Origin of the sequence: Nocardiopsis halophila DSM 44494 (genome assembly GCF_000341245.1) — a bacterium.
GTDB classification, from domain to species: Bacteria; Actinomycetota; Actinomycetes; order Streptosporangiales; family Streptosporangiaceae; genus Nocardiopsis_A; species Nocardiopsis_A halophila.
In genome coordinates, this window is the sequence record NZ_ANAD01000030.1 from 1 (window position 1) to 46086 (window position 46086).

Consider the following 46086-nt stretch of genomic DNA (forward strand, 5'->3'; position numbering starts at 1 on the left):
CGCGTCGGTGGGCAGGACCGCGGCCGCCTCCGAGGAGCGGCCCACGTTGACCAGCGTCCCGCCGGCCTCCAGGGCGGCGAAGGCGCTCACCAGGGCGGGCCCGCCGACGTTGTCGACCACCCCCGCGACCGGTTCCCGGACGTCCGCGGCGTCGGAGCGGACCTCGTCGGCGCCGAGCGCTCGCAGGACCTCGGTGGATGCCGGGTCCCTGCTGATCGCCACCACCTGGGCCCCGGCGCGCGCGGCGAGTTGGACGGCGAACCGTCCGACGCCGCCGGTCGCACCGGTGACCATGACCCGGCGGCCCACCAGCTGCCCCAGGCGCCGCAGCACGTGCAGGGCGGTGAGCCCCGCGACCGGGAGGGCGGCGGCGGCCCCCGGGTCGGCGCCGTCGGGCACGGTGCCGAGCATGGACGCCGGCACCGCCCGGAGCCGGGCCCACCCCGCATGGCCGAGGGTGACGACGCGGGCGCCCTCCGGCGGCCCCGACCCGTCGGCGGCGGGGCGGACCACCACCCCTGCCGCGTCCCAGCCGATGACCGTCCCGTCCGGCGCCTCACCCCGGGCGGCGTCGGCGACCTCCCCGTAGTTGAGGGAGACGGCCTCGACCCGCACCAGGGCCTCGTCCCGCTCGGGGACCGGGTCGGGCACCTCGGCCATGGCCAGGCGGGTGGGGGCGGCGTGGTCGATGACGAGTGCGCGCATGTCGCTCCTTCACGAAAAGTGCCACAGAGTGGCATTTGCGCTTCCGGAGCATACGCCACGTTTCGGCGGCCGCGCTACACTGGCTTTGATGACGCCCACCGACCCGCCCTCCTCGCTGCGCGAACGCAAGAAGGTCCGCACCCGCCAGGCGCTGGCGGACACCGCCGTGACGCTGTTCGGCGAGCGCGGATTCGACGCGACCCCGCTCGACGAACTGCTCGAGGCCGTCGAGGTGTCGCGGCGCACCTTCTTCCGCTACTACCGCTCCAAGGAGGACGTGGCCCTCACCGCCGCCAAGGAGCTGTGGAGCGTCTTCCTGGAGGTCCTGGACGAGGACGAGGGGCCGAGGACCGGAGGACCGCTGCGCGACGTCTTCCGCGACACTCTGCTGGCGGCGCTCTCGCGCATGGACGAGGACTGGAACCGCCGGTTCCGCACCACCCTCCGGCTGACCGCCGAGTCCCCGGCGCTCGAGGGCCACTCGCTGCACCACTGCGCCGAGGTGCAGACGGAGTTCCGGAGGCGGCTCGACGCGCCGGACGGCCTGGAGCTGCGGCTGCTGGTCGAGTTCTGCGTGGCGGCGTGGAGGAGCGCCCTGGACGAGTGGCTGCCGGCCTGCGAGCCCGGAGAGCTGCCCGGGCACGTCCGCCGCGCCTTCGCCGGCATGGACGCCGCCCTGCACCTGGAGGTGTAGGGCGGGGTACGGGGTGTCGCCGGTCACGGCGCTGATAGCGTCGCCCCCATGGGCTACATCCTCCACATGACCGAGCACGCGCGGTGGCAGGAGGGCGGCGACATCACCGCCGAATCCCTGGACACCGAGGGGTTCGTGCACGCCTCCCCGGACGAGGCCACGCTCCTGGCGGTGGCCGACGCCTTCTACCGGGGGACCGGCGAGCAGATGGTGGCCCTGGTCGTGGACAGCGGGATGGTGGACGCGGAGGTGCGCTGGGAGGCGCCCGCGCCGGCGCCGCCCCCGGGGGTCGGCCCGGACGTGCGCTTCCCCCACGTGTACGGCCCGATCCCGCGCCGCGCCGTGGTGGGGGTGCGCTACCTGCGCCGCGACCCGTGGGGCGGCTTCACCGGCGTCGACCGGCGCAGCCCCACCGCAGAGGCGCTGGACCTGCTGCCGCACCCGGAGGGCGGCTGGTACCGCCAGACGTGGCGCGCCCCGGTGCGCACCGACCCGGAGGGCTACCCGGGGCCGCGCGACGCGGCCAGCGCCATCCACTTCCTGCTCTGCCCGGGCGAGGAGTCGCGCTGGCACCGGGTCCGCTCGGACGAGCTGTGGGTGTTCAACCGGGGCGGGCCGCTGCGGATGCTGCTGGGCGGGACCGGGGACGAGCCGCAGGAGGAGCGCCCGCAGGTGCTGGGGCCCTACGTCGAGGCCGGGGAGCGGCTCCAGCTGCTGGTCCCGGCCGGCACCTGGCAGGCGGCGCGCCCGCTGGTGGGCGAGGAGGCGCTGGTGACCTGCATCGTCGCCCCGGGGTTCGAGTTCGCGGACTTCGAGGCCCTGCGGGAGTGAGCGCCGCCGGGCGCGGGCCCCTTCAGCCGTCGGTCAGGGCCTCGCGCATGACGCGGAACTTGGAGTCGGCCTCGGCCAGCTCGGAGCGCGGGTCGGAGTCGGCCACGATGCCGCAGCCCGCGAACAGGCGCGCCCGCGACCCCGACACCTGTGCGCAGCGCAGCGCGATCGCCCACTCGCCGCGCCCCTGGCCGTCGACCCACCCCACCGGGCCCGCGTAGCGCCCGCGGTCCATCCCCTCCAGCTCGGCGATGAGCTCCACCGCCGCCCGGGTGGGGGTGCCGCCCACCGCCGCCGTGGGGTGCAGGGCGCCCACCGCGTCCAGCGTCGAGACCCCCGCGCGCAGCCGGGCCGAGGTCGGCGAGGCCAGGTGCTGCACGTTGGCCAGCCGCAGCAGCTCGGGCGACGACGGCGCCGAGACCTCCTCGGCCAGCGGGTCCAGCGCCGCGCGCAGCGAGTCGATCGCATAGCGGTGCTCCTCGGCGTCCTTGGCCGAGGAGAGCAGGTCGCGGGCGAGTTCGGCGTCCTCCGCGGCGGTGGCGCCCCGGGTGCGGGTCCCCGCCAGCACCAGCGACTCCACCCGGTCGCCCGCGCGGCGCAGGAGCAGCTCGGGGGTGGCGCCCACCAGCCCGTCGACCGCGAAGGTGTAGCAGTCGGGGTGGGCGGCCGCGAGCCGCCCCAGCAGGGTGCGCACGTCGATGCCGCGCTCGGCGTCGGCGAGCGCGTCGCGCGCCAGCACCGCCTTGGCCAGGCCGCCGGCCCGGATGCGCTCCACCGCCGCGCCCACCGAGCCGCACCACTCCTCGGCCGTGCGCGAGCCCGGGCCCCAGGTCAGCGGCCCCACCGGGCGCAGCGGCGCCCCCGGTGCGGTGAGCGCGCCGGGGTGGCCGCCCGGCCGGTGCGCGCCGATGGTGGTCAGCCAGGTGCGCCCGTCCCGGCGCCCGGCCACCACGCTGGGCACGACCAGCACCGATCCCGGCGAGCGCGCGTCGAAGGTGAAGGACCCGAAGGCGACCGGTCCGGTCCCCGGCAGGTCGATCGCGTCGTCGACCTCGGCCCCGGAGAACAGCTCCCGCACCGCCTCGGCGGCCCCGCCGAAGCGGTCCGCCCCGTGCGGCCCGGCCTCGGCGGGCGGCTCCACGCGGGCCGCCTCGCCCCAGGCGACCAGCCCCTCGCCGCCTCGGAGCCAGCACAGGGGCGCGGCGGGGGGCAGGTGGGACAGCAGGGAACGCCGGTCGCGCAGCTCGACGGTGCGGACGACCAGCCGTGACGGGGATGCAAAGGCGACACTCACGACATTCGAGTCTAGGGAGTCGGCGGAGAGGGCGTGCCCATCTGCGCGGATCCGGGGACGGGTGTGACGGAGGCGCCGCTAGGCTGTCCCGGGAATCGGTGGAATCGGCGGAACGCGGGGAAAGGCGGGCACGGGGGACATGCGGAGGCTGTTGCGCTGGGCGGCGACGGCCGCGGCGCTGCCGGTGCTGGCGGCGTGCACGGGGACGCCTCCCGAGGACGCGGGGCCCGCGGAGGCCGGCGCCGACGCCCGGCCGATCCCCGCCGAGTGCGAGGCCGCGGCCGACCTGCCCAAGCGGCAGATGCGCGGGGTGTGGCTGACCACGGTCCGCAACATCGACTGGCCCTCCGAGCCGGGGCTGGAGGCCGAGGAGCAGAAGGAGGAGCTGCGCGCGCAGCTCGACGCCGCCGCGGAACTGGGCCTCAACGCGGTCTTCTTCCACGCCCGGCCCACCGCCGACGCCGTCTACGCCTCGGACAAGGAGCCCTGGGCGCGCTACCTGACCGGCGAGCAGGGGGGCGACCCGGGCTACGACCCCCTGGAGTTCGCCGTCCGGGAGGCGCACGCGCGCGGGCTGGAGCTGCACGCCTGGTTCAACCCCTACCGCGTCGGCTGGAAGGACCCCGACCTCGACGGGCTGAGCGGGGACCACCCGGCCGTCGAGCACCCCGACTGGCTGGTGGAGTACGACGACCAGGGCTGGCTCGACCCCGGGCTGCCCGAGGTGCGCGAATGGGTCACCGGCGTCGTCATGGACGTCGTGGACCGCTACGACGTGGACGGGGTGCACTTCGACGACTACTTCTACCCCTACCCGGCCGGCGGCGAGGAGTTCGACGACGACGCGAGCTGGGAGGAGTACGGCGACGGAGGGGACCGCGACGACTGGCGGCGCTCCAACGTCGACGCGCTGATGGCGGACGTGCACGCGGCCATCGAGGAGTCCGAGCCGTGGGTCCGGTTCGGGGTGAGCCCCTTCGGCATCTACCGCAACGCCGGCAGCGGCCCGGGCGGCTCCGACACCGAGGGCCTGGAGTCCTACTCGGCCCAGTACGCCGACACCCGGGCCTGGATCGAGCAGGGCAGCGTGGACTACCTCGTGCCCCAGCTGTACTGGGAGCGCGGGTTCTCCGCCGCCGACTACGAGGTGCTGGCGCCCTGGTGGGCCGAGGAGGTGCGCGGCACGGGCGTGGACCTGTACATCGGCCAGGCCGCCTACCGCGTCGGCGAGGACGGCGAGAAGGCCTGGGAGGGCGACGGTGCGCTCGCCCGCCAGCTCGACTTCAGCGGCGGGCTGCCCGAGGTGGGCGGCGACGTGTTCTTCTCCATGCAGGACCTGCGGGGCCGGGCCCAGGGGGCGATGGAGCGGCTGTCCGAGGACCACTACGCCCTGCCGGCGCTGCCGCCCCGGGCCGGGGGCGGTGAGGGGCGCCCCGACCCGGTCGGGGGGCTGGGGGCCGAGCGCACCGGGGACGGCGGCGTCCGGTTGTCGTGGGACCCGGTCGAGGGGGCGCGCTCCTACGCCGTGTACCGGGTGGCGGGGGACGGGGCCGACGACCCGTGCGCGCTGGCCGGCCGCGACAACCTGGTGGGCGTCGTGGGGGCGGGGGACGGGCCCTCGTTCACCGATACCGCCGCCGATACCGCCGCCGGTGCCGCCGAGGACGGCTCCGGGGGCGGCGATGAGGGGCTGCGCTACTTCGTGACCGCCCTGGACCGGTACCGCACCGAAGGCGCGCCGGGCGAGGGCGAGGCGGTCGCCGCCCCGACGGGGTGAGCAGGACCGCACCCCGCGGTCAGGAGCGAATTCCCCGAACCGGATGACAGCGGACCCGCTCCCGGATAGAAAAGCGGGTACCGGGGGCGGGACCGCCGTATCACCGGGGCGGTCCGGCGCTCCCCCTGCCGTTGCGAAAGGTGGCGCCATGGCTCTGCGCGAATACGAGGAGCGGATCCTGGCCGCGATCGAGCACCGCCTCAGCGAGGACGACCCGGTCCTGGCGGGGCGCCTGCAGTCGTTCGGCGACGGTGACCCCGGATTGTCGGACCGGCCCGCCGACGGCGACCTGAAGTGGCGGGCCTGGCTGGTCTGCGCGATCGTCGCGGCGATGGTCCTGCTCATGGTGCTGGGACTGCTCCTGCTCGCACCCCCGGCCGAGGCCCCGGCGGGCCCCGGGGAGCAGCAGGACGTGGACGTGGTCAGCGCCGTGGGCGGCTCGGCCCGGTGACCCGGCCCCGCCCGCCGGAGCGGCCCCACCCCGGTCCACTGGGGCAGTAAGGACCGCCTCCGGTCACACCGCTTGGGCGGGCTACGCCCGCGCTCCTCACGCGGCCCTTGGCGTCCCCCGGAACGGAGGCCCAGACAGCGCCTGGCGCGAGGAGCCGGGGAGAGGGCTGTGCGCTTGTGTCGGCCCTCTTGGTGGTCATAGGCGCGCCCTTGTGCCGCGCTTGGTCATACACTGCCGGTCGGGCACGCCCTGGCGCCTGAGATGTGTTCCTGGGGGGACTCCGAGACGGGACCAGCCGTCCTCGTGGCCACCATGTACAGCCTGGTGACTCGCCCCTGCCCGAGGCGGTGTCGGATCTGCGCTGTAGGGCGGGGCGTCGGCGGCCCTCGCCCGGTAAAGCGGTAGTGGGGGTGGGAGCCCGCCTGCCGTCCGGGACCCGTGGGAACGGCGAGGCCGCCCGGGGTGCACACCTCGGGCGGCCTCTCGTTTCGACGCGTGGGGCCGGTCCCGGCCCTGACGGGTCAGAAGGTGTTGGCGAACTCGGCGGCCACGGGGCCGGCGACCGAGCCGCCGCCTCCGCCGCCCTCGACCACCGCGGCGAAGGCGATGTCGCCCTTGTAGCCGACCACCCACGCGTGGGTCTCCAGCTCATCGTCCTCACCGGAGGCGGTGCCGAACTCGGCCGAGCCCGTCTTGGCGTACACCTCGCCCTCGAACCCGGAGCTCTTGGCGGTGCCCTCGGTGACGACCGCGCGCATCATCGGCCGGATCTGCTCGGCGTGCGCGATCGGCTCGGGTTCGGGCTTGCCCTCCAGCGCGGGGTCGGTCACCAGCGCCGGGGAGCGCCAGGACCCGTCGGCGATGGCCGCGGGCACGGTGGCCATGTGCAGCGGGGTGCTGATCACCTGGCCCTGGCCGATGCTCTGCGCGGCGAGCAGGCCGTTGCCGTCGGGCTGGGGAAAGGACGGCTTGCGGGCGGGGATGCCCACGTTGAGCTCGGCGTTCATGCCGAACTCCTCGGCCGTGGCTGCCAGCTGCTCGCCGCTGAGCCGCTGCACCACCGCCTGGACCAGGGCGGTGTTGCAGGAGGTGGCGAAGGCCTCGCTCATCGTCTGGGCGCCGTAGGCGGCGTCCCCGGCGTTCTTGAAGCCCAGCGCCTCCTTCGGGCAGTTCATCGGGTCCGAGGTCGTCATGCCGTTCTCCAGCAGCGACTCGTAGGTGATGATCTTCAGCGAGGAGCCGGGCGCGTACTGCCCGTCCAGGGCACGGTTGAACCCGGCGGCGTTGTTGGCGACCGCCAGCACCTCGCCGGTGGTGGTGCGCACCGCCACCAGCGAGGTCGGCTTGCCCTCGGTGGTGACCGCCGCGGCCGCGGCGTCCTGCAGGGCCGGGTCGATGGCGGTGGTGACGTCCTTGCCGGGCTCGCCCTCCAGGGTGGCCACCACCGGGGCGTCGGGGTCCTCGGCGGCCGCCTCCTCCTCGCCGACCGGGGCGACGCGGATGGAGGTGGACATCTCGCCCGCCAGGCGCTCCTCGTACTGCTGCTGGATGCCGCCCTGGCCGACCGGGTCGCCCTCCTTGTAGCCGGCGCCCAGCCGCTCCACGTCCTCGGCGGTGGCCGCCCCGACCGACCCGGTGAGCATCTTGATCGAGCCGGAGGCGTCCTCGGTGTCCAGGCGCGAGCCGTCGGAGGCCAGGATGCGGCCGCGTTCGCCCAGCACGTTGGTGCGGATCAGCGTCGTCCCGTCGGACAGCTCGGGGTGCACCACGTCGGGGGCGAAGTCGACCTTCCACTCCCCGTCCTGGCGCACCAGCGGCAGCTCGCCCTCGTAGGTCCAGTCGCCGGCGCTGCTCAGCGACAGGGTGGCGGTGAACGGGGCGGTGGCCGAGCCGTCGCCCTCGCTGATCTCGCCCACCTCGATGGAGGCCTTCTCGACCCCGAGGTTCTCGTCGAGGCCGGTGAGCAGCTTCTCGGCGTCGCCGCCGGTGGCCTGTGCCGCCATGGCCGCGTAGTCGCGCTCGCCCCAGGCGGCGGCGTAGGCGTCGGCGGTGCCCTCGGGACCCGCCGGCCTGCCCCAGACGAACCAGGCGGTGACGCCGCCGATGAGGACGACGGCGAGGACGGCGGCCCCGATGCCGATGAACAGGCCCTTGCGGGAGCGCTTCTTCGGCTCGGGGTCCTCGTCGAACGGGCCGTAGGGACCGCCGGGTGCGCCGGGGCCGTCCGGGCCGCCGGGTGCGCCTGAGCGTCCGGGCGGGGCGGGCGGCGGCGGGAAGCCTCCCGTCCCCTCCCCGGGGCCGTCGGGATCGGACGGTCCCGACGGGGTGGGCCCGGAGGAGACGTCCGAGGGCACTCCCGGGGGAACGGCGAAGGTCTGCGTGCCGGGCCCGGTGTCCCCGCCCGCCGGCGTCCCGCCGTAGGGGGCGCTCTGTGCGCCGTACGGGTCGTCGGGGATCTCGTCGGACTCGGGGAACGGGGAGCGTTCGGCGTTCGGGAAGGCGGGGTTGGACGTCTCGTCCAGGTAGGAGCGTCCGTCCGGCGCGGCGCCGAACCCGCCGGGCGGTGTGGAGGCGCCCTGGTCGCGGTCCCCGTACTGGCCGTCCCCGTACGCGCCGTGGGCGTCGTGCGGCTGCCCGCCCTCGGGGACGGGGGGCGGGTATCCCTGGGCGATGGTCGCCGAGGGCTCTGGGGCCCCGTCTGCGGGTCGGGGAGCGCTCTGCCACCCGAAGGTGTCGCCCGCAGGGCCCGCCGGGTCCGAGGAGGGCATCGTGGAGTCGGGGGAGGCATCGGGGGCCGGGGCGCCGTACTCCTGAGGAGGGAAGGCGGAGGTGGCCCAAGGAGCGCGGTCGTCGACCCCGGCGGCGCCCGGCTCGGGGTCGGTCGGGGGCGCGAAGCGCGAGAGGGAGGTGTCGGCCTCCTGGGCGGGCTGCCCGGAGGGCTCGAACGGGGCGCCGGTGAGGTCCCCGCCGCCGGTCCAGGCGGAGTCCTGGCGGCCGGTGGGCAGGCCCTCCTCGGCGCCGGTGTCCGGGCCGACGCTGGGGAAGGGGCCGGTCTGTGCGCCGGTGGGGATGGTCCGGTCGGCCGGAGACTCGCCAGGGGCGCCGTGCCGGCCGGGGCCGTCGGCGAACGGCGGCCGGGCCTCCTCGGAGAAGCCGCCGCCGAGGACGTCCCTCCCTCGGGACGGGTCGTAGGCCTGAGGGCTCTCAGCGGCGCCAGGCGCGTCCGTCGGGGGCTCGGGGTGGTCGGCTCCGCTCGAGGCCCCGGGTGGCGGGGAGAAGGGGGCCTGAGGGGCGGAAGGGGGCGAGGACGCGGACGGAGACGGCGTCGCCGGGTCGTTCGCGTCCCTGGGGGCGTCCCAGCCACTACGGGAGGGGGCGCTCTCGCCGCCATGGGTCTGCGGAAGAGGACCGGTCTCCACGGGCGACGGGGCGCCGTCGGGCCGCGCCTCCCTGGACTCGGAGAACGGCGATGCCTCAGGAGGAGTCGGGGACCCTGCTGAGGGGCCGACCGGCCCGGCGCCAGGGGCGTCGCTCCCAGCAGAGTCGCCGGACGGGCGCGGCGGCGCCTTCCAGTCGATGCCGCCGTCACTGCCCCGGCCGGGGGCACCCGGCCCCGACGGGTAGGGGCGCTCGGCGCCGGAGGGGACGCCGGGCGGCCCCTGCTCGTTCCGCTCGGAGGGTGCCGTCGGCAGAACATAGGGGTTGCGGGGCTGGGCGGACTCCGCCTCCTCCCGAGTACCGGCGGGCGGCGGGGGAGGCGCCGCTCCTCCGTCGCTCTCCTGGTCGCGCCGGGGGAACGCGTCGTCGTCCTCTCCCGGTGTCCACCTGTCGTCCACGCCTGATTCGTCCTTCCCGGGGTGCACCGCCCCCGCGTGCGCAGGGGCACGGCTCGGCGTCGCCGCCGAAGGGGGAGCGGGCGGTCCCTCCGGGCGCGGGCACGGGCCCTCGGGGCCCGTGCCCGCGATCCGGTCCGGCCGATCGCCTCGCCGTGTACGTCTGAGCCAGGAACGACGATAGCGGCCGGTGAGGGGCCCAGTGTCCCGGATCAGTCCTCGCCGCGGGCGATCCGGGTCATCGCGTCGCGCTCGCGCACCTTGACGCGCTTGCGGCCCTCGGCCTCACCCAGGGACTCCTCGTGCGCCTCCAGCCGCCGCCACCCCTCGAAGGTGGTGTAGGGCACTCCGCGCTCCTCCAGCAGCCGCAGGAACGACTCCGGCTCGGGCGCCTCGGGCTCGGGGAAGGCCGCGCGGTCCTCCACCAGGTTGGTGACGGTCTCCAGCGCGTCGCCCTTGGTGTGGCCGATCAGGCCGACCGGGCCGCGCTTGATCCAGCCGGTGGCGTAGACGCCGGGGACGTGCCGCTCGTCCATGTCGAGCACCCGGCCGCCCTCGTTGGGCACGACGCCGCGCTCCTCGTCGAAGGGCAGGTCGGCCAGGGGCGAGCCGAGGTAGCCCACCGCGCGGTAGACGGCCTGGACCTCGTGGTCGATGAACTCGCCGGTGCCGCGCACCCCGCCGTCGCCGGTCAGCTCCATGCGCTCGGTGCGCAGGCCGGTGACGCGGTCCTCGCCGAGCACCTCGGCGGGGCGGTGCAGGAAGTGCAGGTGCAGGCGGCGCGGCTCGCCGCGCGGGTCCCGGATGGCCCAGTTCTGCAGGACCTTGACGTTGGTCTTGACCTGGTTGGACTCCTCGGCGGCGGCCACCGAGGCCTCGCACATCTCGAAGTCCTCGGGGTAGACGATCACCTCGACCCCGGGCTGCTTGTCCAGCTCGCGCAGCTCCATCGGGGTGAACTTGGCCTGGGCGATGCCGCGCCGGGCGAACACGTGCACGTCGGTGACGCCCTTGGCCCGCAGGCCCTCGTGCACGTTGCCGGTGATGTCGGTGGGCAGCAGGTCGTCGGCGTCCTTGGCCAGGATGCGCGCGACGTCGACCGCGACGTTCCCGGCGCCGATGACGGCGACGCTGGTGCCCTCGACCCGCCACTGCGGGGAGACGTCGGGGTGGCTGTCGTACCAGAAGACGAAGTCGGCGGCGCCGTGGCTGCCGGGCAGGTCCGCACCGGGGACGTCCAGGGGGCGGTCGCGGTCGGAGCCGGTGGCGAAGATGACGGCGTCGTAGTGCCGGTGCAGGTCCTCCAGCTTCAGGTCGATCCCGTAGCCGACGTTGCCGAGGAAGCGGATCTGCGGCTTGTCGAGGATCTTGTGCAGCGCGGACTGGATCTGCTTGATGCGGGGGTGGTCGGGGGCGACGCCGTAGCGGACCAGCCCGTAGGGGGAGGGGAGCCTGTCCAGGACGTCGATGCTGACCTCGACGCCCTCCGCGGCCAGGGTCTCGTCCTTGGTGAGCAGGTCGGCCGCGTAGATCCCCGCGGGGCCCGCCCCCACGATTCCCACGCGCAGTGGTCGCGTCATCTCTCAGTTCTCCATTCGTCGCGCCGGGTCGTCGTGCGGTCCCGCCGGGCGCGCGGGCCGCCGTCCACGCCCCCTGGGCGCGGTAAATCAGGCGAGGCTAACCTAATTTATAGGAGGATTCGGTTCCCTATAAACCCTATCTCCAAGATAGGCATTGCCCTCTCCGGTCCGCCGACCGGGGCACGGCCTTCGCGGCCGGCGGCGTCGGCGCACGTCACCGAGGTGCAAAGGACGCCCGATGAGAAAGAACGCGCCGACGGGGCGGGACTCAGCCCGAAACGACTGTGGGGTACCTCACCGCGGCCGCGGGCGAGGGGCGCTGCTCCGGCGCGGCCGCGACCGGCCACAGCCGGATCAGGAACGCCTCCCGGCCGCCGAGCATACGCGCCGCCGCCTGGAACCCCTCGCAGCGCGGGTCCGGATGGCGCCGCAGCAGCCGCACGCAGTCCTCGGCGACCTCGCGCCGGTGGCGGGCCCGCACCTCGGCCGCGTACCGGCGGGCGCCGCCGGCCAGGCGGATCCGCACGGGGCTGCGGTTCATCCCGCCCCGCACCGCGACCTGGCCGCGCAGCACCAGCGAACCCAGGGCGCGCTCCTCCCAGGCGTCGGCCTCCTCCGCCTCCTGCAGGGGCGGGCCGTCCCACTCCTCCACGGTCACGCCGACCGGCACGCGCCCCTGCAGGGTGCGCAGCTCCATGTGGTCGACGCCGCAGGCGAGCAGCTCCCCGCCCGGCGGGGCGGGGACGCCGGGGCCGTCCGGCCGGGCGCCCCGGCCGTAGATCCGGAACACGCCGTCCTCGGGCAGGACGGGGAAGAGCGAACGGCTCAACCGGGCCACCTTCGTTCCACCTCCGCGCTCACGCGTGCAACCGACGCGCCGACCGCACAGTGCGGCCGGGTCCGCTGCGACCGGAAGAGCGAGGGGACCGGTCATCTGGGGGCCAACTCTAGACCGGGGGGCGCCGGCGCGGGGGCCGAACGGGCGAATCCCCGTCGGGCCGGGGTCAGCCCCGGCCGGTGCCGCCCCGGTCCGCGCGCTCCTCCTCCATCTCGGCCTTGACCGTGGCCGCGAAGCGCGGGACCTGCTCCTGGCCGGACAGGCGCTGGATCGCCGCCATGATCGCGTCGGTGGCCGCGCGCCGCGAGCGCGCCCGGCCCGCCTCGCCCTGCCAGGGGGACAGGTCCACCGCCGGCCCGAAGCGCATGCCGACGCGGCGCAGCACCGGAACCGTGCGGCCGTGCGGCAGGATGCGGTCGGTGCCGTACAGGGCGACCGGGACCACCGGGGCGCCCGAGGACAGCGCGAGCCACGCCAGGCCGGTCTGCCCCCGGTAGAGGCGGCCGTCGGGGGAGCGGGTGCCCTCGGGGAAGATGCCGAACACGTTGCCCTCGCGCAGCACCTGAAGGCTGTTGTCCATCGCCTCCTGTGCGCTCTGGCCGGGCTTGCGGTCCACCGAGAGCTGCCCCAGGCCGCGCAGCGCGCGGGTGAGGGCCCGCTGGGCGGCGTTGCCGTCGGCGAACAGCTCCTCCTTGGCGATGAAGACCACCGGGCGGGGCACGGCGACCCCGATGAACAGCGGGTCGATGTTGGACAGGTGGTTGGAGGCCAGGATCACCGGGCCCCGTGCGGGAACGTGGTCGACCCCGTCGGCCTCGATCGGCCACAGCGTCCGTGTGGCGGGGGCGATGACCGCCTTGGCGGCCCCGTACAGCGACACTCGGGAGTCCCTCTCTTCGTCGGTGCGGGTGGGGGGAGGGGCGGCGTCCGAGCGGGTCGGCGCCGATAGGGAACCTTAACGGCGCCGACCGGCGGAGTGCGCACCGGGCGCGCCCGCCGCCTCCGGCGGCGGCACCGCAGGAGGGCGCGGCGATCCCCGGGCGCGGCGCGGCGGCGGGCGCTAGTGTTGGTCTAGACCTGTGACCCGCCGAGGGAGATGAGGGCGTACATGGGACGGTTCGTCGACGTCAGCCACCAGATCACGCACGGGATGACCACCTATCCCGGGCTCCCGGGTCCCCAGATCGAGGACCACGTCACCTTCGATGCCTCGCAGAGCGCCTACGCCTCCGGCACCGAGTTCAGCATCACCCGCATCTCGATGGTCGCCAACACCGGCACCTACATCGACATGCCCGCCCACCGCTACCGGGACGGCGCCGACCTGGCCGACCTGGACCTGGAGAAGGTCGCCGACGTCCCCGGCACGGTGGTCGACGCCCCCGGCCGCGAGGTGGGCCCCGAGGCCTTCGCCGACGTTCCGGTGCGCGGGCGGGCGGTGCTCATCCGCACCGGCTGGGACCGGCACTGGCGCACCGACAAGTACGGCTCGCCCGAGCACCCCTTCCTGACCGAGGAGGGCGCGCGGCTGCTCGCGGAAGGGGGCGCCCGCCTGGTGGGAATCGACTCGGTCAACATGGACGACACCTCCGAGGACGCCCGCGGGGCGCGCCCGGCCCACTCGGTCCTGCTCGCGGCGGGCGTGCCCGTGCTGGAGCACCTGTGCCTGCTCAACCGGCTGCCCTCGCAGGGCTTCCGCTTCTTCGCGGTCCCGGCCAAGGTGCGCGGCATGGGCACCTTCCCCGTGCGGGCCTTCGCCGTCCTGGACGGCTGAGGCCCCGGCGCGCGGGGAGGAGGCGCTACAGGTCGGCGTCGGCCTCCTCGCGCGCGCGGCGCCGCTCGCGCTGGGCGCGCCGCTCCTGCTCCAGCTCGGCCGAGCGCTCGTCCTCGGCGACGGCGGTGCGCATCGAGGACGAGAGCATGCGCAGCTCCATGTTGATGCGCGGATAGTCCACCAGCCGGGGCAGTGCGCCCAGGCGCGGGGTGCGCCGCTCGCGCATCGCGGCCATCAGCTCGCTGAACGCCAGGTCCAGCCGCTGGAGGGTGATCTGCGAGGCGGTCGGCGCGTTCTCCAGGGCGAGCGTGGCCAGGGCCAGGTAGCCCGCGCGCTGCGCGGCCACCACCACCGGCCACAGGGGCTGGGTGGTGGTGGCGCGGGGCACGTCCCCGATGGCGCTGTCGTAGACGCCGCGCAGGCCGATCAGGGCGGCCCGCAGGTCCCGCCTGAGCTCGTAGCGCCGCTCGGGGGTGATGCGCACGTCGGGGTCGAGCACGGCCAGGACCGAGGCGCGCGTGTGGTCCAGCACATCGACGATCACCTGCGGCAGGCGCGACGCCGAGGCCTTGCGCCACAGCAGCACCGACCCCAGCATTCCGGCCACCGCCCCCAGGACGGTGTCGACCACGCGCGCCTGGGCCAGCTCGTCCACCGGGTAGGGGGCGGCCGTGTGCGCCAGCAGCAGGGCCATGGGGGTGAGCAGGATGCTGGCGTAGAAGAAGTTGCGCTGCACCACCAGCTGGGTCAGCCCCTGGAACAGGGCGGCCAGGGCGATGACCGCCGGCAGGGGCGGGTCGACGAGCAGGATGCCCAGCGCGATGAACACGCCGAGCAGGGTGCCCAGCGCGCGCTGCATCCCCCGGTTGACCGTCAGCACCACGTTGCCCGCCTGCAGGACGGCGGTGGCGGTGATGGAGACCCAGTAGAAGCGGTCGAAGCCCAGGAGCAGGGCCGCCATGCCCGCCAGCGTCACGGTGATCCCCATGCGCAGTGCGGTCGGCAGGACCAGGGAGTCCCTGTCCAGGCTGGAGCGCATCAGGCTGAGCAGCGGAGGGTGGCGCTGGTCATACAGCTCCAGGCCGCGGCTGTCGTCCTCGTGGGTGGGCTTGCGGGCGGCCTGCGCCGCGCGCGCGAGGCGCGAGTACAGGCGCGATTCCAGAGAGCGCGGGCGCAGCCCCTTGCGCACCTCGTCCAGGTCGGTGGGGGCGGGGCAGCGGTCCGGCTTGCCGACGGCGTCGGCAAGCCGGTCGGCGAAGCGGGCGGCCTCCTCTGGGAGGGGGTCGGTGCGCGCCAGGCACACGTCGGTGGCGGCCAGGTGGATGTCGGAGACCCAGCGCAGCAGGGCGCGCAGCCGGGCCGCCTGCGCGGTGTCCCGGTAGCCGCGGGTCTGGCCCAGCAGGACGATGCGCCAGGCCTCGGCGACGGCGAGCGAGGCCTCATGCTGGACGTGGTCGAGCTCGGGGGTGCCCACGGCCCGCAGCAGGGCGGCCAGCTGCCGGAAGGCGCCGGCCACGGCGCGGTTCTCCGGGTGGCGGCTGCGCACGGGGGCGCCGGCCATGGACACCGTCCATCCCACGGCCGCGCCGAGCGCGGCGACCCCGGCGTGCAGCGGGACCTCGGCGAGCCCGCCGGGGGCGATCGAGGTGATGGCGCACACCAGCACGAAGAAGAGCGGGCCGGGCTTGTCCACCCGCAGCGCCTGGCAGAGCCAGGTGGCGACGCCGGCGACGGCCCCGATGGCCAGGGCGGAGGTGTACAGGTTGAGCGAGGCGAGCGAGCCGACGGCGACGGCGGCGACGAAGCCGAGCCCCACCATGCCCAGCGCCACGGCCCGGTAGGCGTAGGGGGTGTTCTTCTCGTACAGGACGGTCATCGACCCCAGGGCGGCGAGCGCGCCGACCTGGGGGCCCAGCAGCAGGGCCGCGAGGGCGAAGGAGGCGGACATGGCGATCGCGGCCTTGGCCGCGGTGGTCCAGGCCCAGCCGCCGGAGGCGAACCCGAACAGGGCGGTGAGGTCGATCCGCGGCCGAGGCCGCGCGGACACCTGGGCGCGCATGCGCGCCGGGGGACTCCAGTCGGGGCCGTCGGCCTCCGATGCAGGTCGGGCCGTCTCGCTCCCCGTGGTCCCCTGGTCCGTCACGCCCTCAATGGTAAAAGCGATTCAGGGGCGGTTCGTGTGCGAACGCCCTGGAGCGGTGTCCACAGCCGGATTCCTCGTAGGGAATCCGGCGCCCCGCCGCCGCGGCCCGGAGCGCGCCAAGGGCGCCTCGACCAGGGCGACGGCGCAGGTGAGGCGGCCCTTTCGTTGAGCGGCTCCCGTTCCCGTGCTCAGGGGGATGCAGGCCACTGCCCGAGGTGACCGGGACCGCACTCGCGAACGGCGCGCGTGCCGGAACCCGAGTGTCGCCCCCTGGCGCTGAGGAGGCCTCCTCCTCAAGATGGGGATATGCGGGTCGAATTGTTGTACGTCCCCGGATGCCCCAACCGGGGCCCGGCTCGCCGACGGCTGGGGGCGGCCTTGGAACGCACCGGGTACGCAGGCGCGGCGATCGCGGAGATCGAGGTGGAGACAGAACAGCAGGCGGCGGACCTGTGCTTCCCCGGCTCCCCGACGATCCGTGTCGAGGGACGGGACCTCTTCCCGGTCCCCGGCCCTCCCTACGGTCTGAGTTGTCGGGTCTACACGACTCCAGAAGGGGCCGACGGGGCTCCGAGCCTCGATCGGCTCGTCCGGGCCCTCAAAAACCGGACGGGGTGGACAACAGGTCCGTAGTTCCGGGGGGTCTACCTCCCCTGCCCCGGTGTCAGGCCTCCTCGGCGGCGGGGCTCCGGGACGGGTCGCGCAGGCGGCGCAGTTCGGAAAGGGCCTCGTCGAGCTGGGCCTCGGCGCGTTCGGCGCGGTGAACGGCCTGGGCGCGAGCGTCCTCCATGGCGGCCAAGCGCTCCGCCGCGGCCTGCTTGGCCTCGGACAGCGTCTCGCTCGCGGCCCTGCGCTGCTCCTGGAGCTCGGTCCGCGCGCGCTCGCGCTCCTCGTCGAGGCGGGCCCTGAGGTCCTCGACCGCCGCGGCCGCGCGCTCCCGTTCGTCTGCGACCTCCTGTTCCAGGGACGCCGAACGCCGCCGCGCGTCAGAGGCCTCGGCCTCCGCCTGCTCCTTCGCCCGGACCGCGGAGGCCGCGTCCTCCTCGGCGCGCCGCAGGGCCTCCTCGGCGCGCCGCAGGGCCTCCTGGGCGCGGTCGCGCTCCTCGGCGGCACCGGCCGCCTCCTGCCGGGCCTGCTCCACCTGCTCGGCCGCGCGCTCTTCGGCCTCCGACACGCGCGCCTCGGCCTCCGCGCGGGCCTCCTGCACCCGGCGCTCGGCCTCGGCCAGGGCGCTCTCGCGCTCGTGCACGGCCGCGTCGCGTTCGCGCGCGGCGGCCTCGCGCTCCTCCTCGGCCCGCCGCTTCTCCTCCAGGGCCTCCTCGCGCCGGTGCAGGGCGGTGTCGGCCATCCGCTCGGCCGCCCCGGCGGCGGCGACCGCCGAGGACGCCGCCTCGTCGGCGCGCTCCCGCTCGCGTTCGGCCTCGCGCCTGCGGTTCTCGGCCTCCAGCCGGGCGGCGTCGGCCTCGGCCACGCGCCGGGCGGACTCCAGGCGCGCCGCCTCCACCTGGGCCTCCGCGCTCGCCGGGTCGGTCATCGTGCGGAAGGCGTCGGTGGCCGAGGCCAGCGTCGAGGACAGCTGCTCGGCCTGGACCGCGAACCGGCGGAGCAGGTCGTCGGCGCGCAGCCGCGCGTCGCTCACCGGCGTGGCCGGCGCCGACGCGGCCGGGGAGGGCGGCCGTGCGGGCGCACCGTCGTCCGCCGTCCGGTCCGCGGCGGGGGCGGCGTCCGCCCCCTCGGCGGCCTCCAGGGCACGCTCCTGCTCCTGCTGCATCCGCTGGCGCTCCTTCCATGCGCGCCAGCGGGTGTGCTCGGGCAGGTCGCAGTACTGCGGCGGGCGCCCCGGGGAGGTGCTGCGCGGGACCGGACGGTCGCATCCGGGGAAGTTGCAGGTGTTCGCGTCGTCGGCCACCCGACGACCCTAACGGCTCAGCCCCGGGACGCGGCGAACGCGCGCAGGTAGTCCGGGAGCGGGCTCCCGGGCGCGGTCCCGGGGTCGGGCTCGGGGGCCCCGACGACCTCGCGCACCGGCACCACGCCCGCCCAGTGCGGCAGGTCCGCGTCCTCCGGCTCCTCGGAGACCCCGCCCGTGCGCACCTTGGCCGACACCTCGTCCAGTTCCAGGCGCAGCACCGCCGTCTGCGCCAGCTCCTTGGCGTCGGCGGGGCGGCAGTCGGCCGAGCGGCCCGGCACCACGGCGTCGACGACCGCGTCCAGCGCCGCGCGCAGCTCGGCCTCCTCGCGCACGCGGCGGGCGGTGCCCCGGACGACCACCGACCGGTAGTTGATCGAGTGGTGCATGCCCGAGCGCGCGAGCACCAGGCCGTCGGTCAGCGTCACGGTCGCGCACACCTCCAGGCCGCCCTGGTCGGCGGCGCGCATGGCGCGGGCGCCCGTGGAGCCGTGCAGGTAGAGCACCCCGCCGACGCGGGCGTAGAGGGTCGGCAGCACCACCGGCGCCCCGTCCGCCACGAACCCCAGGTGGCACAGGCGCCCCTCGTCGAGGATCGCGTGCACGGTCGCGGCGTCGTAGCGCGCACGGTCGCGGTTGCGGGTGGGCCGGGTGCGGGCGGTGGGGGCGTAGGCGGTGGTGTCGTCCATCGGGGCACCTTTGTTCTAGGGAGGAGACAATTATGTACTAGTGCTTAGTTGTAGCACACGTCCCCAGAGGAGTGAAGGCGCACGAAAGGGGCGCCACCCGCCCGGCCGGCGGATGGCGCCCCCGCGTAACGTTGCGGGCCGTGAGCTCAGTCCAGCGCCCCGGTGCCGCCGATGCGGCAGACCATCGTGGTCACGAAGGGGCGGAAGCCCTCGCGCTCGAAGAAGCGGATGTCCTCGGAGCTGCCGGCGAGCGCGGACAGTTCGATGTCGCGCACGCCCTGGGCGGCGACCTGGAGGCGGATCTCGTCGAGCAGGGCCGACCCCACGCCGGTGCCCTCGGCCTCGGGGTGGATCGCCAGGGTCTGCACCACCGCGACGCTCTCGCCGCGGTCCCAGCTGCCCTGGGGGTTCTCCCGGACGGTCACCATCGCGTACCCGACCGGCACGCCGGCGCGCTCGGCGAGCACCGCCAGCGACGAGGGCTCGGCGAGCCAGAGCCGGTACTGGGCACGGCGGCGGCGCCACGCCTCCTCCGCCCCGAGCGACGCGATCACGTCGTGCAGGTCGGGTGCGACGGAGGTGTGCCGCTCGTGCACCGCGCTCCACAGGTCCGCGAGCTCATCGACGCCGTCGGCGCCCAGGTAGCGGAACCGCATGTGGCCCTCGGTCGGCATCGTCGTGTTGGCAGCCAGCGAAGTTTGCATCTTCTTCCCACCCGTTCCACCCGCATCGGTGCGCCCTCTCCCCGCTGCAGGCCGCATCCTTAGCGGGGTTGAGCTGTGTCCCTGACACTACGTGCATGCCCCGTGGGGCAAGTGGCCGACACGAAGAAAAGGACGGTCTGACGTGTCGAAGACAGAAGAATTGAAGGATTTTACAATTTTGGGCCCCGGGGGCGTCGGCGGCCTCCTCGCCGGGCTGCTCGCCCGCGGCGGCGAGCGCACCCGCGTCCTGGCCACCGAGGGGACCGCGGCCCGCATCGCCGCCTCCGGCCTGCGGATCGCCTCGCCGGTCTACGGCGACTTCACCGCCGCGCCGGACGCGGCGCCGCGGCTCACCGGGCCCACCGACGTCCTCTTCGTGACCACCAAGGGCACCGGCCTCGGCCATGCGCTGGCGCGCGTCCCCGCCGAGCACGTGCGCGGCGCGCTCATCGTCCCGCTGCTCAACGGCTTCGAACACCTCGACCTGCTCCGCGAGCGCTTCCCCGCCGCCCGCGTGCTGCCGGCGGCGATCCACGTCGGCGCCTCCCGGGACGAGCCCGGCGTCATCCGGCACACCAGCCCCTACAACCGCCTGGAGGTCGCGGGGGAGGGGGCGCAGGCCCTCGCCGGCGCGCTGGAGCGGGCCGGTGTCGAGGCCCGGGTGGTCGAGGGCGGCGACCGCGTCCTGTGGGACAAGTACGCCTTCCTCCTGCCGACCGCCCTGGTCTGTGCGCACGCGCTGATGCCGATCGGCCGCGCGCGCGAGGAGAGGCGCGCCGACATGGAGGCGGTGCTGGAGGAGGTGGTGCGCGTGGCCGCCGCGCGCGGTGTCGCGGTCGACGCGGACACGGTCCGGCTCACCATCGCCGAGCGCCCCGCGCACACCCGCCCCTCGCTCCTGTTCGACCGGGAGACCGGGCGCCCGATGGAGACCGACGCCCTGGGCGGTGCACTCGTCCGCGCCGCACGGGCCGCAGGGCTGGAGGCGCCCGTCACCGAGCGCCTGGTCTCCGACCTCCAGGCATGGGAGGCGGAGAGCGCTGAGCGCCCCCGGGACGGGTGATGCGGAGGCCGGTGGCGCCCGTCCGGCGCCGGTTTTAGAAGATAGGAGTAATTCGGGCAGAACGAGGGCCGGGTCGGCGGTGACGCTCCGGTGCTCAGGAACCGGTCTCAACACAGGGAGCCACCATGGCGAATCAGGATCGGACGGCCGCCGAGGACCGGGAGCGCCCCCGGGCCACCCCTGATGGGCCGGGCCGCATCGCGGTCCTCGCCCCCGGCGGCGTGGGAGGGCTGCTCGCCGGGCTCCTCCACCGGGACGGGCACGACGTGACGGTGGTGGCCACCGAGCCGACGGCCCGCCTCATCGACGAGCGCGGACTGCGCGTGGACTCCTCGGCCTTCGGGGACTTCACCGTCCGCGTCCCTGCGGCCCCGCGCCTGGAATCCGCCGCCGACGTCCTCGTCATCGGCTGCAAGGCCACCGCACTCGACGACGCCCTGGAGCGGATCCCCGCCGAGCATGTGCGCGGCGCGCTCATCGTCCCGCTGCTCAACGGCTTCGAGCACATGTCCGTCCTGAGGGAGCGCTTCCCCGAGTCCACCGTGGTCGGCTCGGCCATCAGAGTCGAGTCGACCCGGGTCGCCCCCGGGCACATCGTGCAGTCGAGCCCCTTCGCCGCCTTCGCGATGGCCACCGAGCCCGCCCCCGGCCCGCGTGCCGAGGCGCTCCTCGGGGCGCTCCAGGCCACCGGACTGTCCATGAGCGCAGGGGGGACCGAGGACGACGTGCTCTGGAGGAAGATGCACTTCCTCTTGCCCACCGCCCTGGTGTGCACGCACGCCGAGTCGCCCATGGGCGGCGCCCGGACGGGGGAGCGGCGCTCGGACCTGCTGGCCGTGGCGGGCGAGGTGGAGAAGGTGGCCGCCCGCCGCGGGGTCTCCCTGGACACGGGCCACATCGTGCGCACGGCCGACGCGATCCCCGCCGAGACCAAGCCGTCCATGCTGCGCGACCGCGAGGCCGGGCGGCCGATGGAGGTCGACGCCCTCGGAGGCGCCCTCCTGCGCGCCGCGGAGGCGGCGGGGGTGGAGGTCCCGGTGACGGCGCGCATCGTCGCCGACCTCGAACGCGTCGACGCGGCCAACCGGGCCGCCGCGCGGAGCGCAGGAGGCGCGGGCGAGCGGTGAGTCTCTCATCACCGGACGGCGCCGCGGCCGCCGAATGTGCCGGAACGCGTTCCGGTCTCACCTAGATTAAAGATCATGATCGACGTCCGGCGATTGCAGCTGCTGCAGGCGCTGTCCAAGCACCGCACCGTGGCGGGCACCGCGGAGGCCCTCAACGTCACCCCGTCCGCCGTCTCACAGCAGCTGGCGGCGCTGTCCAAGGAGGCGGGCGCCGCACTGGTGGAGCGGCGCGGGCGCAGGTTCCTGCTCACCGGCGCCGGCCGGGTCCTGCTGGAGCACGCCGACGTGATCTTCGCCGAGATGGAGAGCGCCGAGGCCGACCTGGCCGCCTACGCCGAGGGCGGGACCGGGGTGGCCCGCGCGGGCTCCTTCTCCACCGGCGTCTCGGACCTGCTGGCCCCGGCCGTGGCGGCGCTGGGCCGCACCCACCCCGGCTGGCGCTTCGAGATCGTCCAGGCCGAGCCGGAGGAGAGCACCGAGCTGCTCAGCACCGGCGCCCTGGACCTGGCGGTGACCATGTCCTCGGTGCACCTGCCGCACAGCGGCTCCTCGGAGTTCCGGATGGACCCGATCATGGTGGAGCCCTTCGACGCGGTGCTGCCCTACCACCACCCGCTGGCCACCCGCCCCGACCTGGAGCTGGCCGCGGACCTGGCCGACGCCGACTGGATCATGTCGGCCCCGGGCACCGCCTGGTACGACTGCGTGACGGCGGCCTGCAACCAGTCCGGCTTCCAGCCGCGCATCGTGCACACCGTCGACGAGTTCAGCGCCGTGATGGCGCTGGTCCAGGCGGGCCTGGGGGTGGCGCTGATGCCCCGGATGGGGTGGACCGGCCTGGCCTCGCCCAACGTCGTGGTGCGCACCGTGCGCAACACCGCCCGCCGGCACATCATCGCCCTGACCCGCGCCGGCGCCTCGCCCGAGCCGCTGCTCGGCGCGATCCGCGAGGCCGCGAGCAAGGTCCCGGTCCCCGCCGTGGGGCCGATGATGACCGTCGACGCCGGCTCCCGGGGCGACTGAGCGGCCCGGGAGGCACCAGGAGGCTCAGGAGGGGCCGCCGCTCCCGCCGACGGGGGCGGCGAGTTCGGCGGGCAGCGGCCCCACGTCGTCGAGGACGTCGCCGGCCGCCTCGTGCAGGAGCCGCGCGACCAGGCGGATCGGCGCCCAGGCCCACGCCCCGGTCCGTCCCACCAGGTAGACCCTGCGGTTGCCGCCCAGGTCGCCCAGCGGCGAGTGCACCACCCCGCGCCGGGTGGCCGCCGCCAGCTCGGGCATCACCCCCACGGCCTGCCCCGCGGCCACGAAGCGCTCCACGACCTCCAGGTTGTCCACCCGGTGCCGGATGCGCGGGGCGAACCCGGCCGCCGCGCACAACCGCCCCACCAGTTCGTCCTCGTCGCTGCCGCGCGAGTTGGCGATCCAGTGCGCCTCGGAGAGCCGCCGCAGCCGCCTCCGGGTCAGCGGGCGGCTGTCGGCCCCGGGGGCGGAGGAGGGCTGGGAGAGCAGCAGCGGCTCGGTGCCGATCAGCCGCAGCGTCAGCGACTCGGGGAAGCGGCGCGGGACCAGGCTGTACTCGTAGACCAGGGCCAGGTCGGCGCCGCCGTCCTGGAGCAGCGCCAGCGCCTCGTCCGGCTCGTGCTCGATGATCCGCACGTCCACGCCCGGGTGCCCGGTCTCCAGGCGGCGCAGCGCCGGCAGCACGATGGGCGTGGTGACGCTGATGAAGGTCGCCAGGTCCACCCGCCCGGCCGGCTCGCCGCGCCCGGCCAGCTCGGCCTCGGCCGCCTCCACCCGGGCCAGGATGTCCACCGCGTGCTCGGCCAGCCGGTGCCCGGCCGGGGTGAGCCGGACCCGCCGCCCGTCCGGGGCCAGCAGCGCCACCCCGACCTCCTTCTCCAACACCGCGAAGTGCTTGGAGACCGCGGAGGTGCCCATCCCGGCGACCTCGGCGACGGCCGCCATCGTGCCCAGCCGCTGCAGCTCCACGAGCAGCCGGAGCCGTGTCACGTCCATGTCTGAAAACTACATGGTCCGTTCGCTTTTGGTCCGTGGACAGAAACAAAGCGCGTGGATCCAATGGTCGGGTGATCATCTCCTTCCTCACCCGAGTGCGCGCCGCGGGCGCGCGGACGCCCGCACCGCTGCTGGTGCTGTTCGGCATGTTCGCCCTGCACACCGGCAGTGCGCTGGCGGTCCACCTGTTCGACCGGATCGGCGCGATGGGCGTGACCTGGCTGCGGCTGACCTTCGCCGCGGTGCTGCTGGCGCTGCTGGCGGGGCCCTCGCTGTGGACCGCGGTGCGCCGCGCGACCCGCCGCGAGCTGGGGTCGGTGGTGATCCTGGGCACAGTGAGCGCGGGGATGATGGCCTTCTACTCCGAAGCCACGGCCCGCATCCCGCTGGGCACCGCCACCGCTCTGGAGTTCCTCGGCCCCCTGGTGGTGGCCGTGGTGGCGATGCGCCGCCGCGCCGAGCTGGTGTGGATCGCCTGCGCGGTGGCCGGCGTGGCCCTGCTGACCCGCCCCTTCTCGGGCGGGGCCGACCTGGTCGGCATCGGGTTCGGCCTGGTCGGCGCGGTGACCGTCGCGCTGTACATCGTGCTGACCCAGAAGGTCGGCACCAGCTTCCGCCCCGTGCACGCCCTGGCCCTGTCCATGGCGGTGGGCGCGGTCGTCACCGCCCCCGTCGGGGCGCCGGCGGCGCTCGCGGACCCCGCGCCTGAGGTGCTGGCGGCGGTGCTGGGGATCGCCCTGCTGTTCCCCGTGGTGCCGTTCCTGCTGGAGATGGTGGCGCTGCAGCGGATGAGCCGCACGGCCTTCAGCGTCTTCGCCAGCCTGGAGCCGGCCGTCAGCCTCATCATGGGCCTGCTGCTCATCCACCAGGTGCCGGGCTGGGGCCAGGCGGCCGGGATGATGCTGGTCGTGGCCGCGGGGGTGGGCGCCGCGCGGGGCGACCGCACCCCGCCGCCCGGGCCGGCCGTGCCGTCTGCGCCGTCTGTGCCATCTGCGCCGTCCGAGTCCGGCCGGGAGGCGCCGAGCTCCGGGGCGGGGCGCTCGCCCGAGCGCGTCTGACCCGGGCGCGTCCGGGCGCCCCCGGCCTCAGCGGTCGCGCCGGCTCCCGCCGTACTTCTTGTGCACGGCCTGCTTGCTGATTCCGAGGACCGTCGCGATCTCCGACCAGGTCGCGCCCTGCGCGCGCGCACGGCGCACGTGCAGTGACAGCAGGCGCTCCGCCTCGTCGCGCAGCTTGACGCCGGCCATGAGCGCGACCATGGGCGACTCGTCGTGCGCCGACTCGGCCAGTTCCGCGATCGTGTCCTGATCCATGGCACCCAAGCTACGCCTCCCGGACGCCTACCGGGTCACTGCCGGAAGCGCCGTGCACAGGGGGCTGCGGGGAGCCGCCGGGGAATCGGACGGTCCCGGGATCCACTACTGTCGGATCCGACCATGAGCAACGAATCAGACCTGGAACTGCTGCGCCGGTACGAGCCCGTGCTCCGCTACACCAGAGGCGAGCTGTTCTTCCCCACAGATGTGCGTCCCTACGTCGAGGCCTGCAGCCTCTGGGTGGAGGAGGGCGGCAAGGAGCGCGAAGTCGTGCCCGCCGGAGAGCTCGACCTGGACCGGCTCGCCGGCGCGGACCGCGAGTTCCCCGGGCGCTACGCCCACCTCAGGTTCGTGCAGGAGTCCTCGCTGCGGGCCGAGGCCCGCCGCTTCCGCCGCACCATGCGGCCGGTCATCCCCAAGCACGGCCGCCTGGCCGCCGTGGGCGTGCTGGGCCGCCTGCTCGACGTCCTGGTCAAGTTCTCCCTGCTGATCCGCGGCGCCGTGCCCGGCGGCGTGGCCGCCGCGGCCGCCACCCGCTACCGGGACCGGGTCGACGACGGCGGCGCCGTGTACTACGGCCGGGTGGTCCGCGAGGGCGGCTACATCGCGCTGCAGTACTGGTTCTTCTACGCCATGAACGACTGGCGCTCGATCTACGGCGGCGTCAACGACCACGAGGCCGACTGGGAGAAGATCACCGTCTACGTGGTCGAGGAGCCCGACGGCTCCACCCGGCCGCTGTGGGTGGGGGCCTCCTCCCACGAGTACCGGGGCGACGACCTGCGCCGCTCCTGGGACGACCCGTCGCTGCACCGGATCAACGACCACCCGGTCGTCTACCCGGGCGCCGGCTCGCACTCCCACCAGATGCTGCCCGGCGACTACCTCATCCAGGTCGACCCCTCGGTGCTGCGGGGGGTGGTGCGCTTCTGGCGGCGCATCACCGAGCGGCTCTTCCCCGGCAGCAGCGCCATGCGGCACGGCATCGGGGTCCCCTTCGTCGACTACGCGCGCGGGGACGGCGTCGTGGTCGGCCCGGGCGGCGACCGCGAGTGGCGCCCGGTGCTCGTCGACGACCGGACCCCCTGGGTGCGCGGCTTCCGCGGACTGTGGGGCCGGGACACCCGCGACTTCTTCGACGGAGAGCGCGCGCCCAGCGGCCCCCGGTACGAGCGCGACGGCAACGTGCGCCGGTCCTGGGCCGACCCCCTGGAGTGGGTGGGCCTGCAGAAGGTGCCCGCCTCCGAGGAGGCCGCCCGGGCCGGCCTCCGAGAGCACATCGCCGACCTGGACGAGCGGATCGCCCGGGCCGACGAGGACATCGTCGAGCGCCGCGACCGCCTGCGCCGCCTGTCCTCCGCCCGCGTGGTCCTCAAACGCGACGCGCACTCGCGCGAGCGTGCCTCCGAGTACACCGAGCGGATCGCCGAAGGCGAGCGCGAACTGGCCGAGGTCCACCACCGGCGCGCGCTGATGGTCGACGAACGCGAGGCCCACCAGGAGGCCCTGGCCTCCGACGCGCCCATCGCCCTGGGGCCCACGGACCACCTGCACGCCCCGCACCTGCCCTTCGCCTCCGGCGAGCAGCGCGCATCGCGCTTCCTGCACATCTGGGCCACGCTCAGCACCCCGCTGCTCATCATCGCCCTGGGCGCGAGCCTGTTCTTCTTCAGGGGGACCGACGTGGTGCCGGCGATGCTCGGCATCGTGCTGGCCTTCGCGACCATCGACGCCTTCGCCCGGCGCAAGCTGTGGTCGTTCCTGACCGGCGTGGCGATCCTGGTCCTGGTGGCCGCGGTGATCGCGGGCATCATCGTGGCGTTCATGCTCAACTGGCGCATCGCGGTGGTGGTGCCGACGGGGATCGTGGTCGCGATCCTGCTCTTCGTGAACATCCGCGACCTGGTGCGCAAGTGACCTGAGGAGCCGGAGACGAGGGCGGCCCGGGTTCCCGGGGCCGCCCTCGTCGTCCTTTCCGGCGCCCCTCTCCCCGGGGGACCTTCGCCCCGGGGATCCGTGCCGGACGGTGCCGATCCGGGCCCCCGCGGCGCGGTCGAGAGGGCGGTGCGGCGGGTATCACTCCGGCCCGGAACCCCGCCGCCACGGGTGCCGTGTGCCCGCATCCGCCCGCACCGTCCCTCCACAGCGCTCCCGGGCACCCGTCCCTGCGACCCGTTGCGACCCGTGTGCCGTTTCCCGCCCCCAGCCCCCGGGCCCGTCGAAACGAGGCGCCGTATGAACCGAACCGACCCCACCCCTGAGCGCCCGCCCGCGCGAGGCGCGCCCGCCCTCTCCGGAGCACGGCCGCCCCACCGCACCGCGGCCCCCACTTTCGGCCAGGAGGAGGAGTTCTTCGTCGTCGACCCCCGCTCCCGCCGGGTGGCCCCGCGCTCGGGCGAGGTCCTGGCCGCCGTCCGCGACCGCCACGGGGACCACCCCGGGTCCGGTGCGCGCATGGACGCCGAGATGACCCAGTTCCAGGTCGAGGCGTCCGGACCGGTGTGCCGAACCGCTGAAGACATGGTTCGCGGCCTCGAACGGGCCCGCGCCGAACTCGCCGACGCCGCCGCCGGGCGCGGCCTGGCCTTGGCGGCCACCGGGACGGCCGTCCTCGGCGACGTCGCAGCGGCCCCGCTGACGCCGGGGCGGCGCTACCGCGCCATCGCCGAGCGCTTCGGCGCGCTGCGCGACTGCCACGCGGTGTGCGGGTGCCACGTCCATGTGGGCGCCCCGGGGGCCGAAGCGGCGTTCCGGGCCGTCAACCGGATCCGCCCCTGGCTGCCGGCCCTGCTCGCCCTGACCGCCAACTCGCCGTTCCTGCGCGGGCGCGACACCGGTCATGCCAGCTGGCGACGCGTGAGCTGGGGGTGGCTGCCGTCGGCCGGGCCCCCGCCGCGCCTGGTGTCGGCGGCCCAGTACAGGCGGGCGGTCGAGGAGCTGACCGCCTCCGGCGCCGCCCTGGACCGGCGCATGGTCTATTGGGACGTGCGCCCGGCGCCGGACCTGCCCACCGTCGAGACCCGGGTCGGGGACGTGGCCGCAACCGCCGAGGAGGCGGTGCTGGCGGCGCTGCTGGTGCGCGCCCTGGTGCAGGTCCCCGTGCGGCGCCCCGAACCCGCCGACCGCCCCCTGCGCCTGGCCCTGTGGCGGGCGGCCAAGGACGGCTTGGAGGGCGAGGGCTTCGACCCCGTGAGCGGGGACACCGCGCCCGCGCGCGCTCTGGTGGAGCGGATGTTCGCCCATGCCGAGCCGGCCCTGGCCGCCGCGGGGGAGGCGGCGGCGACGGCGGCGCTCATCGAACGGGTGCTCGCGGCCGGCTCGGGCGCGGGGCGCCAGCGCGCGGCCTACGCCAGGCGCGGGCGCCTGACCGACGTCGTCGACCTGCTGTTCCGTCAGACGCGCCACGGGCTCGCCGCCGCCGAGGAGTGAGGGCCAGGGGGAGGGCCCGGACGGGGCCGACGCTCAGGACAGGCCCGACGCGCGGATGGTGATGTTCAGGCGACCCTCCAGCCCCAGGTCGGGCGGGGCCGTGCCGGGCATGGTGCGCGGGACGCCGTGGTAGGCCATGCGCGACGGCCCGCCGAAGACGAACAGGTCGCCGCTGCGCAGCACCACGTCCGTGTAGGGGCGGGTGCGGGTCTCGGTGTTGCCGAACCGGAAGACGCACGCGTCGCCCAGGCTCAGCGACACCACCGGGGCGTCCGCCTGCTCCTCGCGGTCCTGGTGCATGCCCATCCTGGCGTCGGCGTCGTAGAAGTTCACCAGGGCCACGTCGTACTCCGGCGCCTCCTCGGGCGGGGGAGCGCCGTAGGCGGCGGCGACGCCGTCGTGCGCCAGCTCCCCCAGGATGCGCGGGAACGCGCGGACCGCCCCGCCGCCCGGCAGGCTCCTGCTGTAGGCGTACGGCCGCCAGAACCATCCCAGCGAGGTCATGCGGACGCTCATCTCGCCGCCCCGGGGCGTGCGGTGGCGCAGCATCCCGCCCGGGCCGCGCGACCAGCGCCGGCACAACTCGACCAGCTGGCCCTGGGCGTCCGGCTGCAGCCAGCCGGGGACGTGGACCGCGCCCGGGGCGACCTCCACCGGGCCGGGCTCGAACAGCGCCTCGCTCATCGGGGACGTCCTTCCGGGTCGCGGTGGCAGCGCACTTCGCAGACGCCCTGCCCGGGGGAGACGTTCAGGCGCTCCAGCGCGCGCTCCGCCCCGTCCGGGACGAACCCGAAGGCGCTGTAGAAGGCGATGGCCCGCTCGTTCCCTTTCAGTACCCACAGCAGGGCGGGTGCCCCGTCCAAATCGGGCAGCGCCGCCCGCATGAGCGCGCTGCCGACGCCGCCCCGCCAGGCGTCCGGGTCCACGTAGCAGGCGTAGACCTCCTGCGCCCCGTCCGGGGCGTCGCCGTCCCGCGCGGGTCCGTAGGAGAGCCAGCCGGCGGCCCTCCCGTCCACGGTGGCCACCAGATCGGTGCTGCCGGGGTCGTCGAGCTGGGCGGTGCGCCGTTCGGGCTGCGGTTCCAGGCCGTCCAGGACCCCGTCCGGAACGAGCCCGCGGTAGGCGGAGCGCCAACCGCCGGTCCTGATCCGCTCGATCGGCACGGCGTCCTCCGGGAGGGCGCGGCGGACCGGGACTCCGGGCGGTGACGGGGACATGTGTCAATGCCACCACTCCGGCCCCGCGAAGGCAAATGTGCCTGCCTGACCTGCCCGGCGTCCGTTTTGCGCAGGATGCGGCGCGGCACGGCGGCCGGGGCCGGCCCGCTGGCTAGGGTGGGGGCCGGAGGTGGTCCCCGTGCCGCAGCGCCGACCGCTGGGCTGGTTCCCCGTCCGCCGCGGCCCCCGGCGGCAGGAGCGCCGGGGCGATGCGCCCGAGTACTCCCTGGACCCGCGGGCCGACCACGAGGAGCAGGCCCCGCCGGTCCAGCAGAGCGTCATCGACGCCGCCCTGTACGTCGACGGCAGGCGCACCGGGGCGCCCGCCGACCTCTCCGACCTCGCCGAACTGCACCGGCGCACCTACGCGCGGCAGGGCGCCATGGCCTGGGTGGGGCTCTACCGGCCCTCCGCCGCCCAGCTGGTCGCCGCCGCCGAGGAGTTCGGGCTGCACGAGCTCGCCGTCGAGGACGCCATCGTCGCCCACCAGAGGCCCAAGCTGGAGCGCTACGGCCAGACCCTGTTCGTGGTGCTCAAGGCGGCGCGCTACCTCGACGAGGAGGAAGAGGTCCGGTTCGGCGAGGTGCACGTGTTCACCGGCCCGCGCTTCGTGCTGACGGTGCGCCACGCCGAGGCCCCCGACCTGACGGCGGTGCGGCGGCGCCTGGAGGACGACCCCGGCCTGCTCGCCCTGGGGCCCGAGGCGGTGCTCTACGCGATCATGGACAGCGTCGTCGACGGGTACGCGCCGGTGGTGGCCGGGCTGCAGAACGACATCGACGAGATCGAGACCCAGGTGTTCGACGGCGACCCGGCGGCCTCCCGCCGGATCTACGAGCTGTCGCGGGAGGTCATCGAGTTCCAGCGCGCGGCCCGGCCGCTGCTGTCCATGCACAGGAGCCTGGCCGAGGGGTTCGACCGCTACGGCACCGACGAGGAGCTGCGGCGGCACCTGCGCGACGTGGCCGACCACGCCACCGCGGTCGCCGAGCGCGTCGACGGCTTCCGCCAGATGCTCCAGGGCATCCTGCAGGTCAACGCCACACTGGTCTCCCAGCGCCAGAACGAGGAGATGCGCCGCCTGACCGAGGCCAGCTACCAGCAGGGGGAGAACACCAAGAAGATCTCCGCCTGGGCGGCGATCCTCTTCGCGCCCAGCCTGATCGCGGCCGTGTACGGAATGAACTTCACCCACATGCCGGAGCTGCACTGGGTCTTCGGGTACCCGATGGCCGTGGTCCTGATGGTCGGCCTGAGCCTCACCCTCTATGCGGTGTTCCGGATGCGCGACTGGATGTGAGGGCCGGTCACCCCCCGTCGGCTCCGTGCTCCTCCGCCCAGGCCGCCAGGGAGCGGCCTTCCAAGGCGGCGGCCATCATGTCGGGGAAGTCGTCGGGGGAGCAGGCGAAGGCCGGGACGTCCAAGGCGGCCAGGGCCGCGGCGGTTCCGGGCTCGTAGGCGGGCGTCCCGTCGTCGGACAGCGCGGGCAGCACCACCACCCGCACGCCGGAGGTGCGGAGGGCGGCGAGCCGCCGCAGCATCGCCTCCGGCGGGCCCCCTTCGTGGAGGTCGGAGATCAGGACCAGGACCGTCTCGGCCGGGCGCGTGATGAGCCGCTCGCAGTAGGCCAGGGCGCGGTCGATGTCGGTGCCGCCGCCGAGGGAGGCGCCGAAGAGGGCGTCCACCGGGTCGGCGATCAGGTCGGTCAGGTCGGCCACGTCGGTGCCGAAGGCGATTAGGCGGGTGCGCAGGGTGCGCAGGGAGGCCAGGACCGACGCGAACACGCCCGCGTACACCGCGGAGGCGGCCATCGACCCGCTCTGGTCGACGGCGAGCAGCACGTCGCCGCGCACACCCGGGCCGCTCCGCGCCCGGCCCACGATCGAGGCGGGCACCAGCACGCCCCGTTCGGGCACGTAGTGGCGCAGGTTCCTGCGGATGGTGGCGTGCCAGTCGACGTCGGCGGCGGTGCGCGGGCGGCGCGTACGGGCCGAGCGGTCCAGCGCGCCGCGCAGGCGGGACCGCGTCCGGTCGGCCAGGCGCTCTTCGAGGCCCCGGGTGACCGTGCGGACCAGGGCCCGCGCGGGCGCGCGGGCCTCCTCGGGCAGGGAGTCGGCCAGCGCCAGGACCGCCGCCGCCAGGTGGACGTCGGGGCGGACCGCCTCGGTGAGCCCGGGGTCCAGCAGCATGCGCCGCAGGCCGAGGAGGTCGAGCGCGTCGGCCTGCATGACGTGCACGGTCCGGGAGGGGAAGAGCTCGCGGACCTCGCCGAGCCAGCGGGCCACGCGCGGCGACGACTCGCCCAGTGTCGCCCCGCGCGGAGCGGCCCCGTCGGGGGCGGCGTCGGATCCGGTGTCGTAGAGGGCGCCCAGGGCGGAGTCGATCCGGGCGTCGCGCCCGGCGGGGCGTCCGCACGGGCCGTCGGCCGGGTCCCCCAGGACCAGGCGCCAACGCCGCAGCCGCTCGCTTTCCGCGGGGTCGGGGCCAGGGGTGTCGGCGTTCAAGGGCGTCGGGCTCATCGGGACCCCTCTCCCGTCAGCAGGAGGGTGACGGTGGCCATCGCGGCGGCCGCGCGCTCCATGTCGGTTTCGGAACCGTTCGGGGCCTCAGAGACCGGCGCCTCCGCTACCCGGCGGGCGATCCCCCGGCGCTCACCGGCGGCGAAGCCGCCGAAGGTGCGGCGCAGGAGGGGCAGCACCGCGACGAACGATGCGCCGTCCAGACCGCACAACCAGTCGTCGACGAGGTTCAGCAGTCCCTCGTCGTGGACGAGCAGCAGACCTTCGCCGCCCAGGAAGCCCGCGATCCAGGCCGCAGCGCGCTGAGGATCCGAGCCCCGCGAGACGGCACGGTCCAAGCGCCTGCGCAACCGCGCGTCGCTCAAACGGTCGGCGTCGCGCAGCAGCCGGTGCACCCGCCCCGCCACCAGGCCCGGCACCCCAGCGCGCGCGGAGAGCCGGTCGAGGGCCTCCCACCACGCCTGCTCGGAGGCGCCGCCCAGCAGCACGGCGGCCCGGTGCACGGCCTCCAGCGAAGCGCACATCCCCTCGGCTGCCTCCTCCGAGAGCCCGGACACGGCGGGACCGATCCCTGCGCACACCCGGTCCACCAGCAGGGCGGCCACCTGGCGGAGGGAGCCGCTTCCGGTGCCGCGAGCGTCCCCGTAGCGGGCGGCCCGGGCCAGCGGAGGAAGCGACTCCATGAGGACCGCCGTGTCGGAGGCGTGCGCAGCGCGCGCAGAGGCGCGGCCGAGCACCGACTCCAGGGCGTCGCCCAGGCCCGCCTTCAGGCACCGCTCCGCCAGCGACGTCAGTTCGGTCAGATCGGCGTGCCGTGCGCGCTCTCGCGTGCGCGCGTCGGCGGCCGAAGCGACGTCCTCGCCCCAGACAGATGCCTCGACCACCGCCGCCTCCATCTCCGGACGCCACGCCAGGCTCCAGCGCTCATGGAAGGAGCCCAGTACCCGCACGGGATCGGCGACGGGAACGCCCCACTCCACGTCCAGCATGCGCAACCGGTGCAGAAGGGCGCTGCGCGCGCGGGCGGTGTCCTCGCGCAGGTCGAGGTCGACCTCGCGCGGCTCGGCCCGCGGAGGCAGGCGCACCCGGCGCTGCTGCGCCTCCAGGTCGCGCTGGAGCGGCACTTTGGGGACCGACGGGGGAACGCCGCCCATCCGCTCTGCGGTCTCCATCCCCGAGCGGACGCGCTCCGCCTTGGCCGCCGCCCCTTCGCACAGGACCGACGCCACGGCCTCCGCGGCCTCCTCCAGGCCGGGCAGGGGGCGCCCCCGCAGCGACGCCAGCGCTTCGCAGAGCCGGACCCCTTCGATGACGTGAGCGGGGGAGACCTGCTCGCCCTCGGCCCGCAGCAGCCGGGCCGCCTCGGAGAGCCACCGCTCCACGGGACGGTCCGGGGCGGTGAACAGGTGGTGGTACCAGCCGGGGGCGCGCACCCCGGCGCCGTAGCCCGAGGCGGCGCCGAGGCGGCCGTGGCTCCAGGGGATCCACGTCGTCCGCACGCCCGTCCGGGGCAGGCCCCGCAGCAGGGCGGCGTCCTCGGCGGCCTTGGGGCGCTCCAGCAGCGCGGGGACGTGCCAGGCGCCGCACACGACGGCGATCCTGGCGTGCCCGGCCCGCAGGGCCGAGCGCAGCACGCGGCGCATGTGCGCCTCCCGGCGGGCCTCGTGCCGCGGCGGCGCACCCGTGGCCGTCCGGGCCCGGACCTCGGCCATGGCCTCGGCGATGGCCGCGAACGGGGACGCCGCGGCCCCGCCGGAGCGCTCGCGCCCCCGGTGCTCGACGGCGTCGTCCCACCACCGCTCGGGGTCGTCGTAGCCGGCCGCCGCCGCGAGCCCGGCCAGTGGATCGGAGGGGTGGCCGCCCGAGGCGTCCGTGGCGAGGGAGACCGCGGCCGGCAGGTCGAAGAAGCGCACGTCGCAGCCGTTCTCATGCGCGTAGAGGAGGGCCTGCCACTCGGGGGAGAAGGAGGCGAACGGCCAGAACGCCGACCGCGCCGGGCCGCCGCGCGCGCCGGTGGCGTGCGCGAGCAGCGCCACCGGCGGTTCGAGGCCGCCGACGAACGACAGGAGCGGGTCGGCGTCGGCGGGGCCCTCGACGAGCACCGCCCCGGGCGCGAACTCCTCGAGCTCGGCCCGCACCGCGCGCGCGGAGCCCGGCCCGTGGTGCCGCACCCCCAGGACACGGACCCTGCCGGAATCGGTGGTGTTCACGTCGCTCCCTCCCGTGCGTCCGCTGCTCCCTGTCAGTCGCCCACCTCCCGGCAGGCGCGGTAGAACTCGCGCCAGCCCTCGCGGTCGCGGACGACCGTCTCCAGGTACTCCCGCCACACCACCCCGTCGGCCACCGGGTCCTGCACCACCGCGCCGTGCACGCCCGCGGCCACGTCGGCCGGGCGCAGTACCCCGTCGCCGAAGTGTGCCGCCAGCGCCATCCCCTGGGTCAGCACCGAGATGGCCTCGGCGGTGCTCAGGGGCGCCCCCGGGGAGGCCACCTCGGCCCGGCCGTCCTCGGTCGCGCCACGGCGCAGCTCCCGGAAGACCGTCACCACGCGGCGGATCTCCTGCATGCCCGAGGACACCTCCGGTAGGCCGAGCGAGCGGCCCAGCTCGTCCACCCGCCGGGCGACGATGTCCACCTCCTCCTCGGCGGTGGCCGGGGAGGGCATCACCACCGTGTTGAACCGGCGCCGCAGCGCCCCCGAGGGGGCGTTCACCCCGCGGTCCCGGTCGTTGGCGGTGGCGATCAGGTTGAAGCCGCGCCGCGCCTGCACCTCCTCGCCCAGCTCGGGGACGGGAAGCGTCTTCTCGGACAGGATCGTGATCAGCGCGTCCTGCACCTCTGAGGGGATGCGGGTGAGCTCCTCCACGCGCGCGATCCGCCCCTCGGCCATGGCCGTCATGACCGGGCCGGGCACCAGCGCGCGCCGGGACGGGCCCTCGGAGAGCAGGCGCGCATAGTCCCACCCGTAGCGCACGGCGTCCTCGGAGGTGCCCGCCGTGCCCTGCACCAGCAGTGTGGAGTCGCCCGAGACCGCGGCGGCCAGGTGCTCGGCCAGCCACGTCTTGGCGGTTCCGGGGGCGCCGACCAGCAGGAGCGCGCGGTCGGTGGCCAGGGTCGCCACGGCGACCTCCACCACCCGCCGGTCCCCGATGTACTTGGGGGAGACCAGGGTGCCGTCGTCGAGCCCGCCCCCGAGGACATAGGTCACCACCGCCCAGGGCGACAGCCGCCAGCCGGGCGGCCGGACCCGGTCGTCCGCCCGCGCCAGCGCGGCGAGCTCGTCGGCGTGGCGCTGCTCGGCGTGCGGGCGCAGCACGTCGGCGGGCGGCCCGGCTTCGGAAGGGGTCACTGGAGCTCCTCGTGGATCCGGAGGCGGAGGCGCAGGACGGCCTCCATGTCGGCCAGGGCGGCGGCGGTGCGCGGGTGGTCGCCGGGGCGGGGCCGGCGCGGGCGGGCCCCGGCCCCGGGCGGAATGCGCCGGGCCGCGACCCGGCACAGCTCGGGCAGGTACGCTTCGCCCGCCCCGTCGGCGGCGGTGTCGATCGCCCGTGCCGCGGCCGCGGCGAGCTCCTCGCTCCAGGGGCCGGGCACGTGGTCGAGCACCGGGAGCGCGGAGGGTGCACCGGCGTCGCCGACGGCCCGCACCGCCCAGGCGCACCGCCGTTCGGCGGGCAGCAGCGCGAGCAGGGCCGGACCGCGGCTGCCGTGCACCGAGTGGCCGTGCAGCAGGCGTTCCATGACCGGGCCCGCCAGGGCGTCGGCCCACTCCCGGTCGCGCTGAACGACGGCCGCGTTGGCCAGGGCGTCGAGCAGGTCCCAGTCGCGGGCGGAGGAGGCGGCCCGGACGGCCTCCGCCCGGTCGTCGCCGAGGTGGCCGGTCCAGGTGCGCAGCGGGGCGTGGGCGACCAGGGTCCACAGCCACTCGCGCCGGAGGTCCGCGGAGGCGGGGGCGCCCGAGGACGGGCGGGGGCGCAGGCCCAGGGCGGCGCCCAGCGCGCGGTCGGCGGGGTCGGGCAGGCGCACGGACGGGCGGCCGTCCGGGCCGGGGCGGATGTGGGCGCGGACCCGGCGGGCGAGCGCGTCGCCGCGTTCGGAGCGGGGCAGCCGCGCCAGCAGGGCCGAGGCGAGCGCGCGCACGCCGGGCGAGGGGTCGCGCAGCGCCTTGGCCAGGAAGTCCTCGTCGGCGGGGGACAGGTGTTCCTCCAGGGAGGTGAGGAGGCGGCGCCTCCCCGCGTCGTCCTCGTGCGCCCAGCGCTCCGGGGAGGTGTCCGGGCGCCCGTCGGACGGGTGGAGGCCGGCAAGCCAGGACCAGTCGGCCGACAGGGAGGCGAGCCACCGGCCGCGATCGCCGGAGGCCGCGGCGATCGCGGTCCGGAGCGCGCGGTGGCGAGAGCCCGCCTCCAGGAGGCCGGGCAGAAGGGAGGGCGGGACCAGCGCACCGCGCGCGCGGGCGAGGTCCAGCCATTCGGCGATCAGCTCGGTGTCGTCGCGCTCCAGGAAGTCGTCCAGGACCTCGCCCGCCGCCCGAGGGGCCCAGGGGGCCGACTCGGCGGGCGCCGGCGGCAGCGGTTCGGTGTCCGGGGCGCGGAGGGGGCGCACCCCGGCGCGGTCGCGGACGACCGCGAGGGCGGCCCGGTCGAGCAGGTCGAGCGCCGGGTGCCCGGCAGTGCCCTCACCGCCCGGTACTCCGGCGCGCGAGGTCCCGACGAGCGCCGCGGCGACGAGGGCGTCCCAGGGCACCGAGGGGACCGAAGGTGCCGGCGGCTCCGGAGGAGAGGAGGGAGGAGGGGAGGGGGCCAACGGATGCCTTTCGAGGGTGGGGGTGGTCCACTCCGGGGTGCACGGCCCCGGGGACCGCGCACGCGGCTCGGCGGGGACAGGTGACCGGTCGCGGGCGGCGCGAGGGAAGACCACGCCGCCCGCGACCGGGCGGACTCCCCGGGACGGCCGCGCCGTCCCGGGGAGGGCTCATAACAGGACCGGCGGGTCCGCGGGGTTCGGCGGCCAGACGGTCAGGGGGTGCAGCCCGTCGGGCGTCCACTCCGCGGCGGCGGTGACGGGGGCGCCGCCGCCGGCCGCGAGCAGCCGCCATGGCGGCGAGGCGGGCGCCGCCACCCNGCCCCGTCCGCCCCGGCCAGGCCCCACCTCCCGGACCGGTCCCGGACGGGGCGCACCCCCTCCAGGACCACCGGCCAGGCCTCCAGCCACGGGTCCTCCGCCAGCGCCCGGGACCAGGACCGGAGCGCCTCGTGCGCGCCGCCGCCCGTCGGTGCGGGCAGCAGGGGCGCCGGGGCGCGGCCGGGCACCCCGGTGAACACGGCGCGGTGCTCGGCGGAGCGGAAGGACAGGTCCGCCTCGACGACGGTGCCCGGGGGCGCCGGAGCCTCCGGCGCGCGCCCCTCGGCGGCGAACGACAGCAGGAGCGCGATCCGCCCGCTCGACGTCCCGCGCAGCCACGTGCGGCGCCCGGACAGGCGGTCCGCCGCGAAGTCGCGCCGCCCCAGCACCTGCCAGGCGTCCCGGACCGGGGCCGACACCGGGCCCGGCCCGAGCCCCGCGCGGGCCTCGACCGTGGCGCGCAGCCCCGGCGGCAGGCCGTCGCGGTTGCGGTGGCCGGCGGCGAGCAGGCGCAGCAGCGCCGCCCCGGCCAGCAGGCGCGAGGGCCAGTCGGGGGAGGCCGGAGCCCCCGCGGACCCGGCCGCCCCCGCCAGCGCGCGCACCCGCCGGGCCGCCCGTCCCGCCTGGGCGTCCACCAGCCGGGCCGCCATGCCGTCCCAGTGCGCGTATCCGGCCGTGCGCGCGCCGGCCAGGCCCGCCTCGACCTGGTCCCGCAGCCACAGCTCCAGGTCGGCCAGGCCGGAGGCGACCCGGTCGGCGCGGCGGTGCGCGCGCTGCTCGGCCGCCCGCAGGGCGGCGGCGCGCCGCTCGGGCCAGCGCACCACCCACGGCGGCGGGGCTCCTCCGCAGGCCCGGCCCCGGCCCCACAGCACGAGCAGGGCCAAGGCGTGCGGGCACAGGCGCCGCCGGACCGGGCACCCGCACCGGTGGACCGGCCCGCCCCCGTCCGGCAGGCGCACGGCGACGCGCAGGGGCCGCGTGGGCTCCCCGGCGTACTCGCCCCACACGGTGGTCCCGGCACCGGGCCCGTCCTGCCCGGCGCCGTCCGGCCAGCCCTGCCGGGCCGCGCCCAGCACCGGCCAGCGGCCGTCGCCGGCCATCGCGAGGACCTCCGGCGGGGCGGAGCCGCCGGGGAGCAGGCCCCGGACGTCGTCGGCGCTCCACTGTGTGCTCACACCCGGAATCTACGGGCCGGGTACGACATTTCCCGGCCTGCCGGCGCGGCGGGCGAAAACCCTCCGCGCCCGGGGCGGGCGCCTTAGGGTGTCGGGATCACGGGGTGGGGCCCGGCCGGTCCGTGTCTGTAGAGATACGGTGGGTGAGCGGGGTCAGGGCGAGGTCGGAGGGTGTGTGCTGTGACCGGGGGAGACGCAGAGCGCAGGGAGATGCTCAGGCTGCTCGTGGGCCCGTGGATCGGCAAGGCGGTCGCCGCGGCCGCCGAGCTGGGGATCGCCGACGGACTCGCCGACGGGCCGCGCACGGGGGCCGAGCTGGCGGCCGGGCTCCGCGTCCGGCAGCAGCCCCTCGAACGCCTGCTGCGGCTGCTGGCCGCCGTCGGACTGGTGGACGACGACGCGGGCCGGTTCCGGCTGACCGCCACCGGCGAGCTGCTCAGCGCCTCCCACCCCGCCTCCATGCGGGAACAGGCGCTCCTGTACGACTCGCACTACTTCCGCGAGGCCTGGGACCGCCTCGCCGACGGGGTCCGCACAGGGGAGCAGCCCTTCGTCTCCGCCTTCGGGGAGGACGTCTTCTCCTTCATCGCCGCCCGCCCTGAGGAGGCGCTGCGCTTCTCCTCGGGCATGGCCGCCGGCGCCGGCTACGCCGAAGCGCTCGCATCGGCCTTCGACTTCTCCGGGGTGTCGAAGGTGGCCGACGTCGGCGGCGGCGACGGCGCCGTCCTCGAGGCCGTCCTGAGCCGGCACGAACACGTGATCGGCGTTCTCGTCGACCTGCCCGCCTCCATGGAGCCCGCGCGGGAACGGCTTCTCCCGTTCATCGCGGAAGGGCGCTGCTCGGTCGTCGAAGGCGATTTCCTCGAACGCGTTCCCGCGGCCGACGTCCATATCCTCAGCCGCATCCTGCACAACTGGGACGACGATTCCGCGCGGCGCATTCTCGCCAACTGCCGCGCCGCCATGCCCGCCGGGGACGGCCGGGTGCTCATCGCCGAACGCGTGCTCCCGGACAGCGGGCACCCCTGGCTGTCGCTGGCGTTCGATCTGCACATGATGGTGATGACGGGAGGCGCGGAACGCACGGGATCCCGGTACGAGGCAATCCTCGAGCAGGCCGGCCTGCGCACCGTCGGCGAATCGGAGATGCCGTTGGAGATGCGCCTGCTGGAGGCGGCGCCGGTGAGCGGCCGGAACCCCTGATTCCGGCCGGCCGCATGGTGAGGAGAACGCGCCGGGGGCGAAAGCGCCTCGACGTCGAGGCACGCCGCGGATTTCCGAGAAAACCCCCTCAAGGCGCCAAAGGGGCGATACGATCTTGTGCACGGGGGTGATCGTGAAGTTACGCGGGGGCGCGACTGAGAGGCGGCGCGGCGTGCACGGAGGACCTATGGAGCGCTTCCCCTGCGGAAGCGCCGCAGTGGTGCCGGTGCGGGGCGAGATCGACATCGCCACCGCGGACCGGATGCGCGATGACATCCTGCACGCGGCCGCGGTCGGCGAATGCGACTTCGTCGTGGTCGACCTGTCCCGGGTGACGTTCTTCGACGCCAGCGCCGTGCGGGCGGTCCTCGCCACGCACAGGGCCCTGACCGCCCAGGGGCGGCACATGGTCCTGGCCGAGCCCACCCCGCAGGTCCAGCGCACCCTGGACGCCCTCAAGGTGGACGAGCTCCTGGACGTCTACCCGATCGTGGAGATGGCGCTCGCGCACGTGCCCGGCCGCCAGGGCCGGGTTCCCGGCCCCGGCCGCGACTAGGGCGCCGTCAGATCCGGACCGCGCGCGTCACCAGCGTCGAGTGCGAGTCCGACAGGACCCACGGGCCCACGTCCCCGGGCGGCGCTGAGTGGCCCGGAAGCCCCTCGAGCCCGTGCGTGCGGTCGGTGACCCGCACCTCCACCTCCTCCTCGGTGTCGAAGCGCATCCGGAGCTCCACCCCCTCCTCCGGGACCGCGGACAGGGACAGGTGGAGCCCTTGGCCCTCCGACGCCCCGCGCTGCAGCTCGGCCGTCCGCTCCGGCAGGCCTGGATAGGCGATCACCAGCTCCTCCGGGACCCGCTCCAGGTCCACGCGCAGGTCGCCCGCGCCCCGGTCGGAGCCCACGCGCAGGACCGCCTCGCGTCCCGCGACCCCGTCCTCCGGCGCCGGCCGCACCTCGGCGACGGGGGCGGCCAGGTCGGCGGCCCCGGCGGGGCCCTCCTCGAGGGCGAACCCCGGGGGCGCCGACACCAGCAAGGACCCCGCGTCGACCGGCGTGTCCCCGGCGACCCGGTCCGCCACCCAGGGGTGGTCGCCCGCACCGCGGGTCGCCCACGCCGCCTCCCCGGTGTCGGCGTCGAGCACATAGGCGAGGTCCGCCGGGACGGGGTGCCCGGCATCGGTGTACCCGGGGCGCAGCACCGTCACGGCCGCGACCGCCGCCCCCGCTGCGACCAGGGCGAGGGCGGTCACCAGCGGGCCGCGCGCCCGGCCCTCGCGCCCCGCCCGCACGCGCCGCGTGTCCGGAAGGGCGATCTGGAGCACCGGGGCGAGCAGCACGGCGCCCGGTGCCCACAGCAGCGCGAGGGCGGGGGCGCCCGGCAGCCCCGTCTCGGTCAGTGCGGAGACCGCCGGTGCCACGAGCAGCAGGACCGCCCCGACCGATCCGAGGGCCACGGCGGCCGTGCGCGCCGCCCACCATCCCCGCGGGAGGAGGAGCGCCGCCAGCATCCCCGTCGCCGCCGAGAGGGCGGGGAGCGTATAGGAGTGGGACACCCCCGGCGCCAGTGCGCTCAGCGTCCCGAGCGCGGCGACCGCCACCGTGCCGCCGACCGCCGTCGCGGCGGGGCCCAGGAGCCGTCGCGCCGCCAGGTACCAGGCGGCCAGGACCCCCGCGGTCACCATGATCGACGCGGCCCGCAGCCACCCGGGCCGGTAGAGGTCGCCGACCATCGCCAGCGGTGCCAGCTCCGGCCGCAGCAGCAGTACCCCCCGCCAGAGGGCGAGCGCCGCACCGTAGGCCAGGGCCGCGGCCGCCGCCGCGGCGACCGCGCCGCCGAGCATCCGCGGCACGGTCGCCGTCCGGCGCACGCGTGCGGCCGCGGCCGCGGCGAGCGAGAGCGCCAGCGCCGCCGCGCCGATGGGCAGGTCCAGGGAGGAGGGGTAGGCGACCAGTCGCCCGGCCGCCCCGAAGTACGTCGCGGGCTCCCCGGCCTCCAGGCCGTCCAGGTCGCGGTCGCCGAGCGCGCGCGCCATCCCGAGCATGTTCGCCCCGTGGTGCTGGAGACTGGCGCGCGAGAGGTTCTCCACCGTGTCCTGTGCGCTGTGGTAGCGGGCGGCGTCGCCGCCGAAGGCCGAGTCCAGTCCGGAGAACCCGGCGTTCGCGAACGCCGTCATGTCGGTGTCGTAGGGCTGGTCGGCGAAGAACGCGGCCGTGCTGGAGTCGCCGCGGGGGTGCGGCGCGTCCTGGGCGAGCACCCGCACCAGCCCGAGGTCGTTCAGCGGTGCGGACCGGAAGACCGATGAGGGGCCCGACGACCCGCGCCCCTCCCAGTTGAGGACCGTGCCCCCGTCCTGCCCCAGGGGGTGCTGGGAGGTGAAGGCCTCCGCGCCCAGGAGGCCGGGCTCCTCGGCGTCGGTGAACAGGAACACGACGTCGTTGCGGGGCGCCGGCCCGGCGGCCATCGCGCGGGCGGTCTCCAGCATCGCCGCGACGCCGGCGCCGTCGTCGCCCGCGCCGGGGCTCCCGGGAACGGTGTCGTAGTGCGCGGCGACCACCACCCGCCCGGTGGGCGCGGTCCCCGGGAGCACGCCCACCACGTTCTCGGCCGCCGCCGCGCTCACCCGGCCGGGGGAGGAGGTCGTCCCCACGGCGGCGGGGACCTCGACCTCCAGCCCGGCCTGCTCCAGCTCCTCGGCGATCAGGTCCCGTGCGGCCGCGTGGTGCCCGGATCCGGGCGGGCGGGGCTCGGCGGCCACGGCCTCCAGGTGGACGGCGGCGCGCTCGGCGCTGAACGCGTCCTCGGGGGCCGAGTCCGGGACAGGGGAGGGCGGGCCGGAGGCCCACACGGCGCCCCCGACGGCGGCGAGGAGGGCGGCGGCCGCGGCGAGCGCGCCGATCCGCGGGCGTGGAGGGGCGGCGACGGCGTCCATGGGGGTCTCCCTTCGCGCCGCAGGCTACCGGGGGCCGGCGGCGCGTACGTCCCCGCCCCGGGGTCGCCGTGCTAGTCGATCCGCCCCAAGTCGCGGAAGATCTTCACCGTGTCGTGGAAGCGGGAGCTGCTCAGGTTGTTGTACACGCGCAGCGCGTCGTAGATGCCGAAGGCGAGGTCGGGCTCGGGGCGGTAGGTGCCGACGTCGAGGACGAGGCACCGGTAGCGGTCGGTCGAGCGCTCCTGCACGACGAGGTTGCCGAGGCGCAGGAAGGCCGCCACCTCGTCGGTGTAGCCGAGCTCCTCGGACCGGTGCAGCCGCTCCTCGCAGACGGCGTTGTCCAGCTCCTCGGAGAAGGAGTCGGGGTCGCCGTCGCTGAACTTGATCAGCTCCTGGGCCATGAGGTCGTCGACGGTGACCGAGTCGATGGCCTCCAGGATCTCCGGCATGCGGAGCAGGGCGGTGTCCACGTCGGCCAGGGCCGCGCGGACGCGGGCGGAACTGACCTGGGAGCGGCGTCCGGGATCGGTGTCGAAGGGGTGCTGGCGCCAAGTGCCGTGGGGCGGGTTCCCGACGTCGAACGTCTTGAGAGCGCGTCTGTACTCGTTCGCCGCCTCTGTGACCGCGCGGCGGGCCCGACCGCGCTCACGGTGGAGCATGCGCAGATCCTCTCTAATCCAGCGTTCGCTCCACCTTAAAACGCAGGACTTCTTTTCAGGGGAGGATTGCGGAGAACGAAAGGGGGCCTTCAGGCGTTATTCGCATCAGGCATCGGAGCCGGCGCCGGCGAGGGCCGCCACGGCGGCGCGCGCCAGGCCGCGGGCCTGGGCCGGGCTGAGCTCTTCGCGGATGACGGCCAGGCGCCAGTACACCGGGCCCAGGATCAGGTCGAGGGCGAGTTCGGGGTCGGTGCCCTCCGGCAGCTCCCCCCGGCCCACGGCGTTGCGGATGACGACGGTGGCGATCCCGCGCTGGGTGCGCTGGAGCGCCTCTTCGAGCGTGGCGGCGATCTCCGGGCCGCGGGCGGCCTCGGCCAGCAGGTCGGGCACGATCTGCCGGGCGAGCGGGTGGCGCAGGGCCTGGGCGGCGGTGGTGATCAGCTCGTGCACGTCGCCGTGCAGGGAGCCGGTGTCGGGGACGGGGGTCACCTGCCCGGCGGCCTCGGAGACCACGTCCAGGACCATCTCCAGCTTGGACTTCCAGCGCCGGTAGACGGCGGTCTTGCCGACCCCCGCGCGCTTGGCGACGGCCTCGATGGACAGCCGGCCGTAGCCCACCGAGGCGAGCTCGGAGAAGACGGCGGCCCGGATGGCGCGGGTCACGTCCTCCTGGAGGACCGCGGCGCCGGCCGGGGCGCGCCGGGGGGCGGGAGATTCGGGTTCGGCCATGCCGAAAGCCTAACGCAGGGTCGCGACGAAACGGTTGCGTTCTGTCGTACGGTCGCCTACGCTCTCCAGGCGGCGCAACGGTCCCGTCCCGGAAGGGCGGCCGCCGCCCTGCCGTCCACCGCGGATCCCGATCGAAAGCGAGCCGAGCGTGAGCAGTTCCCCGTCCCCCGCACGGGCGGCGGATCCGGCGGACGCGGACCCGACCGCGGAGGCCGCCGGCCTCGCGGAGCTGGCCGCGCGCCACGGACTGGCCCCCAGCGGCAAGCGGCCCCCCTTCGGCCGGTACCTCAAGCAGCTGTGGCACCACCGGCACTTCATCGACACCTTCGCCCGCGCGCGGGCCAGCGCCAAGTACAGCAGGGCCAACCTCGGCCGGCTGTGGGAGGTCGGCACGCCGCTGCTGAACGCGGCCGTGTACTACCTGATCTTCGGCCTGCTGCTGCAGACCGACCGCGGGGTCGAGGACTTCATCCCCTTCCTGGTGACCGGGGTCTTCGTGTTCACCTTCACCCAGCAGACCGTGCTGTCCGGGGTGCGGGCGGTCTCGGGCAACCTCGGCCTGATCCGCGCACTGCACTTCCCGCGCGCCGCGCTGCCGATCGCGCTGGCGCTCGTGCAGATGCGCCAGATGCTGGTGACGATGGGGGTCCTGTTCGTCATCGTGGTGGCCACCGGGCAGCTCCCGCAGTGGAACTGGTTCCTCGTGGTCCCCGTCCTGGCCCTGCAGTCGCTCTTCAACACCGGGCTGTCGCTGGTCTTCGCCCGCGCCGGCGCCAAGGTGAGCGACCTGGCCCAGCTGATGCCGTTCGTGCTGCGGACCTGGATGTACGCCTCGGGTGTCATGTACTCGATCGAGGTCATGGCCGCCGGCGCCCCGGCGCCGGTGCGGTTCGTGCTCGACGTCAACCCGGCGGCGGTCTTCATCGATCTGATGCGCTTCTCGCTGATCGACAGCTTCACGGCCTCGCAGCTGCCTCCCTACGCTTGGTGGGTGGCCGCGGCCTGGGCGCTGGCGGCGCTCGTCGGCGGGTTCGTCTACTTCTGGAAGGCGGAGGAGAGCTATGGCCGCGACTGATCAGGCCACGGCGACCGCGCAGGCCGCGGCGACGGCCGAGGCGAGGTCCGACCCCGCGGGCGTCCCCTCCGACCTCGGAGAGCCGACGGTGATCGCCGACGGGCTGCACGTGGTCTACCGGGTGCGCGGCGCCGCGGGGCGCTCGGGCGGCGGCGGGCCGGCGGCCCTGATGCGGGCACTGACCCGCCGCAAGGGGAGCGGCGGCGCGCGCAGGGTCCACGCCGTCAAGGGCGTGAGCTTCGTCGCCCGCAGGGGAGAGGCGATCGGCGTCATCGGCTCCAACGGGTCGGGGAAGTCGACCCTGCTCCGGGCGGTCGCCGGGCTGATCCCGCCGGAGAGCGGCCAGGTGTACACCAACGGCCAGCCGTCGCTGCTGGGGGTCAACGCGGCCCTGATGAACGACCTCCCCGGGGAGCGCAACGTCGTCCTGGGGTGCCTGGCGATGGGCATGACGCCCGCCGAGGTGCGGGAGCGCTACGACGACATCGTCGAGTTCTCGGGGATCAACGACAAGGGCGACTTCATCTCCCTGCCGATGCGCACCTACTCCTCGGGCATGGCGGCCCGTCTGAGGTTCGCCATCGCCGCGGCGCGCGACCACGACGTGCTGATGATCGACGAGGCGCTGGCGACGGGCGACCGCGCCTTCCGCAAGCGCTCGGAGAAGCGGATCAAGGAGCTGCGGGAGAAGGCCGGAACGGTGTTCCTGGTCAGCCACAGCAACAAGACGATCCGCGACACCTGCGACCGCGCGCTCTGGATGGAGCGGGGTGAACTGGTGATGGACGGCCCGGCGTCCGAGGTCGTCGACGCTTACGAGGCGGACAACGCCGACTGAGGCGGGCGGCGCTCACGCCGCCCCGTCGGGGCCTTCCAGGGATTCGACCGCCTCGGCCAGTCGGCGCATCGCCTCCACGGTCCGTGCCAGCTCCTCCGCACCCACGGCGTCGGCGAGCTTCGCCGCCAACGCGGCGTGCCCGGGGCCGATCCTGCGGACGGCCTCCAGCCCCTCCTCGGTCGGCGCGAACAGCTTGGCCCTGCTGTGCGCGGGGTTGGGGCGGTATTCGGCCAGGCCCTGGCCGACCAGGAGGTCGGCGGTGCGCTGAACGGCCTGGCGGGTCATGCCCATGGCGCGGGCGATGCCCGAGACCGTCAGCGGGCCGTCGAGGACCGCTCCGAGGACCTGCCAGCGTGCGGCGGTCAGCCCCGCCGGCCGCGCCAGCCCTTCGGCGACCGCGAGGAAGCGGCCGTTGAGCCGGAACGAGGTCAGTGCGGCGGCCGGGAGGAG

Annotated in this window: 38 protein-coding genes; 16 read left to right on the top strand and 22 right to left on the bottom strand. The window is 75.5% G+C overall.

Annotation, left to right across the window (positions count from 1 at the left end; genetic code table 11):
- Positions 1–705: zinc-binding dehydrogenase (locus D450_RS0103430; RefSeq protein ID WP_017537278.1), on the bottom strand; the 705-nt coding region annotated here is incomplete at its 3' end.
- 88 nt (positions 706–793) lie between these two features.
- On the opposite strand from D450_RS0103430, the gene D450_RS0103435 reads away from it, so the two are divergent.
- Positions 794–1399, top strand: coding sequence for a TetR family transcriptional regulator (locus D450_RS0103435; protein WP_017537279.1), 606 nt, complete (start codon positions 794–796; stop codon positions 1397–1399).
- A gap of 48 nt (positions 1400–1447) precedes the next feature.
- Positions 1448–2230 (top strand): cupin domain-containing protein, encoded by a 783-nt coding sequence (locus D450_RS0103440; RefSeq protein ID WP_017537280.1) that lies wholly within the window; start codon positions 1448–1450, stop codon positions 2228–2230.
- 22 nt (positions 2231–2252) lie between these two features.
- Here D450_RS0103440 and D450_RS0103445 read toward each other — a convergent pair whose 3' ends face one another.
- On the bottom strand, positions 2253–3524 hold the full coding sequence (locus D450_RS0103445; protein WP_017537281.1) for an isochorismate synthase: 1272 nt from the start codon (positions 3522–3524) through the stop codon (positions 2253–2255).
- 139 nt (positions 3525–3663) lie between these two features.
- On the opposite strand from D450_RS0103445, the gene D450_RS29320 reads away from it, so the two are divergent.
- Positions 3664–5301: a glycoside hydrolase family 10 protein gene (locus D450_RS29320; protein ID WP_017537282.1), complete on the top strand. Its 1638-nt coding sequence runs from the start codon at positions 3664–3666 to the stop codon at positions 5299–5301.
- 148 nt (positions 5302–5449) lie between these two features.
- Entirely contained in the window at positions 5450–5752 is a 303-nt protein-coding gene (locus tag D450_RS0103455) for a DUF3040 domain-containing protein (protein ID WP_017537283.1), read from the top strand.
- Between the two features lie 521 nt (positions 5753–6273).
- On the opposite strand, the gene D450_RS29325 is transcribed toward D450_RS0103455, so the two are convergent.
- From D450_RS29325 to D450_RS0103475, 4 genes are all read right to left on the bottom strand, one after another.
- Positions 6274–9588, bottom strand: a complete 3315-nt coding sequence (locus D450_RS29325; protein WP_241483042.1) for a penicillin-binding transpeptidase domain-containing protein — start codon at positions 9586–9588, stop codon at positions 6274–6276.
- A 209-nt stretch (positions 9589–9797) separates the two neighbouring features.
- Complete coding sequence (locus tag D450_RS0103465; protein WP_017537284.1) at positions 9798–11147, bottom strand: FAD-dependent oxidoreductase; 1350 nt, start codon at positions 11145–11147, stop codon at positions 9798–9800.
- 286 nt (positions 11148–11433) lie between these two features.
- Positions 11434–12003 (bottom strand): hypothetical protein, encoded by a 570-nt coding sequence (locus D450_RS0103470; protein ID WP_017537285.1) that lies wholly within the window; start codon positions 12001–12003, stop codon positions 11434–11436.
- Positions 12004–12169: 166 nt separating this feature from the next.
- A complete protein-coding gene (locus D450_RS0103475) occupies positions 12170–12883 on the bottom strand; it encodes a lysophospholipid acyltransferase family protein (protein ID WP_017537286.1) in 714 nt (237 codons plus the stop codon).
- Between the two features lie 228 nt (positions 12884–13111).
- Here D450_RS0103475 and D450_RS0103480 point away from each other — a divergent pair, with 228 nt between their 5' ends.
- Positions 13112–13777 (top strand): cyclase family protein, encoded by a 666-nt coding sequence (locus D450_RS0103480; RefSeq protein WP_017537287.1) that lies wholly within the window; start codon positions 13112–13114, stop codon positions 13775–13777.
- A 25-nt stretch (positions 13778–13802) separates the two neighbouring features.
- Here D450_RS0103480 and D450_RS0103485 read toward each other — a convergent pair whose 3' ends face one another.
- The 4 genes from D450_RS0103485 to D450_RS0103500 form a co-directional block, all read right to left on the bottom strand.
- Positions 13803–15836, bottom strand: a complete 2034-nt coding sequence (locus D450_RS0103485) for an FUSC family protein (RefSeq protein WP_017537288.1) — start codon at positions 15834–15836, stop codon at positions 13803–13805.
- Positions 15837–16584: 748 nt separating this feature from the next.
- Positions 16585–17829, bottom strand: a complete 1245-nt coding sequence (locus D450_RS0103490) for a coiled-coil domain-containing protein (protein ID WP_017537289.1) — start codon at positions 17827–17829, stop codon at positions 16585–16587.
- A 17-nt stretch (positions 17830–17846) separates the two neighbouring features.
- Positions 17847–18518, bottom strand: coding sequence for a pyridoxamine 5'-phosphate oxidase family protein (locus tag D450_RS0103495; RefSeq protein WP_017537290.1), 672 nt, complete (start codon positions 18516–18518; stop codon positions 17847–17849).
- Positions 18519–18664: 146 nt separating this feature from the next.
- On the bottom strand, positions 18665–19192 hold the full coding sequence (locus tag D450_RS0103500) for a GNAT family N-acetyltransferase (protein ID WP_017537291.1): 528 nt from the start codon (positions 19190–19192) through the stop codon (positions 18665–18667).
- Positions 19193–19364: 172 nt separating this feature from the next.
- Here D450_RS0103500 and D450_RS0103505 point away from each other — a divergent pair, with 172 nt between their 5' ends.
- The 3 genes from D450_RS0103505 (at position 19365) to D450_RS29330 (ending at position 22435) form a co-directional block, all read left to right on the top strand.
- The gene (locus tag D450_RS0103505) at positions 19365–20285 is read left to right on the top strand and encodes a ketopantoate reductase family protein (protein WP_241483043.1); all 921 of its coding nucleotides are present in this window, start codon (positions 19365–19367) and stop codon (positions 20283–20285) included.
- 125 nt (positions 20286–20410) lie between these two features.
- Positions 20411–21412 (top strand): ketopantoate reductase family protein, encoded by a 1002-nt coding sequence (locus D450_RS0103510; protein ID WP_017537293.1) that lies wholly within the window; start codon positions 20411–20413, stop codon positions 21410–21412.
- Positions 21413–21487: 75 nt separating this feature from the next.
- A complete protein-coding gene (locus D450_RS29330) occupies positions 21488–22435 on the top strand; it encodes a LysR family transcriptional regulator (RefSeq protein WP_017537294.1) in 948 nt (315 codons plus the stop codon).
- Positions 22436–22459: 24 nt separating this feature from the next.
- On the opposite strand, the gene D450_RS0103520 is transcribed toward D450_RS29330, so the two are convergent.
- Positions 22460–23428 (bottom strand): LysR family transcriptional regulator, encoded by a 969-nt coding sequence (locus D450_RS0103520; RefSeq protein WP_017537295.1) that lies wholly within the window; start codon positions 23426–23428, stop codon positions 22460–22462.
- A gap of 71 nt (positions 23429–23499) precedes the next feature.
- Here D450_RS0103520 and D450_RS0103525 point away from each other — a divergent pair, with 71 nt between their 5' ends.
- Positions 23500–24486: an EamA family transporter gene (locus D450_RS0103525; protein ID WP_017537296.1), complete on the top strand. Its 987-nt coding sequence runs from the start codon at positions 23500–23502 to the stop codon at positions 24484–24486.
- A 27-nt stretch (positions 24487–24513) separates the two neighbouring features.
- On the opposite strand, the gene D450_RS0103530 is transcribed toward D450_RS0103525, so the two are convergent.
- Entirely contained in the window at positions 24514–24741 is a 228-nt protein-coding gene (locus D450_RS0103530; RefSeq protein WP_017537297.1) for a hypothetical protein, read from the bottom strand.
- A 123-nt stretch (positions 24742–24864) separates the two neighbouring features.
- Between D450_RS0103530 and D450_RS0103535 the strand changes: the two genes are divergently transcribed.
- Both D450_RS0103535 and D450_RS0103540 read left to right on the top strand, forming a co-directional pair.
- Positions 24865–26661 carry a hypothetical protein gene (locus D450_RS0103535; protein WP_017537298.1) on the top strand — a complete coding sequence of 599 codons (1797 nt, stop codon included), beginning with the start codon at positions 24865–24867 and terminating at the stop codon, positions 26659–26661.
- A 318-nt stretch (positions 26662–26979) separates the two neighbouring features.
- Positions 26980–28173, top strand: coding sequence for a carboxylate-amine ligase (locus D450_RS0103540; RefSeq protein ID WP_017537299.1), 1194 nt, complete (start codon positions 26980–26982; stop codon positions 28171–28173).
- Between the two features lie 33 nt (positions 28174–28206).
- Here the strand turns inward: D450_RS0103540 and D450_RS0103545 are convergent, their stop codons facing one another.
- Positions 28207–28857 carry an alpha-ketoglutarate-dependent dioxygenase AlkB family protein gene (locus D450_RS0103545; RefSeq protein WP_017537300.1) on the bottom strand — a complete coding sequence of 217 codons (651 nt, stop codon included), beginning with the start codon at positions 28855–28857 and terminating at the stop codon, positions 28207–28209.
- On the bottom strand, positions 28854–29390 hold the full coding sequence (locus tag D450_RS0103550; RefSeq protein WP_017537301.1) for a GNAT family N-acetyltransferase: 537 nt from the start codon (positions 29388–29390) through the stop codon (positions 28854–28856). Before D450_RS0103550 ends, D450_RS0103545 begins: the two co-directional genes overlap by 4 nt.
- Before the next feature lie 139 nt (positions 29391–29529).
- Between D450_RS0103550 and D450_RS0103555 the strand changes: the two genes are divergently transcribed.
- On the top strand, positions 29530–30690 hold the full coding sequence (locus D450_RS0103555; RefSeq protein WP_017537302.1) for a magnesium and cobalt transport protein CorA: 1161 nt from the start codon (positions 29530–29532) through the stop codon (positions 30688–30690).
- A gap of 7 nt (positions 30691–30697) precedes the next feature.
- Here D450_RS0103555 and D450_RS0103560 read toward each other — a convergent pair whose 3' ends face one another.
- Genes D450_RS0103560 through D450_RS0103575 form a run of 4 tightly spaced genes read right to left on the bottom strand, consistent with a single transcriptional unit; the run spans position 30698 to position 36649 of the window.
- Positions 30698–31909, bottom strand: a complete 1212-nt coding sequence (locus D450_RS0103560) for a VWA domain-containing protein (RefSeq protein WP_193789646.1) — start codon at positions 31907–31909, stop codon at positions 30698–30700.
- A complete protein-coding gene (locus D450_RS0103565) occupies positions 31906–34119 on the bottom strand; it encodes a DUF5682 family protein (protein WP_017537304.1) in 2214 nt (737 codons plus the stop codon). Before D450_RS0103565 ends, D450_RS0103560 begins: the two co-directional genes overlap by 4 nt.
- Before the next feature lie 32 nt (positions 34120–34151).
- Positions 34152–35258 (bottom strand): ATP-binding protein, encoded by a 1107-nt coding sequence (locus tag D450_RS0103570; protein WP_017537305.1) that lies wholly within the window; start codon positions 35256–35258, stop codon positions 34152–34154.
- On the bottom strand, positions 35255–36649 hold the full coding sequence (locus D450_RS0103575) for a DUF5691 domain-containing protein (protein ID WP_017537306.1): 1395 nt from the start codon (positions 36647–36649) through the stop codon (positions 35255–35257). The genes D450_RS0103570 and D450_RS0103575 overlap by 4 nt, the downstream gene beginning before the upstream one ends.
- A gap of 1763 nt (positions 36650–38412) precedes the next feature.
- Here D450_RS0103575 and D450_RS0103585 point away from each other — a divergent pair.
- On the top strand, positions 38413–39405 hold the full coding sequence (locus D450_RS0103585) for a methyltransferase (RefSeq protein WP_017537307.1): 993 nt from the start codon (positions 38413–38415) through the stop codon (positions 39403–39405).
- A 187-nt stretch (positions 39406–39592) separates the two neighbouring features.
- The gene (locus tag D450_RS0103590) at positions 39593–39961 is read left to right on the top strand and encodes an STAS domain-containing protein (protein ID WP_017537308.1); all 369 of its coding nucleotides are present in this window, start codon (positions 39593–39595) and stop codon (positions 39959–39961) included.
- Between the two features lie 7 nt (positions 39962–39968).
- Here D450_RS0103590 and D450_RS31700 read toward each other — a convergent pair whose 3' ends face one another.
- The 3 genes from D450_RS31700 to D450_RS0103605 all read right to left on the bottom strand — a co-directional run bounded on the left by D450_RS31700 (position 39969) and on the right by D450_RS0103605 (position 43723).
- A complete protein-coding gene (locus tag D450_RS31700; protein ID WP_017537309.1) occupies positions 39969–42335 on the bottom strand; it encodes a M20/M25/M40 family metallo-hydrolase in 2367 nt (788 codons plus the stop codon).
- Between the two features lie 71 nt (positions 42336–42406).
- Positions 42407–42994: a hypothetical protein gene (locus D450_RS0103600; protein ID WP_017537310.1), complete on the bottom strand. Its 588-nt coding sequence runs from the start codon at positions 42992–42994 to the stop codon at positions 42407–42409.
- Between the two features lie 105 nt (positions 42995–43099).
- Entirely contained in the window at positions 43100–43723 is a 624-nt protein-coding gene (locus tag D450_RS0103605; RefSeq protein WP_017537311.1) for a TetR/AcrR family transcriptional regulator, read from the bottom strand.
- 148 nt (positions 43724–43871) lie between these two features.
- Between D450_RS0103605 and D450_RS0103610 the strand changes: the two genes are divergently transcribed.
- Positions 43872–44798, top strand: a complete 927-nt coding sequence (locus tag D450_RS0103610) for an ABC transporter permease (RefSeq protein ID WP_017537312.1) — start codon at positions 43872–43874, stop codon at positions 44796–44798.
- On the top strand, positions 44785–45636 hold the full coding sequence (locus tag D450_RS0103615; RefSeq protein ID WP_017537313.1) for an ABC transporter ATP-binding protein: 852 nt from the start codon (positions 44785–44787) through the stop codon (positions 45634–45636). Before D450_RS0103610 ends, D450_RS0103615 begins: the two co-directional genes overlap by 14 nt.
- Before the next feature lie 12 nt (positions 45637–45648).
- Here D450_RS0103615 and D450_RS0103620 read toward each other — a convergent pair.
- On the bottom strand, positions 45649–46086 hold a 438-nt coding region (locus D450_RS0103620), incomplete at its 5' end, for a MarR family winged helix-turn-helix transcriptional regulator (RefSeq protein WP_017537314.1).

What these genes read in the sequence shown, in the direction of transcription:
- D450_RS0103435 (WP_017537279.1), top strand. Translation starts at nt 794, where the DNA reads ATGACGCCCACCGACCCGCCCTCCTCGCTGCGCGAACGCAAGAAGGTC.
- D450_RS0103440 (WP_017537280.1), top strand. Translation starts at nt 1,448, where the DNA reads ATGGGCTACATCCTCCACATGACCGAGCACGCGCGGTGGCAGGAGGGC.
- D450_RS29320 (WP_017537282.1), top strand. Translation starts at nt 3,664, where the DNA reads ATGCGGAGGCTGTTGCGCTGGGCGGCGACGGCCGCGGCGCTGCCGGTG.
- D450_RS0103455 (WP_017537283.1), top strand. Translation starts at nt 5,450, where the DNA reads ATGGCTCTGCGCGAATACGAGGAGCGGATCCTGGCCGCGATCGAGCAC.
- D450_RS0103480 (WP_017537287.1), top strand. Translation starts at nt 13,112, where the DNA reads ATGGGACGGTTCGTCGACGTCAGCCACCAGATCACGCACGGGATGACC.
- D450_RS0103485 (WP_017537288.1), bottom strand. Translation starts at nt 15,836, where the DNA reads ATGCGCGCCCAGGTGTCCGCGCGGCCTCGGCCGCGGATCGACCTCACC.
- D450_RS0103495 (WP_017537290.1), bottom strand. Translation starts at nt 18,518, where the DNA reads ATGGACGACACCACCGCCTACGCCCCCACCGCCCGCACCCGGCCCACC.
- D450_RS0103500 (WP_017537291.1), bottom strand. Translation starts at nt 19,192, where the DNA reads ATGCCGACCGAGGGCCACATGCGGTTCCGCTACCTGGGCGCCGACGGC.
- D450_RS0103510 (WP_017537293.1), top strand. Translation starts at nt 20,411, where the DNA reads ATGGCGAATCAGGATCGGACGGCCGCCGAGGACCGGGAGCGCCCCCGG.
- D450_RS29330 (WP_017537294.1), top strand. Translation starts at nt 21,488, where the DNA reads ATGATCGACGTCCGGCGATTGCAGCTGCTGCAGGCGCTGTCCAAGCAC.
- D450_RS0103520 (WP_017537295.1), bottom strand. Translation starts at nt 23,428, where the DNA reads ATGGACGTGACACGGCTCCGGCTGCTCGTGGAGCTGCAGCGGCTGGGC.
- D450_RS0103530 (WP_017537297.1), bottom strand. Translation starts at nt 24,741, where the DNA reads ATGGATCAGGACACGATCGCGGAACTGGCCGAGTCGGCGCACGACGAG.
- D450_RS0103535 (WP_017537298.1), top strand. Translation starts at nt 24,865, where the DNA reads ATGAGCAACGAATCAGACCTGGAACTGCTGCGCCGGTACGAGCCCGTG.
- D450_RS0103540 (WP_017537299.1), top strand. Translation starts at nt 26,980, where the DNA reads ATGAACCGAACCGACCCCACCCCTGAGCGCCCGCCCGCGCGAGGCGCG.
- D450_RS0103545 (WP_017537300.1), bottom strand. Translation starts at nt 28,857, where the DNA reads ATGAGCGAGGCGCTGTTCGAGCCCGGCCCGGTGGAGGTCGCCCCGGGC.
- D450_RS0103550 (WP_017537301.1), bottom strand. Translation starts at nt 29,390, where the DNA reads ATGTCCCCGTCACCGCCCGGAGTCCCGGTCCGCCGCGCCCTCCCGGAG.
- D450_RS0103560 (WP_193789646.1), bottom strand. Translation starts at nt 31,909, where the DNA reads ATGAGCCCGACGCCCTTGAACGCCGACACCCCTGGCCCCGACCCCGCG.
- D450_RS0103585 (WP_017537307.1), top strand. Translation starts at nt 38,413, where the DNA reads ATGCTCAGGCTGCTCGTGGGCCCGTGGATCGGCAAGGCGGTCGCCGCG.
- D450_RS0103590 (WP_017537308.1), top strand. Translation starts at nt 39,593, where the DNA reads ATGGAGCGCTTCCCCTGCGGAAGCGCCGCAGTGGTGCCGGTGCGGGGC.
- D450_RS31700 (WP_017537309.1), bottom strand. Translation starts at nt 42,335, where the DNA reads ATGGACGCCGTCGCCGCCCCTCCACGCCCGCGGATCGGCGCGCTCGCC.
- D450_RS0103600 (WP_017537310.1), bottom strand. Translation starts at nt 42,994, where the DNA reads ATGCTCCACCGTGAGCGCGGTCGGGCCCGCCGCGCGGTCACAGAGGCG.
- D450_RS0103605 (WP_017537311.1), bottom strand. Translation starts at nt 43,723, where the DNA reads ATGGCCGAACCCGAATCTCCCGCCCCCCGGCGCGCCCCGGCCGGCGCC.
- D450_RS0103615 (WP_017537313.1), top strand. Translation starts at nt 44,785, where the DNA reads ATGGCCGCGACTGATCAGGCCACGGCGACCGCGCAGGCCGCGGCGACG.